50 protein-coding genes and 3 pseudogenes (2 of these 53 cut by a window edge) are annotated in these 57,671 nt (G+C 35.9%); 39 read left to right on the forward strand and 14 right to left on the reverse strand.

The genetic code is table 11. The features are described 5' to 3' along the window. The 4 genes from meaB to BXY82_RS15485 form a co-directional block, all read right to left on the reverse strand. Nucleotides 1-113, reverse strand: partial view of a methylmalonyl Co-A mutase-associated GTPase MeaB gene (meaB, locus tag BXY82_RS13185; RefSeq protein ID WP_133758713.1) — the 5' end (the start) only. Its footprint begins 964 nt before the window's first position; 113 of the gene's 1,077 nt are visible here — the first part of the coding sequence; it begins with the start codon at nucleotides 111-113; the stop codon falls past the left edge of the window. Between the two features lie 57 nt (nucleotides 114-170). Beyond that, the gene (locus BXY82_RS13190) at nucleotides 171-746 is read right to left on the reverse strand and encodes a DUF2911 domain-containing protein (protein WP_133758714.1); all 576 of its coding nucleotides are present in this window, start codon (nucleotides 744-746) and stop codon (nucleotides 171-173) included. A gap of 243 nt (nucleotides 747-989) precedes the next feature. Continuing rightward, nucleotides 990-1,520 (reverse strand): hypothetical protein, encoded by a 531-nt coding sequence (locus BXY82_RS13195; RefSeq protein WP_133758715.1) that lies wholly within the window; start codon nucleotides 1,518-1,520, stop codon nucleotides 990-992. Nucleotides 1,521-1,553: 33 nt separating this feature from the next. Further along, on the reverse strand, nucleotides 1,554-1,697 hold the full coding sequence (locus BXY82_RS15485) for a hypothetical protein (RefSeq protein WP_166643304.1): 144 nt from the start codon (nucleotides 1,695-1,697) through the stop codon (nucleotides 1,554-1,556). 249 nt (nucleotides 1,698-1,946) lie between these two features. Between BXY82_RS15485 and BXY82_RS13200 the strand changes: the two genes are divergently transcribed. The 3 genes from BXY82_RS13200 (at nucleotide 1,947) to pncA (ending at nucleotide 4,704) form a co-directional block, all read left to right on the forward strand. Continuing rightward, on the forward strand, nucleotides 1,947-2,396 hold the full coding sequence (locus BXY82_RS13200) for a KTSC domain-containing protein (RefSeq protein WP_133758716.1): 450 nt from the start codon (nucleotides 1,947-1,949) through the stop codon (nucleotides 2,394-2,396). A 337-nt stretch (nucleotides 2,397-2,733) separates the two neighbouring features. Beyond that, complete coding sequence (locus BXY82_RS13205; RefSeq protein WP_133758829.1) at nucleotides 2,734-4,089, forward strand: nicotinate phosphoribosyltransferase; 1,356 nt, start codon at nucleotides 2,734-2,736, stop codon at nucleotides 4,087-4,089. Nucleotides 4,090-4,095: 6 nt separating this feature from the next. After that, nucleotides 4,096-4,704: a bifunctional nicotinamidase/pyrazinamidase gene (gene pncA, locus BXY82_RS13210; protein ID WP_133758717.1), complete on the forward strand. Its 609-nt coding sequence runs from the start codon at nucleotides 4,096-4,098 to the stop codon at nucleotides 4,702-4,704. 78 nt (nucleotides 4,705-4,782) lie between these two features. Here pncA and BXY82_RS13215 read toward each other — a convergent pair whose 3' ends face one another. Then, complete coding sequence (locus tag BXY82_RS13215) at nucleotides 4,783-5,814, reverse strand: c-type cytochrome (protein ID WP_133758718.1); 1,032 nt, start codon at nucleotides 5,812-5,814, stop codon at nucleotides 4,783-4,785. 188 nt (nucleotides 5,815-6,002) lie between these two features. Further along, nucleotides 6,003-9,953, reverse strand: a complete 3,951-nt coding sequence (locus BXY82_RS13220) for an AsmA-like C-terminal region-containing protein (RefSeq protein ID WP_133758719.1) — start codon at nucleotides 9,951-9,953, stop codon at nucleotides 6,003-6,005. A 287-nt stretch (nucleotides 9,954-10,240) separates the two neighbouring features. Here BXY82_RS13220 and BXY82_RS15615 point away from each other — a divergent pair. Both BXY82_RS15615 and BXY82_RS13225 read left to right on the forward strand, forming a co-directional pair. Continuing rightward, nucleotides 10,241-10,348, forward strand: a pseudogene (locus tag BXY82_RS15615) (hypothetical protein); the annotation flags it as partial. Between the two features lie 22 nt (nucleotides 10,349-10,370). Beyond that, complete coding sequence (locus BXY82_RS13225) at nucleotides 10,371-10,664, forward strand: NlpC/P60 family protein (protein WP_133758720.1); 294 nt, start codon at nucleotides 10,371-10,373, stop codon at nucleotides 10,662-10,664. Between the two features lie 163 nt (nucleotides 10,665-10,827). Here BXY82_RS13225 and secA read toward each other — a convergent pair whose 3' ends face one another. The 6 genes from secA to BXY82_RS13265 form a co-directional block, all read right to left on the reverse strand. Then, complete coding sequence (secA, locus tag BXY82_RS13230) at nucleotides 10,828-14,184, reverse strand: preprotein translocase subunit SecA (protein WP_133758721.1); 3,357 nt, start codon at nucleotides 14,182-14,184, stop codon at nucleotides 10,828-10,830. A gap of 171 nt (nucleotides 14,185-14,355) precedes the next feature. Further along, nucleotides 14,356-14,577: a DUF2795 domain-containing protein gene (locus BXY82_RS13235; RefSeq protein WP_010177336.1), complete on the reverse strand. Its 222-nt coding sequence runs from the start codon at nucleotides 14,575-14,577 to the stop codon at nucleotides 14,356-14,358. Between the two features lie 158 nt (nucleotides 14,578-14,735). Beyond that, the gene (locus tag BXY82_RS13240) at nucleotides 14,736-15,311 is read right to left on the reverse strand and encodes a cob(I)yrinic acid a,c-diamide adenosyltransferase (protein ID WP_133758722.1); all 576 of its coding nucleotides are present in this window, start codon (nucleotides 15,309-15,311) and stop codon (nucleotides 14,736-14,738) included. 331 nt (nucleotides 15,312-15,642) lie between these two features. Beyond that, entirely contained in the window at nucleotides 15,643-16,326 is a 684-nt protein-coding gene (locus BXY82_RS13250) for an ABC transporter ATP-binding protein (protein ID WP_133758723.1), read from the reverse strand. A gap of 97 nt (nucleotides 16,327-16,423) precedes the next feature. Beyond that, nucleotides 16,424-17,194, reverse strand: coding sequence for an O-methyltransferase (locus BXY82_RS13255; RefSeq protein ID WP_133758724.1), 771 nt, complete (start codon nucleotides 17,192-17,194; stop codon nucleotides 16,424-16,426). A gap of 307 nt (nucleotides 17,195-17,501) precedes the next feature. Beyond that, entirely contained in the window at nucleotides 17,502-19,364 is a 1,863-nt protein-coding gene (locus tag BXY82_RS13265; RefSeq protein ID WP_133758725.1) for an ABC-F family ATP-binding cassette domain-containing protein, read from the reverse strand. A gap of 475 nt (nucleotides 19,365-19,839) precedes the next feature. Here BXY82_RS13265 and BXY82_RS13270 point away from each other — a divergent pair, with 475 nt between their 5' ends. From BXY82_RS13270 to BXY82_RS13290, 5 genes are read left to right on the forward strand one after another with little or no spacing between them, the layout of a single operon-like run. After that, the gene (locus BXY82_RS13270) at nucleotides 19,840-20,631 is read left to right on the forward strand and encodes a polysaccharide biosynthesis/export family protein (protein ID WP_133758726.1); all 792 of its coding nucleotides are present in this window, start codon (nucleotides 19,840-19,842) and stop codon (nucleotides 20,629-20,631) included. Nucleotide 20,632: 1 nt separating this feature from the next. After that, nucleotides 20,633-23,116 carry an exopolysaccharide transport family protein gene (locus BXY82_RS13275; protein ID WP_133758727.1) on the forward strand — a complete coding sequence of 828 codons (2,484 nt, stop codon included), beginning with the start codon at nucleotides 20,633-20,635 and terminating at the stop codon, nucleotides 23,114-23,116. A gap of 10 nt (nucleotides 23,117-23,126) precedes the next feature. Further along, nucleotides 23,127-23,717 carry a sugar transferase gene (locus BXY82_RS13280; protein WP_133758728.1) on the forward strand — a complete coding sequence of 197 codons (591 nt, stop codon included), beginning with the start codon at nucleotides 23,127-23,129 and terminating at the stop codon, nucleotides 23,715-23,717. Continuing rightward, on the forward strand, nucleotides 23,717-25,009 hold the full coding sequence (locus tag BXY82_RS13285; RefSeq protein ID WP_133758729.1) for a nucleotide sugar dehydrogenase: 1,293 nt from the start codon (nucleotides 23,717-23,719) through the stop codon (nucleotides 25,007-25,009). The genes BXY82_RS13280 and BXY82_RS13285 overlap by 1 nt, the downstream gene beginning before the upstream one ends. Nucleotides 25,010-25,011: 2 nt before the next feature. Further along, on the forward strand, nucleotides 25,012-26,010 hold the full coding sequence (locus tag BXY82_RS13290; RefSeq protein WP_133758831.1) for an SDR family oxidoreductase: 999 nt from the start codon (nucleotides 25,012-25,014) through the stop codon (nucleotides 26,008-26,010). Between the two features lie 196 nt (nucleotides 26,011-26,206). On the opposite strand, the gene BXY82_RS13295 is transcribed toward BXY82_RS13290, so the two are convergent. Next, complete coding sequence (locus BXY82_RS13295; protein WP_133758730.1) at nucleotides 26,207-26,569, reverse strand: endonuclease domain-containing protein; 363 nt, start codon at nucleotides 26,567-26,569, stop codon at nucleotides 26,207-26,209. 337 nt (nucleotides 26,570-26,906) lie between these two features. Next, on the reverse strand, nucleotides 26,907-27,653 hold the full coding sequence (locus tag BXY82_RS13300; protein ID WP_133758731.1) for a hypothetical protein: 747 nt from the start codon (nucleotides 27,651-27,653) through the stop codon (nucleotides 26,907-26,909). 1,072 nt (nucleotides 27,654-28,725) lie between these two features. On the opposite strand from BXY82_RS13300, the gene BXY82_RS13305 reads away from it, so the two are divergent. From BXY82_RS13305 to BXY82_RS13445, 29 genes and pseudogenes are all read left to right on the forward strand, one after another. Beyond that, the gene (locus BXY82_RS13305) at nucleotides 28,726-29,049 is read left to right on the forward strand and encodes a hypothetical protein (RefSeq protein WP_133758732.1); all 324 of its coding nucleotides are present in this window, start codon (nucleotides 28,726-28,728) and stop codon (nucleotides 29,047-29,049) included. Between the two features lie 116 nt (nucleotides 29,050-29,165). Continuing rightward, nucleotides 29,166-30,026, forward strand: a pseudogene (locus BXY82_RS13310) (ABC transporter permease). 511 nt (nucleotides 30,027-30,537) lie between these two features. Continuing rightward, nucleotides 30,538-31,383, forward strand: coding sequence for an ABC transporter permease (locus tag BXY82_RS13315; protein ID WP_133758733.1), 846 nt, complete (start codon nucleotides 30,538-30,540; stop codon nucleotides 31,381-31,383). A gap of 83 nt (nucleotides 31,384-31,466) precedes the next feature. Next, nucleotides 31,467-32,690, forward strand: coding sequence for an ABC transporter ATP-binding protein (locus BXY82_RS13320; protein ID WP_243835841.1), 1,224 nt, complete (start codon nucleotides 31,467-31,469; stop codon nucleotides 32,688-32,690). A gap of 12 nt (nucleotides 32,691-32,702) precedes the next feature. Next, complete coding sequence (locus BXY82_RS13325; RefSeq protein WP_133758734.1) at nucleotides 32,703-33,404, forward strand: class I SAM-dependent methyltransferase; 702 nt, start codon at nucleotides 32,703-32,705, stop codon at nucleotides 33,402-33,404. Nucleotides 33,405-33,406: 2 nt separating this feature from the next. Further along, on the forward strand, nucleotides 33,407-34,036 hold the full coding sequence (locus BXY82_RS13330; RefSeq protein WP_133758735.1) for a sulfotransferase family protein: 630 nt from the start codon (nucleotides 33,407-33,409) through the stop codon (nucleotides 34,034-34,036). A gap of 119 nt (nucleotides 34,037-34,155) precedes the next feature. Continuing rightward, a complete protein-coding gene (locus BXY82_RS13335; protein ID WP_133758736.1) occupies nucleotides 34,156-35,763 on the forward strand; it encodes a glycosyltransferase in 1,608 nt (535 codons plus the stop codon). Continuing rightward, complete coding sequence (locus BXY82_RS13340) at nucleotides 35,760-36,842, forward strand: glycosyltransferase WbsX family protein (RefSeq protein WP_133758737.1); 1,083 nt, start codon at nucleotides 35,760-35,762, stop codon at nucleotides 36,840-36,842. The genes BXY82_RS13335 and BXY82_RS13340 overlap by 4 nt, the downstream gene beginning before the upstream one ends. Further along, on the forward strand, nucleotides 36,839-37,762 hold the full coding sequence (locus tag BXY82_RS13345) for a glycosyltransferase family 2 protein (RefSeq protein WP_166643305.1): 924 nt from the start codon (nucleotides 36,839-36,841) through the stop codon (nucleotides 37,760-37,762). Before BXY82_RS13340 ends, BXY82_RS13345 begins: the two co-directional genes overlap by 4 nt. Further along, on the forward strand, nucleotides 37,762-38,883 hold the full coding sequence (locus BXY82_RS13350; protein WP_133758739.1) for a glycosyltransferase: 1,122 nt from the start codon (nucleotides 37,762-37,764) through the stop codon (nucleotides 38,881-38,883). The genes BXY82_RS13345 and BXY82_RS13350 overlap by 1 nt, the downstream gene beginning before the upstream one ends. A gap of 181 nt (nucleotides 38,884-39,064) precedes the next feature. Then, nucleotides 39,065-40,039 (forward strand): glycosyltransferase family 2 protein, encoded by a 975-nt coding sequence (locus BXY82_RS13355; RefSeq protein ID WP_133758740.1) that lies wholly within the window; start codon nucleotides 39,065-39,067, stop codon nucleotides 40,037-40,039. Beyond that, on the forward strand, nucleotides 40,032-40,934 hold the full coding sequence (locus BXY82_RS13360; protein WP_133758741.1) for a glycosyltransferase family 2 protein: 903 nt from the start codon (nucleotides 40,032-40,034) through the stop codon (nucleotides 40,932-40,934). The genes BXY82_RS13355 and BXY82_RS13360 overlap by 8 nt, the downstream gene beginning before the upstream one ends. Before the next feature lie 120 nt (nucleotides 40,935-41,054). Next, complete coding sequence (locus tag BXY82_RS13365; protein ID WP_133758742.1) at nucleotides 41,055-41,780, forward strand: hypothetical protein; 726 nt, start codon at nucleotides 41,055-41,057, stop codon at nucleotides 41,778-41,780. 68 nt (nucleotides 41,781-41,848) lie between these two features. After that, nucleotides 41,849-42,781 (forward strand): glycosyltransferase family 2 protein, encoded by a 933-nt coding sequence (locus tag BXY82_RS13370; protein WP_166643306.1) that lies wholly within the window; start codon nucleotides 41,849-41,851, stop codon nucleotides 42,779-42,781. Between the two features lie 6 nt (nucleotides 42,782-42,787). Next, the gene (gene asnB / locus BXY82_RS13375; protein WP_133758744.1) at nucleotides 42,788-44,614 is read left to right on the forward strand and encodes an asparagine synthase (glutamine-hydrolyzing); all 1,827 of its coding nucleotides are present in this window, start codon (nucleotides 42,788-42,790) and stop codon (nucleotides 44,612-44,614) included. A 171-nt stretch (nucleotides 44,615-44,785) separates the two neighbouring features. Then, nucleotides 44,786-46,177, forward strand: a complete 1,392-nt coding sequence (locus BXY82_RS13380) for an asparagine synthase-related protein (protein WP_133758745.1) — start codon at nucleotides 44,786-44,788, stop codon at nucleotides 46,175-46,177. Further along, a complete protein-coding gene (locus tag BXY82_RS13385; protein ID WP_133758746.1) occupies nucleotides 46,168-47,160 on the forward strand; it encodes a glycosyltransferase family 2 protein in 993 nt (330 codons plus the stop codon). The genes BXY82_RS13380 and BXY82_RS13385 overlap by 10 nt, the downstream gene beginning before the upstream one ends. A gap of 78 nt (nucleotides 47,161-47,238) precedes the next feature. Further along, nucleotides 47,239-47,757, forward strand: a complete 519-nt coding sequence (locus BXY82_RS13390; protein WP_133758747.1) for an LbetaH domain-containing protein — start codon at nucleotides 47,239-47,241, stop codon at nucleotides 47,755-47,757. Further along, nucleotides 47,747-48,850, forward strand: a complete 1,104-nt coding sequence (locus BXY82_RS13395; RefSeq protein ID WP_133758748.1) for a glycosyltransferase family 4 protein — start codon at nucleotides 47,747-47,749, stop codon at nucleotides 48,848-48,850. Before BXY82_RS13390 ends, BXY82_RS13395 begins: the two co-directional genes overlap by 11 nt. Beyond that, the gene (locus tag BXY82_RS13400) at nucleotides 48,843-49,694 is read left to right on the forward strand and encodes a sulfotransferase family protein (RefSeq protein WP_133758749.1); all 852 of its coding nucleotides are present in this window, start codon (nucleotides 48,843-48,845) and stop codon (nucleotides 49,692-49,694) included. Before BXY82_RS13395 ends, BXY82_RS13400 begins: the two co-directional genes overlap by 8 nt. A gap of 167 nt (nucleotides 49,695-49,861) precedes the next feature. Further along, on the forward strand, nucleotides 49,862-51,127 hold the full coding sequence (locus BXY82_RS13405; protein ID WP_317128590.1) for an MBOAT family O-acyltransferase: 1,266 nt from the start codon (nucleotides 49,862-49,864) through the stop codon (nucleotides 51,125-51,127). Between the two features lie 2 nt (nucleotides 51,128-51,129). Next, nucleotides 51,130-52,038: a hypothetical protein gene (locus BXY82_RS13410; protein ID WP_133758751.1), complete on the forward strand. Its 909-nt coding sequence runs from the start codon at nucleotides 51,130-51,132 to the stop codon at nucleotides 52,036-52,038. Next, nucleotides 52,035-53,219 carry a glycosyltransferase family 4 protein gene (locus BXY82_RS13415; protein ID WP_133758752.1) on the forward strand — a complete coding sequence of 395 codons (1,185 nt, stop codon included), beginning with the start codon at nucleotides 52,035-52,037 and terminating at the stop codon, nucleotides 53,217-53,219. Before BXY82_RS13410 ends, BXY82_RS13415 begins: the two co-directional genes overlap by 4 nt. 107 nt (nucleotides 53,220-53,326) lie before the next feature. Next, a complete protein-coding gene (locus BXY82_RS13420; protein ID WP_133758753.1) occupies nucleotides 53,327-54,523 on the forward strand; it encodes a glycosyltransferase family 4 protein in 1,197 nt (398 codons plus the stop codon). Nucleotides 54,524-54,630: 107 nt separating this feature from the next. Then, nucleotides 54,631-55,365 carry a class I SAM-dependent methyltransferase gene (locus BXY82_RS13425; protein WP_133758754.1) on the forward strand — a complete coding sequence of 245 codons (735 nt, stop codon included), beginning with the start codon at nucleotides 54,631-54,633 and terminating at the stop codon, nucleotides 55,363-55,365. Between the two features lie 250 nt (nucleotides 55,366-55,615). After that, nucleotides 55,616-56,092, forward strand: a pseudogene (locus BXY82_RS13430) (glycosyltransferase); the annotation flags it as partial. A gap of 183 nt (nucleotides 56,093-56,275) precedes the next feature. Next, nucleotides 56,276-56,395, forward strand: coding sequence for a glycosyltransferase (locus BXY82_RS15715; protein WP_133758756.1), 120 nt, complete (start codon nucleotides 56,276-56,278; stop codon nucleotides 56,393-56,395). 304 nt (nucleotides 56,396-56,699) lie between these two features. Next, entirely contained in the window at nucleotides 56,700-57,527 is an 828-nt protein-coding gene (locus tag BXY82_RS13440) for an FkbM family methyltransferase (RefSeq protein ID WP_133758757.1), read from the forward strand. A 53-nt stretch (nucleotides 57,528-57,580) separates the two neighbouring features. Continuing rightward, nucleotides 57,581-57,671 carry the beginning of a glycosyltransferase family 2 protein gene (locus tag BXY82_RS13445; RefSeq protein WP_243835842.1) on the forward strand. Its footprint extends 1,199 nt past the window's final position, so 91 of the gene's 1,290 nt are visible here — the first part of the coding sequence; it begins with the start codon at nucleotides 57,581-57,583; its stop codon lies off the right edge, out of view.

The raw sequence follows: 57,671 nt of genomic DNA on the forward strand, positions 1-57,671 counted from the left end.
GGTTGCTTATGACGTTTGTTCTTTATAGCTTGAATAGCGCTTTTGTTGGTGGTTTCAGGTTCAGAAACTCCTTCATTTTCATGTAGTGCTGAAGATTGCTGCGAAGTGGTCAAACTATTAGGTTTTTCAATTGTATAGATTAAGATACAGCTTTAAAAATGGATTCGGAACTATTCAGGCTGTACTTTGCTGACTTCCATAGGAACTTCAATTTTCGTTTGATCCCAAGCCATGGTCAATTTCAAATTATCAGTGGTATTATCAAAGGCAATTGTAAACTGTTCTACTGTATTGTTTAAATGAATGACAGGGGCTTCCACTTCCAATAAATCATATTGAGGTTCGCGCATTGGTTGCATTTGCTCATCTACACCCCAAGGATATTCTTTTGTGTTAAAATAAACCGTCCAAACACTGTCGTTTGGTACCGTCCATAGTGTATACGTGCCATTTGGTAAAGGATGTCCGTCTACTAACAAGTTTTTATTGGTAGTAAAAGTAGTTGCCTCATTGGCACCGGTACGCCATACTTTGTCATAAGGAACTAAAGCACCAAATATCTCACGTCCTTTTTTATATGGTCGGTTGTATGACACTTCCAATCTGGTGTCATTTAACTCAAACTTTACCATGTCTTTCGGACTGAGTCGCTTTGAAAAAATATTTTCAACAAAATGAGAATATAAAAAGAGTCCGACAGCTACAATAGCAAGAATAATTAATAGGCGTTTTAAAAACGTATTCATAACATATATTTTAAACCTGGGTTAAATATAAATCAAAAAGCTTGCTCTATAAAGCACTTAACGCTGTTTTATGAAAACTTGGTATTTGGTGGATGAAAATTAATGCAAATGACATTTTTATTAGTTTATCATCGAAGTCAAAAATGTTAGGTACATCCTTGCGTAATAATAGCTGCCCCTATAAAAGCAGCTTTTGCTTAAATAGGGGCAGTGTAATTAAAATGGTTCTTAAATTACTGCTGTTTAATCTTCCATCAAATCAATCTGAGTTTTGATAGCGTCTTTTAAGAGTTCCGCTAAATCAGTATTCCCGTCTTCATCCTCCGGGCTGATTTCTATAGTACCGTCAGCATTCCCGTCAGTTGCTGAAGTAAGATCAATCATACCCAAAACACTGTTGAGGTCAAAATTGATGCGTACTTCATTAATATTATTATCTATGACAAGGTTCGTATTGGCATCCTCATAGTCAATTTCAATCTCTTCGTCAAAATCATGCCAAAACACAAACGGTACGCCGTCAATCTGTCCAGTAAGTTTCATGCTTTTTCCGAACAATTCAGAGTCCTGATTCTCACTTTTATCGAATTCAAACTCTATTTCCTCATAAACGCCATTAGGAATTTCAATACTTGCCAATGGAATACTGTTTCCTGCCAATAAATCAATTTCAAATGGACCTTGAAGCTCTATATCGTCATCACTACCGTAAAATCCATCTTGAATGTCCTCACTGATTTCACTTCGTTCGAGTTCAATTTCTTTAAAGTTCACTAGAAATTTTTCGAGGCTAACGTTTTCTACACCTCAATTAAGCACATTATCATAAGTGGCATTTGCTGTGATTTTTAAAGCGCCATGTGTGGATCTATCCGCGCTATCATCTGAAGAACACGATGTAAGGACTAAAGCTAAAGACAGTGCCAAGGCACCAAAATTCATTTTTTTCATTACGTACATATTTTTGATTAATGGTTATATTAGATTAACGGTCCTAAATCTATTTAGTATACCCTAATTGTTAAAAATTTCTAAAAGTCAACGCCTAGGGGTTGTAATAGCCACATGACTGTTGTTTACCCATATGGGTATAAAACACAGTGTTGGTGGTAGTCTTTTTACTGTAAGACAACTATTTACAAATTATAGTTATTCATGTCATTTTATCACGTACTTTTGCGCCCTCAAATAAATATTGGAATGAAGCGCATAAACGAATACAAAAAACTCTTTGGGGTAGAACAGGACGTTGACCTAAAGACTTTAAAGAAGAGTTACCGTGATTTGGTAAAGGAATGGCATCCTGACAAATTTCAAAACGGAGATGCTTTGCAGCAAGAAGCTGAATTACAAAGTCGCAGAATTATTGATGGCTACCATTTTTTAGTAAGTATTGCACCAGAAACTATTGCGGCTAATTTGGAAAATTATACTGAAACAATTACCAATTCAGGTATTGCAGATTATACGCACAAAGGATTGTTGTTGGAAATTACATTTCAGGATGGCACCACATACGAATATTTTGGAGTGACCAAGCAAGTGTATATTAAAATGATCAATAGTGATAAACTGAACCGTTTTGCTAAACGCAGTATCTATCCAAATTATGTGTACAGAAAAGTAAAGAGAAGTTTAGCCGAGGCTTAATTTTTATACATTAAAAAAGACCTTAGTAATGCATGTAATTATATGTTTGCTAAGGTCTTTTTGTACCTTATAGTTTTTATTGATTTTACCTGATTATTGATAAAAGCATAGAACACACTAATTAAGTTTGGCATTGTTTATATTTTTTGAGCGTAATAAATAGATTCAATTTAATTGTAGATTATTCTAGTTGCCACAGGAAACAACCCCATATTTTGATGGTATGGGCACAACCGGATAATTTATTTTTGGATATCTTTACAGTTCAACAATATGAATTAAAACTAAGACGCTTTTGAAGATTACAGCAGCCTATACGGACCTATACCAATTGAGCATGGCTCAAGTTTATTTTAAAACGAAACCTGACGGTCGTGCGGTCTTTGACTATTATTATAGAAGTAATCCTTTTGATGGCGGCTATGCTATTTTTACTGGATTGGAAAATGTATTGGAGATTCTCGAAAATTTAAAATTTGCAGAATCTGATCTCAATTTTTTAAAACAACACGGTTTTGAAAGCGCATTCCTAGATTACCTTAAAACATTTCGGTTTAATGGGAATATCCGTTCGAGTAGGGAAGGTGATGTTGTATTTCCTAACCGTCCTATTCTCCAGGTTGAAGCAAATATTATTGAAGCGCAAATTATTGAAACGATGTTGCTGAACCTTTTAAACTTCCAAACACTCATTGCAACTAAGGCCAACAGAATTAGACATAGCGCCAAAAATGCCACCTTATTGGATATGGGGCTGAGACGTGCCCACGCAACAGGTGGTTATTATGCTTCTAGAGCCGCGATAATTGGAGGTTTTGATGGTACTAGTAATGTCAAGGCGGCTGAAGATTTTAACATTTCTGCCTCGGGTACTATGGCGCATTCCTTTATTCAAAGTTATGGAGATGAGTTGCAAGCATTCCGGGATTTTGCAAAAGTGCGTCCTAAAAATTGCGTCCTGCTTATTGACACTTACAATACCTTACGAAGCGGGTTGCAAAACGCCATAACGGTAGCCAAAGAGATGGAGGAGGCTGGGGAACAATTATTGGGAGTCCGTTTGGACAGTGGAGATTTGGCCTATTTGGCAAAGCAAACTCGAAAAATTTTGGATGAGGCAAATTTGGGTTATGTAAAAATTGTGGCCTCCAATCAGTTGGATGAGTATGTCATTAAAAGTTTAAAAGAGCAAGGCGCTCCAATTGATATTTATGGTGTGGGTACCAATTTAGTAACGGGTAAGCCCGATGCAGCTTTGGGTGGCGTCTATAAGTTGTCAGAATTTAATGGCACCCCACGTATCAAACTTTCTGAAAACATTATTAAAGTGTCCTTACCTTATAAAAAGCAAGTGTACCGTATTTTGGATAAAAACGGCATGTTTTACGGCGCTGATGCTGTGGCTATGTTTACAGAAGGTGCAGTGGATTATATGGAACACCCTTTTGATGCGACAAAAAATATGAGTTTAAAAGGTTTTGATTATGAAGCAGTACTGCAAGATGTGATGACAGAGGGAAAGAAAGTCAGCCCGTCAAGAACAGTTACTGAAATAGCCAATTATTCTAAATCCCGATTGGAAAAACTTCCAGAGGAATATAAACGATTCCAAAATCCGCATATCTATAAGATAGGCCTTAGTGCACAGTTAAAACAAGAGCGTGATAAATTAGTCTTAAAACATAAATTCTAAATAGCAATGAAAACCCTTCTTATTATTGATGTTCAAAATGATTTTATGCCTGGAGGTTCACTTCCCGTAGCTGAAGGTGATACCATTGTACCTGTGATTAATGCGATGCAGCCTAAATTTGATTTAGTGGTGGCTACACAGGACTGGCATCCTCAAGACCATATCAGCTTTGCATCTAACCACGAGGGGAAATCAGTTTTTGAAGAAATTGAACTTCATGGGAAATCCCAAACCTTATGGCCAGACCATTGTGTGCAGGGCACAAAAGGGGCTGAGTTTCATCCTGATCTTGATACTACCCAATGGGAAGCGATATTTAGAAAAGGTACAGATAAAGCTATAGACAGTTATAGTGGTTTTTATGATAATGGGTATTTAAAATCTACCGGATTGGCTGGATACTTAAGAGAAAAAGGAGTCTCTCAACTCTACTTGTGTGGTCTCGCCGCAGATATATGTGTGTATTTTTCAACTTACGATGCGTTTAAAGAAGGGTTTGCATGCTTTTTTGTTGAAGATGCCTCCCAAGCACTTGATCAGGAAGTTTATAAAGAATTGAGAAAGGAGATGGAGTATTTGGGAATTCAAATGATCTCTTCAAAAGACATTCAATAGTCACAGCATGATCATCATCAGTTATAACCCCATACTTACAGAGATCATGGGATTTAATTGTTAAAAATATCGATACTCTTATTTTGATTTTTTAAGATCAAACTTTTCTTTATAATATGCAATAATCGGGGGGAACGGGCCGTATTTATGCTGTTCAGCAGTAAAATTATCTTCCCAAGGGCCATATGGTGTAGACACCGGTTTTAGCTTTAAGTCTGGATAATCTTTTTCCTTATTTGCTTTTTCAGGACGTTTAAAACTGTTAATATATCCTGCCACATGATAAGCTTCTTCATCAGTCAACACAGGCTTTTCTCTCGATGCCAATAAATAAGGCATATTTGCTTTTATAAATTGTGCAGCGGTCAATACGCGGTGCATTCCTGCCCCGTCATTAAAGGTGTCATCACCCCATAATGGTGGGTAAACGTAGCCGTCTTTAAAATCTTCGTGTTTTAAGCCTTGACCATCTTCTTGATGACATTCTATACAATGCTTGGTGAATATTTGTTGCCCTTTGTTTAAGTCTACCGCTGTATTAGGGGGATCTAACTTAGTATAACCTGACACTTTTTTAACCTCGTCTTCAGGAATGCCCTCACTCAACCAATCCATATAAGCCACCATGGCTCTCATCTCTCTGGAGTCTATGTCAATTTTCTGACCATTCATACTGCGCTCCATACAACCGTTGATACGGTCTTGAATAGTACCCATTGCATTAGAGCGCCCCCTAAAAGAAGGGTAGCGCTGGGTGACCCCTGCCCATGACCCTGAACCAGGCCTGTTGCCGGCATCTAAATGACAGCTCGTACATTTTAAATTGTTCCCGGACAGGCGCATCTTTGGATTTTCAGCTTGTGGGCCTAAGTATTTTTGAGTCTGGGTGAGCAGTTCATAACCGTATTTAACGTCTGGCATTATAAATGAGTTTGCCATATCTTCCTCTACATTTCTCGGTTGCCAAATGGTAATGGTGCGTTCTGATTTTTGTAATATCTTCGGATTTTTATTAAAAAAATATAATCCAATAAAAACGGCAGCCATTAAACCAATTAACGCTGAAATTATAATGGCAATTCGTTTACTTACTATTTTATAGTTAATCATGGTGTAGATAAATTATTACGACCCTTAAAGTTAGCAAACTCTGCAAGGCATATTAACTCATTCAAGACTTATATGCGTGTAAAAACATTATGCTAACCTTAACAGGTGCATTCATGAAAGGTGTAATTTTAGATGAGTTTATTGGGTCTTACGGTATACCGACGTCCAATTGATTATAATTGGTGCATTCAGTCCTTCTGTGTTTTTCTAAGTTTTCTATTTCCAAGTCGGAATTTAACTTTTAACTTTTGCTTTTTTGCTCTTTTACTGTTTTGATCTTGTATAAATTGCAAGTAAAACTTAGACCCTGCGTCTTCAAAGGTCGTTTTCTCGGGCAAGTTTAAACCATCATTACTTTTAAGGTTTTTCCAGGGTACAGACAACCAGATGTTGGTGTATTCATTCAGTTTTAAACGGCCTTCAAAAAACACTTGAATGGCAGAAGATTGAATTTGGGTTCTCGGGATTATAATCTCTCCATCGCGAATTTGAAAGGTTTGGGCAATAGGTCTAAATCGTAAATTCTTAAAACGATCGGCTTTTAGCAATGGTACACTTTGCATTAAAGGTTTGTAATTGTATAAGGTTAAACTATCAATTTCTAACTTTAGAATTCCATTTAAAGAATTCATATTGATTTTTCCATCATTATTGGCAGTACCATTGGCTGTTAGTCTGTAGCTGAGGTTACCAGAAATTTGATCGGCTTTCCTTAGATCGTCATTGTTAAAGTAATCAAATCTGGTCACAAGTTCGTGGAGATTCAAGTTCTGTACGTCCATGTCAATGTTTACAGGTGTTTGATCTCCAGCACTGATGCCTATATCCACATCCATTGCTATTTTACCGCCATAGAAGTCTAGTTGTGTGTCCTGAATTTTAAAGCGGCCTTTAGTATCAAAAAGAAGTTGCGATTGGTAGCTGGTAATGTCAAATTCTTTATGTTTTAGTGTGTCAACTTTTAATGCAATGGCAGGGTAAAAGGATGTGTTGATTCTATACAACACTTCTTTCCACTTTTTTAAATTTAGAGTTTTCCTTTCCGTATTTTTTTTGGTGGTTGATTCTGACCGGTCTAAAAACTCCTTAATATTGCGGGTATCTAAATAAGGGGCGTATATTGAGAAGTCTGAACTGTGCTGTCTGATTTCAGAGGATCCATTGATGAAATCTGAAAAATTATCAATAGCTCCGGAGAAAAACACCTTGCTTTTGCCGGGTAATTGGATGTCTAAGGTCTTAAGGGTAGCTAAATCATTATGAATTTGTATGTGTAAACTGTCTACAGGAATCTGAAGATCGGCAGCTTCAAAATCTACCAGGGTACCGCCAATTTTTAGATCACCGGAAGCCTCAGAATTAAGGAGTTCCAAATTTTTGGATTGACCTTTATAATGGCCTATGAATTCAAAATCACCCGACCTAAATACAAAATTGGTTGTTTTTAAATAATCATTTAAATCTGCCGATTTTCCTTTCACCCGCATTGAAAAATCGAGATTGAACGGATTGTCATTCAACAAGTCTGCTCTACTGGTATGCGCATTAATTTCACCAAGAATGTGCGCAACAGTAGATTTATAGGTTAAATCTAAATGGTCTAACTTTAATATGGAATCATTTTCGAAATATACCTGAGCAGCAATCCTTTCTGTAATCAGATCCCTGAATTTTAGCGAATCTATTGCCAATTGAATCTCAGGGTTGAATTTATTGACATCTTTAAAAATGGTGTGTAATGCTTTTTTATCATTAGATATTGATGATGCTGTATTATCGAAAGAATTGATAGTCGTTAAAAGTTGATCGCCATCAAAATAGGGTGCAGCTATTTTTAAAAACACCGAGCCTTCTTCTTCAATTTCATCCAACAAAAAGTTTGGAAATTCTTTAATATGGCCATTAAGCTGAATAGGATCAAATTCGTCAATCTCCAAGTTGAAGCGCTTCAAAACAATATCTGATCGATCTACAAACAATGCTAAGGAATCTATGGCAATATCCATTTGGGCAGGCGGGTAGTGCAGTGTTGTGTTGGTAAGCGTTAAGTCGCCTTTCGCACTTTTTAAAAGTTCGTTAAAAGCCCGTACATTGCCATTAACTTTTCCATTAAACTTAAAATGACCGGAATCTATTCGGAATAATTCAATGTTGAAAAGAGTCTTAAACACCTTTAACGATCCTTCAGATGTTGCATCGGCATTCAAATAAATAGCTTCCTTTAACCGGCTTTCTGGTGGATACACCTTTATGCTGCCTTTAAGATTGGACAACGCATCCTCATACTTAAAATTGAAATTTTGTAGAACAATAGTCTCAGAATCTTTAAATTCTATTCTCGAGGTGACGTCATTGATCATTACATCTTTAAAGGTCAATGCTTTTACATCGATATCAAATTGCGGATGAAATTGGCTATATACCGCTTCTAAGGTTTCATGTAATGTTTGTCTATCTGACTGTTTTGCTTTGGATTCTGGTACAAATTCTTGTGCCATAGTTATGACTTCAGAAATATTGAGGTTTTCAGAAGCTAATATAATTTGGCTGGTAGTAGGGGCAGCGGGCGATTTGGAAAGTAAACCTGCAATGTTTTTTAATGTGCCTCTAAAGATTAAATTTTCCCCATTGGGAAGGTTGACGGTCAATTCCGTTAATTTCGAAATCTCATTTTGTAAGTCTATGGTAATTGATTGGATGGGAAGTTGGAGGCCATTTTTCTTGAGTACAACACGTGTATCGTTCAGCCTAAAACGTCCAGTAGATTTATTCAAAATTTGAAAGATGTTAGGGATGTCGCCTGAAATAATGGTATTTAACTGGAAAGATCCGCCTTTAAAGTCAAAATTATCAGTGTCTATGAGTTTGGTCAAGGTTTCATTTTTCCCTTTTAAACTAACGTTTGCTTGTATAAAGTTGGCAGCTTGGGGTGTGCTCTGATAATATGAATTGACAGTTGTTAGCCTAATGTCATCAAATTGACCGTTAAGCATGTCGAAGGTTATTTTGATATCTTTTGATGATTTTTTCGAACGTCCTAGACTGTCGCTGCTGTAAATATCAGTGGTCAAATTTCCATTGAATGCAGCATTTTTTAAATGAATGTTGTTGGAAATAACGATCTCATTATTGATGGTTGAGAAAATTGCTTCAACATCTGGGTTGTTTCCAAAAGCAAATTTACCCTCAATTTTGATGGTACTTTCAAATGGTTTAAGAATCTCGTAAGCTTTTAATTTACTGGCAATACTATCACTCAATAATCTTTTGACAGCTTTAAAATCGGTGCTACTGTTTTGTAGATCAAACATAAAGCCATTAGCCGCCGCCAAATTAAAAGCTGCTGACAATTGAAAATTTTGGTCGTCTATATGTATTGGGAATTGGGGAATATTAATTGTATCCTCCCTTAAATTAACAGTAAATGTTGGTTTTCCTATAACACGGGCATTTTTTAGGAAACTCCCTTTTTTAGTATTAAAACCTAAATGATTAACTGTTATGTCTAACCATGTGCTCCCTTTTAATTGATGCTGATTGCCTTTAAAGGTTGTTCTTAAATTATGAATGTGGAAATTGAGATCTTTATCCAAGAGTGTATCCTTATTACTATACCTAATATTTTCCAATACTACGGTAGCCCCGTTTTGATGCAACCACGTAGGAAGTTGAAATCCTTCTTGATCTTGTTGTTTATTGCGTTTAAGATTTTCATGATAAACACGTGATTTTTTACTGATAACTTCAGAAGTAAAAACCGCATTTTTGACACCTATTTTTCTGAATATAAAATTCCCCCTTATTAAATTTCCGGCGCCCATGACTAATTGCGCTTCTTCAATTTGAAGCGTTGTAAATTGGTCCGTAATTGTATCGGTGTTGGTATGTTTAATGTCCTTTAGAGTGAAGCCAACGTTTGGAAACCCGCTTAAAAAGCTTGCATTAATTTTCCCGATAACTAAGGTGCCCGAAGTATTCTCGGCGTACCATTCCTGAACCATATCTAAAACGCTAGCTCTATTAAACCAACCTATCGTAAATAAGCCGATAGGAACTAGAATTATTATGGCAAGGACGATAAGGAGGCGCCGCCACCATTTTCGGGGTTTTGGAATGTTATTGGCCTTTGGGGATTTCAAGTTTGAAATTTATTGAAAAATAAGGAGAAATTTTGGGTTGGAAAACATAAGGATGAAAATACTTTCACTCAGCCTGGTCTGATAAACTGTATAAAACAACATGTCAATACGCCTAAAATAGCGTTTGTTAAACACATAAGGTTAAGGATTAAGCCTGAAGCTGCAATTTTAGGGTTTTTATAATTTTAATTTCTTTTAAAACGACAATTGTGATAAGGTTTAGAAAGTGAAGACATATTTACCGTTAATCAGTTGGGGTTTCCTAATTTGCCAACTTAAGGAACCGTCAAGCACATTCTGCTGAATTGGCCACTCAAGCAATTTTAGGAACACCAGTAAACATTTTAGAAAAGGAAAATAGTTGGACTTTAACCCAAACACCTGACAAATATTGAGCTTGGATAGATAGTGGCGCCATTGAAGAAATCAATCAGGCCGAATTTGATCGTTGGAAGGCTAGTATTATTTTTTGGTAATAAAGCCACTGAGCCGTCACCAGGTGGTGTTGTTCATGTGGGTATGTGGGTAGGAATTAACGAGTTTATTCATTCTTCAGGCCGTGTTAAAATTTACAGTGTCGACAAAGACGCTCCAAATTTTGATGCTTATAACCTTAACAGATATGTGCGAACAAAACGCATCATTAATAGTGATGTTGGGGAGATAATTAATTTGACCGAAACTAATGAGTTTGAAGTGGCTGCTCAGTAGGATTTAAGTAGCATCTAGCTGGTGAAACATTAGCAAGGGCATTTTTTAAGACGGATATTAGTCCATCACAAAAACTATAAACACCGTGAGCAAAAAAAATCCTGACGTCAATAGAGGTCAGGATTTTTTTTAGTTATAATAATTCTGCTTTCACAGGTGTTCTTTATTCTTCAGTTAACACCCAATCGCCTTTAATTAATAAAGGTTCTGCTTGTTTGTACTTTAGAGTTCTGTTTTCGCCACTCATCACATTCTTGATGGTCACTCTATCATTACGACCAATTTTAGGTTTGTCGCGAACTATAGTTTCTACAACTTCCTGACGTTGGTTCATGTTTCCTGCGGCTCTACTTTGTGCTGAACGTTCATCCAAATTAGGAATTTCCTCTTTGGTAGTTTCCAACTTTTCTTTTGAACGTTTCTCACGAGCTTCCTGAATGGCATCTGTGGTTTCAGAAGGCAATTCGCCTTTAAATAAGAATGAAATCACATCTTTATTCACTTGATCAATCATCACCTTAAACAATTCAAACGCTTCAAATTTATAGATCAATAAAGGATCTTTTTGCTCATGTACCGCCAATTGAACCGATTGTTTTAACTCATCCATTTTACGTAAATGCGTTTTCCATGCATCGTCAACAATGGCAAGTGTAATGTTTTTCTCAAAATCATTAATCAACTGTTTCCCGTTAGTATTGTAGGCTTTTTCAAGATCAGTAACAACCTGCAAACTTTTTACACCATCCGTAAAAGGCACTACGATACGCTTAAACTTGTCTCGTTGGTTTTCATAAACATTTTGAATTACAGGAAATGCCATATCCGCATTGCGCTGCATTTTTTCTTTGTAGTGGTTGAACGCCGCTTTGTAAATGACACCGGCAATTTCTTGTTCTGACATTTTACCAAATTCAGCTTCAGTAATTGGAGAACTCATAGAGAAATAACGAATCAATTCGAACTCAAAATTCTTAAAATCGTTAGCCGCTTTATTGGTTTGGGTGATGCCTTCTGAGGTATCAAAAATCATATTAGCCAAATCGACACGCAAACGCTCACCATGTAAGGCATGACGACGACGCTTGTAAATCACCTCACGTTGCGCATTCATCACATCATCATATTCTAACAAACGCTTACGAACACCAAAGTTATTCTCCTCAACTTTTTTCTGTGCACGTTCAATAGATTTAGAAATCATAGAGTGCTGAATCACTTCACCTTCCTCTAAGCCCATTCTGTCCATCATTTTGGCAATACGTTCACTACCAAAAAGACGCATCAAGTTATCTTCCAAAGAGACATAAAACTGTGAACTTCCTGGATCTCCCTGACGACCTGCACGACCACGCAACTGTCTGTCCACACGTCTGGAGTCATGACGCTCAGTCCCTACAATGGCCAAACCGCCTGCTTTCTTAACTTCTTCCGTTAATTTAATATCCGTACCACGACCCGCCATATTGGTAGCAATGGTCACCTGACCTGGTTGTCCCGCTTCCGCAACAATATCGGCCTCTTTTTTATGGAGTTTCGCGTTCAGTACGTTGTGTGGTACTTTGCGAAGGGTGAGCATTTTTCCTAACAACTCACTGATTTCAACAGAAGTTGTACCAATCAATACAGGACGGCCAGCTTGAGAAAGTTTTGTAACTTCATCAATAACTGCGTTATACTTCTCACGTTTAGTTTTGTAAACTAAATCTTCTCTATCATCACGTGCAATTGGTCTATTGGTTGGAATTTCAACTACGTCCAATTTATAGATTTCCCAAAACTCGCCAGCTTCAGTTACCGCAGTACCCGTCATACCTGACAGTTTGCGATACATTCTGAAGTAATTTTGCAGTGTTACCGTAGCAAATGTTTGGGTTACCGCTTCAATTTTTACGTTTTCTTTGGCTTCAATCGCTTGGTGTAATCCATCGCTATAACGACGGCCATCCATAATACGACCAGTTTGTTCATCAACAATCATCACCTTATTGTCAATGACTACGTATTGAATGTCTTTTTCAAATAGGGCATAAGCCTTCAATAGTTGGCTTAGTGTATGGATACGTTCAGACTTGATGCCGAAATCTCTAAATAATTCTTCTTTAGCTTCAGCTTCTTCTTCCTTTGAAAGATTCTGTGCTTCAATTTTTGAGATTTCCATCCCAATTTCTGGCATCACAAAGAAGTTGGGATCATCATCACCTGATAAAAACTCAACACCTTTATCTGTTAATTCAACTTGATTGTTTTTTTCGTCAATCACGTAGTACAGTTCCGCATCTACCTTAGGCATTTCGCGATTATTGTCCTGCATGTATTGGTTTTCCGTTTTTTGGAGGAGTTGCTTGATGCCTTCTTCACTTAAAAACTTGATTAAAGCCTTATTTTTAGGAATACCTCTATACACACGAAGGAGTTTAAAACCACCTTCTTTGGTATCGCCTTCAGCAATCAGCTTTTTAGCTTCTGCCAAAACACCCGTTAAATAGGCGCGTTGTGCAGCAGCAATACTATCTACCTTTGGTTTTAGTTCTGTAAATTCATGACGATCACCCTGTGGTACTGGTCCAGAAATAATTAACGGCGTACGCGCGTCATCCACCAATACGGAATCCACCTCATCTACAATTGCAAAATGATGCGGACGCTGCACTAAATCGTCAGGCGAGTGCGCCATGTTATCACGTAGGTAATCAAAACCAAACTCATTATTGGTGCCGTAGGTAATGTCTGCCAAATATGCTTTTTTACGAGCGGCTGAATTAGGCTGGTGGTAGTCAATACAATCTACCGTCATCCCGTGGAACTCAAATAGTGGTGCCATCCATGCACTATCACGTTTTGCCAAGTAATCATTCACTGTTACCAAATGCACGCCGTTACCAGCAAGCGCATTGAGGTACATTGGAAGTGACGCTACAAGCGTTTTACCTTCACCCGTTTGCATCTCAGCAATCTTACCTTGGTGTAAGGCCACACCACCTATTAATTGCACATCATAATGAATCATGTCCCAAGTGATTGGCTTGCCGGCAGCATCCCAAGAATTTGCCCAAATAGCTTTATCATCTTCTAAGGTGACATAGTCTTTGCTTCCAGAAATTTCACGATCAAAAGTATTTGCCGTAACTGTGATGGAAGTATTATGAACAAAGCGCTTTGCAGTTTCTTTAACCACCCCAAAAGCTTCAGGAAGAATGTCGTTTAAGACTTCTTCTGTGGCTTTATAAATATCGTCTTTAATACGGTCAATTTTCTGATAAATATCTTCACGTTCATCAATATCATCTGTTGCTTCAGCATCTTTCTGAAGTTTTTCAATGGTATCATTAAAAGGCTTACGCGCGGCTGCTATTTTGGATTTGAAATACGCTGTTTTCGCCCTTAATTCGTCATGCGATAAGGCTTCTAAGGCTTTTTCAAAAGTTTTGACTTGTTCTACTATAGGAGTGATGGCTTTGACATCCTGTTTGGATTTATCGCCAACAAAAACCTTCAATATTGAATCTAAAAAACTCATAAGGTATTATTGTTTACACGTTGACAAGCGCCGTGTAGATTAATATATGTTTATTTGTATGCTGTTTTGCCATTTAAGGCTTACAAAGATACGGTTTGTGCTAAGGTTATTAAAAAATAGCGCACAAAAAAAGTCTCTTAAGGAGACTTTTTAACTAATTTTTTTATCTATTTAATATTCGTCCTCATTCCAGAGGTAGTCTTCATCGGTTGGATAATCTGACCAGATTTCTTCAATTGAGTCGTAAGAGTCACCTTCATCTTCAATTGCTTGTAAATTTTCCACCACTTCTAAAGGCGCACCAGTACGGATTGCATAATCTATTAATTCGTCTTTGGTGGCTGGCCAAGGCGCATCACTTAAATAGGATGCTAATTCTAATGTCCAATACATGTGTTATTCGGTTTAAATTTTTGCAAAAATAATTTTTTTGTTGTAAGAAACAAGTAAAAAATGAATTATTTAATCATTAATAAAAAGAACGTATAATTCTTACATAATTTCTTAACTATCAATATATAATCAAAAAAAATGTGACTGCCTAATATATCTTAAGATTCTTTTTTAGGAATCCATTGAATTTCTTCGGCTTCCAGTTCATGAGACAACTTCCGTGCCAACACAAAAAGATAGTCGGATAACCGATTCAGATAGGTTAAAGATTCCGGTTGAAACGGTTCTAAGTCATTAAGGGCAGAGGCTAAACGCTCCGCTCTACGGCAGACACAGCGTGCTATATGACAGAATGACACGGTTTGATGGCCGCCTGGTAATACAAAATGTGTCATTGGGGGTAAGGCATCGTTCATTCGATCAATTTCCTTCTCTAAAAGTTCAATGTTTTCAGTTGAAATTTTGGGAATGTTTAATCGCTCTTTACCATTTTTAAGCGTTGCCTTAGCTGGGTCTGTGGCTAAAATTGCACCCACTGTAAAAAGACGATCTTGAATTATAATTAAAATATCTTTATAGTGCTGCTTAATTTGTTGGTCCCTGATAAGGCCCAAATGCGAATTAAGCTCATCTACAGTGCCATAACTGTCAATGCGAATATGGTGTTTAGGAACTCTTGTCCCGCCAAATAGAGCGGTGGTCCCTTTGTCTCCTGTTTTAGTATAGATTTTCATAGTTCTAAGTTTTACAGCGCGAAGCTTGAAGGAAATGAATTACGAAGATACAATAGATTGAAAAGTTTTGCCACAAATACAGGAATGAATTTTGGGAAGATTGGGGAGTTAGGAGTGAGAAGTTAGGAGTGAGAAGTTAGGAGTGAGGAGTGAGGAGTGAGAAGTTAGGAGTGAGGAGTTAGGAGTTAGGAGTGAGGGGTGAGGTTTGAGTGCTGAGTACTGCGAACTGCTTACTGCCAACTGCTGACTGAGTACTGCCAACTGCTGACTGAGTACTGCCAACTGCTTACTGCCAACTGCTGATTGAGTACTGCCAACTGAAGCCTGAACCCTAATTCCTCACATCGCTTTCAATCATACCATCCCTTAAACGGATAATGCGTGCTGCACGGGCCGCAACATCTTCTTCGTGAGTGACTACAATTACAGTGTTCCCAGCAGTATGAATATCGTCAAACAATTGTAAGATTTCCAAAGAAGTTTTGGAATCCAAATTTCCGGTAGGTTCATCTGCCAAAATAATGGATGGCTTGTTTACAAGTGCCCGTCCAACCGCCACACGTTGGCGTTGACCACCCGAGAGTTCATTAGGTTTGTGATGAATTCGGTCCGCTAAGCCTACGTCGGTCAGTACCTCTGTAGCACGGGCTTCACGGTCGGCTTTAGAGGCGCCGGCATAAATCATGGGTAAGGCCACATTGTCCAATGCAGTTGTTCTTGGCAATAAATTAAAGGTTTGAAATACAAACCCGATTTCTTTATTTCTGATTTCTGCCAGTTGGTCATCACTCAGTTTGCTGACATCTTGGTTGTTTAGAATATACGTTCCAGAGGTTGGCGTGTCCAAACATCCTAAAAGATTCATCAAGGTCGATTTTCCAGAACCTGACGGACCCATAATGGCCACATAATCACCACGTTCAATATCTAAATCGATACCTTTTAAAACATAGACCGTTTCTGAGCCTAATTGAAAGTTTCTGACGATATTTCTGATGTGAATGACGTTATCCATGTGACGGTTTAATGTGTTATTTCTGATTACAGTGTGTCGATTTGAACCTGCAAAATAAACGATTTACGATTCATATGACGTGTAAAGGCACAAGATGTTACACTCTAATTTTAAAATGTTGCTTTAATTGCTCTCTTCTAAAAAAGACGATGCCCCAATTAAAGGTGTCAACTGTAACGGTGACTTGAGGGTGGTTTTTGATGATTTCCCATGCTTCCGTCATGCCATTTGACCAGTAAATATCGTCAAACACAAAAATAGAGTCGTTGTGAGCTGTGGGTAGAAGCATCTCGAAATAAGCTAATGTAGACTCCTTGGAATGGTGCCCGTCAAAAAAAATAAAATCCCATGTGGATTGTGGCAGTTTAATGAGGGTCGTGTTAAAATCCCCTTGGATACTTTTAATGTTGGTGAGTTTTTTATCCGAAAAGTTTTGAGTCGCTACTTTTAACAATTCCGGGCAGCCTTCAATCGTCGTGATGTTAGCACTAGGGTGAGCTAAAGCCATAGCATGTGTGCCGATGCCAAGGTTGGTGCCCAGCTCTAAAACATGATCGGGCTTAAAATAATTTACCAAACGATAGAGTAGCTTTGTGTTTTTTAAACTTGTGCCCGAAGTTTTGGCAATGGCGTTAATAGGACGGTCATTTGTTTTGAAAACCTTTGAACCTGATCCGAAATCGGTAATATGGATGACGTCAGTGTTTTTAAACAACTCCCTACGGTACGATGCAATTTCAGCATACGCTTCATGTTTTGATCGGTCATAAAAACATTTCGTAACCAAATTGTACACAAACGGGGAATGAATCCCGTGTTGGTTGGTGGATTTTAAAATGAAGTTTATGTAAGATAACAATTGGTGCACGGTTGTAAACGAGTTGCCTTGATGCTTCTATTTAGTATTTAGTAGTCAGTATTCAGTATTCAGTGTTCAGTCTTCAGTATTCAGTATTCAGTATTCAGTTTTCAGTATTCAGTATTCAGTATTCAGTGTTCAGTATTCAGTGTTCAGTATTCAGTATTCAGTGTTCAGTATTCAGTATTCAGTATTCAGTTTTCAGTCTTCAGTCTTGATTCTTGTCTCTTGATTCTTGACTTTTAGTTCTCTTCTTTATATTCTCTTCTCTATATTCATGTCTTTATTCTCTTCACTTTATTCTCAACCCTCAAGTTTAAGATTCCAGTTTCTCTGAAAGTTCAAACCAGCGCTCTTCCTTAACAGCAATATCCTCTATTATTTTCTGCAATTCTTCAGACAGCTGATTGATTTTTTCCTGGGATAAGGATGCATCAAGGAATTTTTCCTCTAAGGCTTTCTTATCCAATTCTAAAGATCGGATTTTGCTATTTAGGGATTTCAGTTCTTTTTGCTCGTTATAAGATAACTTTTCTGCGGTATTGTCTTTGGTGTTGCCACCATTTGCAATTTCAGTTTTTACAGGCTCTACATAAGGTGTTGACGCTTCATAATCGCGGTAGTCTGAATAATTTCCTGGAAAATCTTCAACCTCACCATTCCCCCTAAACACAAATAAATGATCGATAATCTTATCCATAAAATACCTGTCGTGAGACACCACAAGTAAACATCCAGGAAAGTCTAACAAGAAATCTTCAAGCACATTTAAGGTTACAATATCTAAATCGTTGGTAGGCTCATCCAAAATTAAGAAATTCGGATTTTGTATCAATACCGTACATAAATACAGTCGTTTTTGTTCGCCACCGCTCAATTTTTCGACAAAATCATATTGCTTTTTGCGGTCGAATAAAAACTTTTCCAAGAGTTGCGAGGCGCTAATCTGACGTCCTTTTGTCAATGGAATATATTCGCCATAGTCCTTGATCACATCAATAACTTTTTGGCCTTTCTTAATTTTAATGCCACTTTGAGTGTAATATCCAAACTTTACGGTGTCGCCAATAATCACCTTCCCAGAATCGGGCGTGATGGTTTGGGTCAACATGTTCAAGAATGTCGATTTTCCAGTGCCGTTTTTGCCGATGATGCCAATACGTTCTCCTTTTTTAAACACATATTCAAATCCGTCTAAAATGACTTTATCTTTAAACGCCTTAGACACCTTATGAAATTCGACAATTTTACTGCCCAACCGCTCCATAGTGATTTCTAATTGGATTTTATGGTCATTTCGGCGTTGGCTGGCCTTGGCCTTGATATCGTGAAAATCGTCAATTCGCGATTTAGATTTGGTGGTTCGCGCCTTAGGTTGACGGCGCATCCAATCCAATTCTTTTTTAAAGAGCTGCTTGGCTTTGCCGGTCTCAACCGTTTCATTGGTAATACGGGCCTCTTTTTGTTCTAAATAATAAGAATAGTTTCCTTTATAGGTGTAAAGTTTACCATGGTCCAATTCGATGATTTCATTACAGACGCGTTCCAGAAAATACCGGTCATGCGTTACCATAAATAAGGTCATCTGTGCTTTGGCAAAATACTGTTCCAACCATTCAATCATTTCCAAATCGAGGTGGTTGGTAGGTTCATCCAATACCAAAAGGTCAGGATTGTTGATCAATGCTGTGGCCAAAGCCAAACGTTTCTTTTGGCCTCCAGAGAGTGTCTTAATTTTCTGGGTCAGGTCATCTAATTTTAGTTGGGAGAGAATTTGTTTGAAACGCAATTCAAATTCCCATGCATTATGACGGTCCATGCCTTCAAAGGCCTTCTGATACGCCTCACTGTCTTCCGGATTTAAAAGCGCTTTCTCATAACTTTCAATCACTTTTAAAATGGGTAGGTCAGAATTGAAAATGGTATCCTCAATAGTCAAGTTTTCATCATATTGCGGCGACTGTGATAAAAATGACAAGCGCAATCCCTTTCTGATCACCACTTGCCCATCGTCAGGTTGGTCCAAGCCCGAGAGGATATTGAGAATGGAAGTCTTGCCACTCCCATTTTTTGCCACAAAAGCAATTTTATCATCCTTGTGGATGCTAAAGGAAAGATCTTCAAATAGCGCTACTTCGCCATAAGATTTTGAGATGGATTCAACAGTTAAATAATTCAAAGTCTAATTTTTTTACAAATAACGGTAATAAATCACAATGGAATGAATATACATTGTTTTAAAACCGACAGATAATGTCATTCAATATTTAAATGAGTGTTGTCCGATAAAGAATCAAGAATCAATACTTGCTTGCAACAAACAGACAAACAACTGATGTTTGAATTATAATAGCCAAATCACTCGCGGTAGCAATATTTTTTAAAAGGAAGGTGTTATGTCGAAACTCTCCTAATGTCTCTTGCTTTAAATGGGTTTGTCAGTTTATTATTTAATGTTATTGCACACTAATGGTTTACACATAAATTGTGTGATGCAAATTTAATAATCTTGATTCAATCGGTAAAAGCGCTCAAGAATTTAAAAGATGAGTTCGAGTTTGTAGGTTTTAGATTGTCATAAATTCAAAAATAGAGGGAATTGTTTTGATATTCACAGTGAAAACCTATATTTGTTGAAATACATGTCACCTTCTATGAAACGATTATTATTGGTTATGGGCGTTCTTTTAACGTCTTTTTTAACATCCTGTATTCCTCATAAAGACATTGTGTATCTTCAAAATAAAAACACTGCTACAGATTCATTACAAGTTATGATTGAGCAGCAAAAACCATATCGCGTTCAAATTAACGACATTTTGAACATCCGGATTAAAGTCTTGGACCAGGACAATGTGAGTATTTTTAACCCAATTGGGGAGGGTAATCTAAATGCCAGTGCTTCTGAACGTGCTTATTTTGATGGGTTTACTGTAGATTCGCACGGTAAGATAAGAATCCCTGAACTTGGGCAACTCAGTGTGCTAGGCAATACAACCGCCGAGATTGAGGAACTGATTAAGGAGCGACTCTTAGCCGAACAATTTAAAGAAACGGCAAATATTTTTATCACGGTAAAATTATCTGGTTTGCGCTATACGGCCATGGGAGAAGTGGGGTCGCCAGGATCGCAGATTTTGTTTCAGGAGCGTGTCAATATCTTTCAGGCGGTGGCCAATGTTGGTGAGATTCCTGTAACAGGCGACCGTAAGGATGTGATGATCATTAGACAATACCCGCAAGGCCAGCAAATTCACCATCTTGATTTAACCGATGTGAATGTGATGAATTCGCCTTATTATTACATACAGCCTAATGACATGATTTATGTAAAACCACTTCAGCAAAAAACTTGGGGTACTGGTATTACAGGGCGAGAAACTTTGGGTACACTCATTACGGTATTAGGACTTGTCAGTACCACAATTTTATTATTAAGCAGGTAGGATGGAAGATTACGACAACGACTTTTCAGAACCAAGGGGCACGTATTTCGACTTTAGAGGCTATTTGTTTAAAGCCCTCAACTTGTGGAAATTTGTGGTGTTAAGTGTGGCCTTCGCATTAATTGTGGCGTACCTAATTAATGTTAGAAAACAAAGCATTTACAAATTGAGCTCGCTGATTTCAGTAGAGAGTGATCAGAATCCATTTTTTACCGCCAATACGAGCATTTCCTTTAACTGGGGTGGTGTTTCTGGAAAAGTAGGAAAGGTGCTTACCACGGTTAAAACCCGTACACATAATGAACTTGTGGTAGATTCGTTGCAATATTATATGCAGTATCTAAAACAGGGGAAATACCGCTTGGAGGATATTTATAAGAATGCCCCTTTTGTCTTGAATTTAGATAAAACCAAAGGGCAAATACTAGGAAAACCAATAGGTATAAAATTTATTAATGAGAATCAATTTCAATTACTGGCCACTTTTGAATCGGGTGGGTTTACAACACAACGGTATTCTGATAAAGAAAAACTTAATGGCAGTATAAAAATTGGGGAGTTTGCTAAAACCTACAATTTAGGAGAACAAATCAATCTGCCCTTCTTTAACGGGTCTATCACCAAACGTCAGGATGCTACAATTGTACCAAATACACAGTTCTTTTTTCAATTTCTAAATTTTGATTCGGTGGTTAGCCAATATCAAAATGGGATGATCATTTCACCCTATTCCGGGAGCTCCTCTTCTGTATTGTCGCTATCGCTTGCAGGCAGTAATAAAGCCAAAATTGTGGATTATCTGAATGCGACAACATCCATCTTGAGCAAGACCGAGCTCCAGCGAAAAAACTTATATGCCACCAATACCATCAAATTTATTGACAGCAGTTTAAACGCTGTAAATAATAATTTGAAGGATGTTACGGAAGAAATGAACACCTTCAGGAAACAAAATAAATTGTTTGACGTGACTGAAGAAATGGCGATTGTTTCAGAAAAATTAAAGGCATTGGATCTCAGTAGGGAAGAAGAACGGACCAAATTGAACTATCTCAATTCTTTAGAAACTTACCTGCGCACCAAAACAGATTACACCAAGATAGCCGCACCAACCTCTGTAGGTATTGATGAAAGCAATATTCTATCTAGTGTCGCGAAAATAACGGCGCTTGCCATAGAACGGCAGACAAAGGAATATACCGTAAAAGAAGGTAATCTAATATTTAAGGATATTGATAGGCAAATTGAAGCGGAAAAAAATGTGCTTTTAGAAACTATAGACAATACCAAACGCACCATTGGGATCAACCTAAATAACATCAATAACAATATTGCCAAATTTGAAGGGCAGTTGAGTAATTTGCCTGAAGACCAGCAGGAGTATTTAAAGATTCAGCGAAAGATGGATATCAGCCAAGAGGCTTATAATATCTATTTGACCAAACGTGGTGAAGCGGCCATTGTGAAAGCCGCCAACGTCTCCGACATCAGTACGATTGATGAGGCCAAAGATATTGGCGGGGGGCGTATAGGTCCTAACAAGAATCTCAATTATATGATGGGCTTGATGTTGGGCTTTTTTATCCCCATGTTTCTCATTTTTGTGGTGTTCTTGTTAGACAATACCATACATGGGTCTGATGAAGTACAGCGTTTGTCCAGTATCCCTATTATAGGCTTGATTGGGAAATACAACTATAAAAACAACCTAGTGGTATTTGAAAAGCCTAAGTCGGCTGTGTCAGAATCCTTTAGGTCAATTAGGTCCAGTTTGCAGTTTTTTTATAAAAAACAAGGTGAAGAAGATGGTAAGGGTAAAACCATTATGATTACCTCCTCTGTGAGTGGCGAAGGGAAGACCTTTTGTTCTATCAATATTGCCACAGTATATGCCTTGTCTGGGAAAAAAACCTTGTTGTTGGGCTTGGATTTACGAAAGCCTAAAATTTTTGGCGATTTTCAAATCACTAATGATCAGGGCGTCGTGAACTACCTGATTGGCGAAAGTGGTTTTGACGCTATTAATTACCAATCGCATATTGAAAATCTTGATGTAATTCCGTCAGGACCTGTACCTCCAAATCCGTCAGAATTATTGATGGGCGACCGCATGAAGGAATTAATTGCCTACGCACGGAAACATTATGACATGATTGTGCTGGATACTCCACCATTAGGATTGGTCACTGATGCTCTAGAACTGACGCAATATGCCGATGCTACCTTGTTTATGGTGCGTTTAGACTATACAAAAAAGGGAATGCTCGCCTTAATTAACGCCAAATACAAAATGGGAGAGGTTAAGAACATCAGTTTTGTATTGAACTTCTACAAGCACAAAACCAATCACAATTATGGGTATGGTTATGGCTACGGTTATGGCTATGGTTACGGGTATGGAATGTATGGCAATGCCTATCATGAGGGTAACGGCAGACGCTCGCTTTTAAAGCGCTTTAAGAAATTTATACAATCAAATACTTAAGTCACCACTTTTGATCACTCCCAGACAGTTGCAAATAAAGCGTGTTTTCGATGTGCTTTTTGCCCTATTTTTATTGCCTATCCTGATCGTTCCTATTGGAATACTCATTGTATTGGCCCGTTTGGATACAGGGGCTAGTGGTTTGTTTTTACAAGAGCGGATTGGGCAGTATGGTAAGCCCTTTAAAATTTATAAAATTAGAAGTTTAAAACAAGGGGTGCATCGTTTGGGGCATATGGATTACCATGCGACGTCTTTTGGGGGCTTTATAAGAGTACATAAATTGGATGAACTGCCACAACTGTTTAATGTTATAAAGGGCGAAATGAGTTTTGTAGGGCCACGCCCCGATCTACCCGGCTTTGCGGATACGTTGGAAGGCGAAGACCGAATCATTCTAGATATCAAACCGGGTATTACGGGACCGGCTACCTTGAAATATAAAGATGAAGAATTGATTCTGGCAAAACAGTTAGACCCAGAAAATTACAATAGGACGGTTATCTGGAAGGATAAGGTTGAAATCAATAAAAGATACGTGAAAAATTATAGTTTTTCTTTAGATTTGCACATTCTTTTAAAATCAATAAAAAACGCATAATGACGACACAAACTAAAATAACTGTTATTGGATTAGGCTATGTAGGGTTGCCACTGGCAGTAGAATTTGCAAAAAAGTTTCTCGTAGTCGGTTTTGATATCAATCAAAAAAGAATTGATGAACTAAATCAAGGCATTGATAGAACTCTGGAAGTTAATAATGAGTTACTTCAATCTATATTGGTCACTGATAAAAACGCTGAAAGCGGATTGTTGGTGTCGAGCGAATTATCAGATATTGAAGATTCTGATTTTTATATCGTTACAGTACCAACACCAACAGATGCACTCAATAAACCCATTTTTACACCGTTGGTAAAAGCGAGTGAAACTGTAGGTAAGGTCCTAAAAAAGGACGCTGTGGTTATTTATGAATCTACAGTGTATCCAGGGGTTACAGAAGACATTTGCGTGCCTATTTTGGAAGAAGTCTCGGGACTGAAATTCAATGAAGACTTCTTCGCGGGCTATTCACCAGAGCGTATCAATCCAGGAGATAAAGTCCATACGGTAACCCAAATTTTAAAAGTCACTTCCGGGTCTACTCCAGAAATTGCTATTAAAGTAGATAATCTCTATAAAACAATTATCACCGCAGGCACTCATATGGCGCCTAGCATTAAAGTGGCAGAAGCTGCAAAGGTAATCGAGAATTCCCAACGTGATATTAATATTGCCTTTGTGAATGAATTGTCTAAAATCTTTAGATTATTGGACATAGATACCAAAGCGGTTTTGGAGGCTGCGGGCACCAAATGGAATTTTATTAAAATGTCGCCAGGATTAGTTGGTGGTCACTGTATAGGTGTTGATCCTTATTATTTGGCTCAAAAAGCTATAGAATCAGGTTATAATCCTGAAATTATTTTAGCAGGTCGTAAAATGAATGATAGTATGGGAGGCTATGTAGCTCAGGAAACTGTCAAGATGATGATTAAAAAAGGCGCGCGAATTAAAGGCGCCAAAGTTTTAGTGTTAGGGATCACTTTTAAAGAAAACTGTCCTGATATCAGAAACTCTCGAGTGATTGATATTGTGAAGGAATTTGAAAGTTATGATGTGGATGTTGAGGTGTATGATCCTTGGGCTTCCGCAGAAGAAGTTAAACATGAGTATGATTTGGATTTGATATGTACAGATACCAAATTGGCGTCCAAATATGAAGCGATAGTTTTGGCTGTTTCTCATGACAAATTTTTAGATTTAGACATCCAAAGTTTAAAATCAGAGACAGGCGTAATTTTTGACGTTAAATCCTTATTACCAAAAGATTCCGTAGACGGCAGATTATAATGATGTATACACATGCATACCATACCGAAGATTTATCAACATACAGCTTTTTAGTGACAGGAGGTGCCGGATTTATTGGATCTAATTTGGTTCAATATCTACTGCAACATGGCGCTAAAAAAGTGAGGGTGTTAGATAATTTTTCGAATGGGTATCGTGAAAATTTACAGGAATTTATGGACCATCCCGCTTTCGAATTATTAGAAGGTGATATTAGGGATGTGGACACCTGTCATAAAGCGGTACAGGATATGGACTTTGTGTCGCATCAAGCGGCATTAGGCTCCGTACCCCGATCCATCAATGATCCCGCAACCACCAATGAGGTTAACATCTCAGGGTTTTTAAATATGATGGTTGCGGTAAAGGAAAGTCAATCAGTAAAACGCATGGTGTATGCGGCTTCGAGTTCTACTTATGGTGATAGTCCGTCCTTGCCAAAAGTTGAGGATATCATTGGCAAACCCTTATCACCTTATGCAGTCACAAAATACGTGAATGAATTGTATGCTGATGTGTTTGGTAAAACTTACGGCACAGACACGGTGGGGTTGCGTTATTTTAATGTATTTGGTCCAAAACAAAGCCCAAATGGTGCTTATGCGGCGGTCATTCCGTTATTTATGCAAGCATTAAAAGATAATCAATCACCAAAGATAAATGGCGATGGCGGACAAACGCGCGATTTTACATTTGTAGACAATGCGGTACAAGCCAATGTAAAAGGGTTTTTTGCCTCAAAAGCAGCAGCTAATCAGGTCTTCAATGTGGCCTGTGGCGAACGAATAGACATCAATTATTTATGGGAAGCTTTACAATCCGCCGCTGATTCTAAACTGGAGGCCATATACGGTCCAGAACGCCAAGGCGATGTCCGCGATTCTTTAGCAGATATCTCAAAAGCCCAAAAGTTATTAGGCTATCAGCCATGCTATACGGTGCGCGAAGGTTTGAAAATTACTTGGGACTGGTTTGCAAAATCTACACCAGCACAAGATTAAATCTGTTTAATTCTCAAACAGTTAGTTCAAAACGATACTTGTCCACAATTATTAGTACTTAGTTCGTTATTGCAGGGACATGTCAATAAAATTCAGCAAGTATATTAGTAGTTACACTCAAAAAGCTCCTCCCTTTAGCCAAAGGGAGGTGTCTGGTTCTCCTTCGGAGGAGAACCAGACGGAGGGTTTGAGGAATCTAACTAAAACATTCAGTTATTTCTTTCAGCACAGAAGGTAAACCATCAAAAACGAATTTATTTTCAAATCGGATGACTTTATATCCGAGACTCTCAAAATATAACGTGCGCTTGCAGTCGTATTCCTGAACTTCAGGATTGAAATGGCCTTGTCCATCCAATTCAATAATTAAATTCTCAGAAGCACAATAGAAATCTACAATATAATGGCCGATGCTGTGTTGTCTGGTAAATCGCTTGTTTTCTAACTGTCTCGATTTTAAGTGTGTCCATAGAAAAGCTTCGGCGGGAGTTAGGTTTCCTCTAAGAACTCTCCAGTAACCTTGTAATTCAATTTTAGTATGGAGGCGTGGTTTGGACATGTATTAAAAATACAATTTATTTGCATATTCAGTTGGTTTTTTTTGAGGGAGAAATTTTCAAACATCCCGTCCAAACTGCGTCTGTCCACCCCTCTTCGGCTGAAGAGGGGAGCTTTGTTAGCTACATATCACAATAATTCAGATGAGTGTAATGTTAGTAACAATTAGAGTGAGCAATCTCATGATTTGAAGGTTTTAATCAACAGATTGGCGCGTCACTCCTTCGTCACTCCTCGCAATGACGGTGTGTAGGCGTCGCTCCACACGTCGCTCCTGACAATGTCGATAAAAAAAGCGAACCAATTTTGGTTCGCTTTTCATAACAGTCAGAGAATTGCTATACAACCTCAATCAGTTGCAAGGCATTAAACACCCCATTGTTTAATGGGTATTGAACGCCATTAACTTCTTGATAAAAGCTAATGTACAGGGCGTACAATTGTATGCCGCTGCCTGTTGGAACTGCTGGTGTGAGCACTACATTGGAAACTGTCAAATCAATTGGTAAATTGATAAGAGTGCTCAACTCCGCTTTGTGTTGTCGCGTTTCAAAATCCACCTTCACAAAGGCGGCTCTCAAACTGACATGTGTGGCGCTCACCGGATACGCAATATCCTCAGCAGGAATAAAACTCGGAATTTGCACTTCACCCGATGTTGGGTTGAGCGTGAATTCTGCCAACAATACACTCTCTAATGGCGCTCGATTGTTGAAATCGAAGCCGCGAAGCTGAGTTTTGCCATCAACGGTTAAAAGTCCGGTGGCTACATTGCGTTTGCCACGCTCAGAAGTGAGATCCGCATTTTTGACTCGAGTCATGTGTTGCGTTAAACGCGAGGTCACACGACTGTCTTGCGCGTCCTTTAACAGCGGACGCAGCACCCTTCTTAAAAGTTTGCCAGCTTTTGCCGAATCTGCAAACTCTTGACCGTTTTCGCGAGTGCGTTTAAATGCAGGATCATTTTTTATCCGATCGCCACTTACACCACCTTTGGTGCGTACTAAATACCCATCTGTGCCCTTGTAAAAGGTAAGATCGTCTAGAGTACCCTCGATCTTGATTAAGCTTTTTAACTTTGCCATTTTTTAGCTTGTATTAAAAATTTATATTAAAGTTTGTTTACCAGCTAGGCTTTTTTAGACTTGGGCAACGTGCATACAACGGCGCCTTTGTAATTGGTTGTCAAGCTTATGAGCTTCTGATGGGACAATATTAGGGAGAAGTTTTTCAGTTGTTTGTCAATATTTCCGTTTCTGCACTATAGGGGGCATCTTTGCTAAAGGAGCTGTTTATTTCCTTAAAAATTTAGCTATCATTTACACTTTAGTCTGCAGGCCATGCACGCTATTTACAATCTTCATACACTATCCATACAGCATCCATACAGCATCCATACAATATCCATACATCATTCATATATCTTATTGGATAAATTTAAATTTTTTTATACAGCTAAGCTTCCAAACTAAACTATGTCCGCGATGCCAAATTATAAAATGATTGATGCTCATACCCAAAAAAAAGAACTATTGAACTCAACTGATTTCGGTTTTGATATCCTACTCCTTTTTTTTATGAAGTATATTTTTGGGAAAGCCACTACAGATAACTACTCTTATTTCTGTACTATAAATTTATAGTAAAGCAATAGTATCTTGGTGTACCTAATGGCTCTGGGAAATTCTAGATTTTGGGATCTTTATAATATTTCGGTAGTCTCAGGCAATGACCTAAGACACTACGCTGAAAGACCTAAGACATAGGGCATGCTTTGCGAGCATTTAAAAATTAAACCCATTTGATTTTCATTTTTAAGTTTAAATACATAAACGCCATTTTGGGCTTTTGCAAAATGATCTATTTTTAAATGTCCCGGACAGCTTGCTGCTCTAAGCAAAAGAATATTGTATAAGATTTTAATCGGACAACACTATAAACATTTGGTAATTTTTAAAAATGTAAGGTTATCTTCTGATTTAAAACATGTTATGTAGTAGATGCAACACTCAATGATAACCTAAAATGTCAATAATATAAGATATGTCTTACTATTAATTACACTTTATCTAATTTATATGTATTTGCATGTGTTTTTAAGGATCAATACCTAAATTTAAGAAAATACATTAATTAATCCTCCAAATCCCAAAAGTGATGAAACCTAGATTATTTTTAAATTCAACCGATATAGCCAGTATAACTGGCTATTCACAACGGAATGCCCGTAATATTATGGGATGGATCCGAACCGAAAAAGGGCTCTCCAGTAAACAGGCAATTAGTATTTTTCATTTTTGCGAGTGCTTTGATTTTCCTATCTATATTATTTATGAGTATATCAACAACCCAGACTTTAATTTAATCCCCATAAATGAGCTTGAGATTTATAAAGCCAAGGCACACCAACGTGCGCAACCAGCGACACCTCTAGACTTAAGTGTTTTCGAACCGATTATTAACCAGCCAAGAAAAATTTAGGATTCTTCTAAATGACATGTGATTGGTCCAGTATTTTAACGATTTATTAAAATAGTTTCTTTAATTCCCAATTTCCAATAGCTTTTGTATATTCGCTTCTACCTAACCATAAAATTTTGAGTGCTCATAAACCAGACGATTGGCTGTACACTATTTCATCCAAGCAAAACTAATCGAATTTAATTTTACCGAAATCTGGCGGTATCGCGATTTGCTGTTTTTTTTGTAAAACGCGATGTGGTGACGGTGTATAAGCAGACCATCTTGGGGCCGCTTTGGTATCTCATTCAGCCTTGTTTACAGCACTTAGCTTTACACTTATTTTTAATAAAGTGGCCAATATCGAAACAGGTACGGTGCCGCCGTTCTTATTTAACTTGGCGGGGATTTCCATATGGAATTATTTTAATACCTGCCTGATGTCTACAAGTGATACCTTAACAAGTAATGCTGAAATTTTCGGGAAAGTCTATTTTCCGCGAATTATCATGCCTTTATCTGTTATTATTTCTAATTTGATGAAGTTTGGAATACAGCTACTGATTTTTATTGCGTTTTATGTATAGTATTATGTTAATGATGCAGCTATTCATGTGGATAGCAGTATTGTGTTTTTTCCTTTTATTGTCATTTTGATGGGCTTGCTCGGATTGGGCATAGGGATGCGCATCAGTAGCATATTCACGAAATACCGAGACTTGAAATTTTTAGTTGGTTTCGGGGTGCAGTTGCTGATGTATGTATCGGCGGTGATGTATTCGTTAGCATTCATGCGCGAGAAACTATTTAAAATAGTTTGGATAGTAGAATATAATCCAGTTGCCTATATGATTGAAACAGCACGTTATATGTTATTGGGAACGGGGACCTTTAATTGGTTCGGCATTTTATATACGATTGGAGTGACCTTGGTCATTTTGTTTTTAGGAATTGTAGTGTTTAACATAACGGAGAAGACGTTTATTGATACGGTGTAGTGGCGAAAACGAAACTCTTATTATAAACCGTCATTGCGATGAGCGGATCCCTTCTCAACAAGCGTCATTGCAAGGGAGGTACGACCGCGGCAATCTCCAGGTTGAGGCGCCATAACAAACAGATTGCTTCAGTCGTACCTCCTTCACAATGGCGGAACATATTGCCACGTCAATCCTTACGTCGCTCCTGACAATGTCGATAAAAAAAGCGAACCAAAATAGGTTCGCTTTTTATAACCGTCAGAGAATTGCTATACCACTTCAATGATTTGCAAAGCATTCAACACTCCATTGTTTGTAAAGCACGTGGGATGGCGTGTGAATCTTAACTAACTTTTTTTTTATGCTCAATTCAATAAGAGTATGAGGAATTTTGTTGTTCTCTTTATTATAGGAGCATCCATTCTTTTTACAATTCTTGATTCCTATTACTTCTTTAATTAGGCATCATTGTTTATATTAGCCACAACCAATCACAACTAAGAATATATCTTCGTATTAGTATTAATTTATGCCTTTAGAAACTCGAGTTTATCAAAAAGAAAGAACCATAAAATTTGGGGCGCTTTTAAAAGCGAGTTTAGGAGATATGTATGCTTCCCGATTTTTGGCTAGGCAGTTGGCCGAGCGAGACATTAAGGCCCAATATCGACAATCTTATTTAGGTATTCTTTGGGCATTTATGACGCCATTAGCTACAGCTGCAGTTTGGATTATTTTAAATAGTAGTGGTACTGTTAGAATTTCAGATACTGGAGTACCATATCCGGTGTATGCGTTTACTGGGACTTTGATATGGTCCATTATCGTAGCGTCTATTAATTCTCCTATGCAGAGTACACAAGCAGCAAAGGGTATACTTACTAAAATCAACTTTCCTAAAGAGGCCTTATTGCTGTCTGGTGTGTATAAATTGTTATTTGATAGTTCTGTCAAGATACTGCTACTGGTCTTATTTGTATTTTTCTACGGCGTCGGTTTTCACTGGAGTTTATTATTGTTTCCTGTAGCAATGCTAGGTGCTATTATGTTTGGTACTACAGTAGGTTTGTTTTTAACACCCATGGGTCTACTATATAAAGATATAGGTAAGATTATTACCTTTGGAATGCAGTTTTTAATGTATGTCACTCCAGTAGTATATGCTATTCCTGAAACAGGTGTTATGAAAACCATTATGACTTGGAACCCTATAACGCCCATCATTTTAACCGCACGGGACTTAGTGGTTGGTTTTCAGCCAGCTTTTCTAAATTATTTCCTTATCGTGCTGATTGTTTGTGTGCCTTTGTTGTTTTTAGGATTGATTATTTATAGGATATCGATTCCTATTATTGTGGAACGACTGAGCGCTTAGGGGCAGGGATGGGAGATGGTAAGTTGGTATTAGCAAATTTCGGATAGATTACAAGGAGAAGTGGAAATAAAAGTTTAATATACATGTCTGAAGATAGATCTATGGTTGCCGATAAGGAAGTGCTGGTGAAGGTGGAGGGATTGAGCAAAAAATTTTGTAAGGATCTTAAAACAAGTCTCTGGTATGGGGTGAAGGATTTGATTAGTGGTGTACGTGGTTCTGCGGATGACCGGGAGTTACGCCCTAAAGAGTTTTGGGCAGTAAAAGATATTAATTTTGAGTTACGCCGTGGCGAGTGTTTGGGGCTGATAGGACATAATGGCGCAGGTAAATCTACCTTACTAAAAATTCTTAACGGATTGATAAACCCCGATGCAGGAAAGGTCACTATTAAAGGGAGAGTGGGTGCTTTAATAGAGCTTGGAGCCGGTTTTAACCCAATTCTTAGTGGGCGTGAAAATATTTATAATAATGGGGCTATTTTAGGCTTTAGCCGAAAAGAAATAGACAGCAAACTAGAAGAAATTATAGCTTTTGCAGAGCTAGAAGAATTTATAGATATGCCAGTACAGCATTATAGCTCTGGTATGAAAGTGCGTTTGGGCTTTGCAGTAGCCGCACAGATGGAACCCGATGTGATGATTATAGATGAGGTTTTGGCTGTGGGGGATATGGGGTTTATGTTGAAGTGTTTTAAAACTATTGATACTATTTTACCACATACAGCAATTATTTTTGTCAGCCATAGTATGCCTATGGTATCTCGAATTTGTAGTCAGATTATTCTATTGGATACAGGTAATATTGTTTATAAAGGAGATGACGTTGGAAAGGCTATAGACCTATATTATAAAAAATTTATACAAAATTCGAGTAATGTGGTATTTGATGATGGAACAATAGAATTATTAGACGCTAAAATCGTTAGTGATGAACACAATGATAACATACCTTTGATACGGTGGGACGAAACTTTGAAGTTTTATTTAAAGTTTAAGAGGTATAATCTTGAGAATAATTTAATTTTTATTTTAGTTTTATTTGATAAAGAACAAAGACCAATTGCTCATTTAAACCATAATGATGAAAACTCAAAAATAGATTTGAAAAAAGAGATTATAGAGTTTTTTATCGAACACAAAAATCTACAATTGTCAAAAGGATTTTACTCGGTAGATATATCTGTATATAAAGCTAAAACTAGAGAACCTTATCTAAAAGTAAAAGGAGCATTTTTATTTCAAGTTTCTCATGAAATTGAGATTTTTCCATCTTTTTTGCTAGCAACTGATTTTTTTGATGTATAAAATTATAAAATAATGAAAGAGTTGAAAAATATAATTAAAAAATCAAATAATAGATTTGATTTTTGGATATCCTTTATAAATCAAAGAAAAGTCAGTAAAATCGCCGAAATTGGAGTTTTTAAAGGTGAGTATGCTGAGAAAATTTTATTAAGCTGTAGTGAAGTTTCAAAGTATTTAATGATTGATCCATGGCAGCATTTAGATAATTGGAACAAGCCTGCAAATGTTGGAAACGATACTTTTGAAGAATTTTATAATGAGGCCTTAAAAAGAACTGATTTTGCAGATAATATAAGAGAAATTTTACGTGGTAGAACAAAAGATGTTCATGATAGAATTAAGAATGATTCCTTAGATTTTGTTTACATAGATGGAGATCATACCTTAAGAGGGATAAGTGTTGATTTAATAACTATTTGGGATAAAATAGCTCCTAATGGATTCATAGGAGGAGATGATTTTTGTTCTAGTATTTGGCAACATGATGGTACTTTTGAACCTACATTAGTTTTCCCCTTTGTTGTTTACTTTGCAGAAGCTAAAGATGCTGTGGTATATGCATTGCCTTTTAATCAATTTTTAATTGAAAAAGGGTCTAAAGGATTTAAGTTTATTGATTTAACAAAAGGAGAATATGAAAATTTAGGTTTATTATATCAGTTAAAACTTAAAAAAAATCAAAATAAAAAATCATTTTTATCTAAACTATTTTAAGAATGAAGCTAATTTTAATTCATATACCAAAAACTGCTGGCAGTGCAATCTATTTAACATACAAGGAAGATTTATTTAAGTATTGGGGGCACGATACAAGAGAAAATGATTTTGAAACTTATGCTGAATATATTATTAAGAATAAAAACTCATTCACGCATCTTAAAAACTTATTTTTAAATAGTTCGAAAAAGGATAGAATTATATCGTTTGCAGTGGTTAGAAATACATGGGATAGAGTGTTCTCCAGTTATAATTACCTCTCTAAAGGAGGGCTTGAGGTAATGGACGATAAAGATTATAAACAATATGTGGAGCCATATGATGATTTTAATCATTTCGTATCAGAAGGTCTTGAGAAAGCATACCTAGAGCAAATTCATTTTAGATCTCAACTTTATTGGATTGCGGACAAACATTTAAATATACAAGTAGATAATGTTTTACATTTTGAAAATATTGATAAAGAACTTGAAGAGTTTATGAACAAGTACTTAATTAAGCCTAAAAAATTAATGGTTTATAATAAAAAGGGGTCTATTAATTATAAAGATGTCTATTCTAAGCCGAGTGTCAAAAAAGTTGAAGAAATTTATAATGACGAAATACAAAAATTTGGTTTCAAATATTAAATAACAAATGCCTAATAAAAAGTGATATTCTAATGGGAATTAATCTAATATATCACATGAATTTTAACAAAGGGTTTTAATAGATAAATGAAAAGCCTTTAAATAAAAAATACTTCAAATTGATTATTTCAGTTGCATTATGCACTTATAACGGTGAAAAATATATAAAGGAGCAACTTGATAGCATAATTAATCAAACCTATCAAGTTGATGAAATTATTGTTTGTGATGATTCTTCAACAGATAAAACACTACAGATTTTAAAAGAATATGCTTTTCAATATCCTAACTTAATCTCAATATTTGAGAATAAGACTAATTTAAGAACTATAAAAAACTTTGAAAAAGGTATTTCCTTGACAAGTGGAGACTTAATTTTCTTAGCGGATCAGGATGATATTTGGAAGACAACTAAGGTTGAAATAATTGTAGATTATTATAAAAACACTAAGAATTTTAAGTTAGTGTTTACAAATGGAGATTTGATAGATGATAAAGGGAATTTAATGAATTCTACATTATGGGATGAATGGGGCTTTTCGAAAGAAAGGCGTAAACTATGGTTAGATAATGATAAAGCATATAAGGATTTAGTATTAAATAAGAATAAAATTACTGGGGCAACAGTTTGTATAAATAAGAGTATTAAAAGTAATGCTATTCCAATTTATACTCCGGACGGTTATTGGCATGACGCATGGTTAGGTTTACATGCTGCAGCTCAAGGAGGTTTGTGTTTTATAGAACAAAGTTTGATTTTATATAGAATTCATGAAAGTCAACAAATTGGAATATCTAAAAAAACAAAAAAAATGGATATTCCAAAAAAAACTTCATCAGTATCCAAAAATGAGTTTTATTCTTATTTAAATAGATTGTATCCTTATAAAAGCTATTTGCTGCCAAATTATAAGAAGAAAACTAACTTAAACCCTTTGGCTTTAAAATTTCGTAAGCTTAAAAATCGTGTAAAACTGAAAATCAAGCATTTTTGTGAGAATCAAGTTGGAGATTTCTATTTCAAACACGAGGGTTTTTGTCCATGTTGTGAGAAAGAGGTTCTATTTGTAGCAAAACATTCTTGGCTACGTGATCATTTTAAATGTAATAGTTGTAATTCTATTCCAAGAGAAAGGGCGTTAATGCACACTATTAAAAACGATTATCCTAATTGGAAAAACTTAACTATACACGAATCTTCACCTGGTAACAGGGGGCATAGTGTTTTATTAAAGAAAAATGCTAAAAATTATACGGTTACTCAATTCTTCATGAATGCTGATCTAGGTAGCACAGTAAATGGAGTTCGGAATGAAGATTTAGAGCGTCAAACCTTTCAAGATGCTAGCTTTGATTTGGTTGTAACTTCAGATGTTATGGAGCATATTTATGAGCCAGAAAAAGCTTTTAAAGAAATTTTCAGAACACTAAAACCAGGAGGTGCACATATTTTTTCTGTTCCTATTATTAATAAGCATATAGCCACACAAAGATGGGCAACTAAAAATGACGATGGGAGTCCAAATTTTTTATTCGAACCTGAATGGCATGGGAATCCTGTAGATAAAAAAGGTTCTCCTGTTACCTTTCATTGGGGTTATGATATTAAAGAATTCATTGAAAAGCATACAAGTGCATTATGTGAAATTATATATATTGATGATTTAAACTATGGTATTCGAGCAGAATATATTGAGATTGTCGTTATGAAAAAACCATTAAAATGAAATCGAAACTACGAGCTATAGCGTTTGTGTTGCCTCAATACCATCCTATTCCTGAAAATGATACATGGTGGGGAAAAGGGTTTACTGAGTGGACTAATGTAACAAAAGCTAAACCATTGTTTGAAGGGCATTATCAACCGCACTTACCTACAGACCTAGGTTTTTATGATTTAAGATTACCGGAAGCAAGAGTAGAGCAAGCAGCTATAGCAAAAGAGCATGGTATATATGGTTTTTGTTATTACCATTATTGGTTTAATGGAAAGCGCCTTTTGGATCAACCTATTGATGGTATGTTAAATCAAAAAGATTTAGACATGCCTTTTATGTTATGTTGGGCAAATGAAAATTGGACTCGTAGATGGGATGGTAAGGAAGAAGATGTTTTAATGGGGCAGAACTATAGTTCTGACGATGACAAAGAACATATGCGATGGCTGTGTGAACACGTGTTTTCTGATAATCGATATATAAAAGTTGATGGGAAGCCAGTTTTTGTGACTTATAGGTATAACTTGTTTCCTGATATAAAAAAGACCCTACAATTATGGCGAGATATAGCGGTACAGGAATATGGATTTAAAGATTTATACTTATGTTTTACTGAAAGCTTTGGGGAACAAGTTATTCCAAGTCAAATTGGTTTTGATGCAGCTATAGAGTTTTCACCACATGCAGTTATAAAGAATAAAATTAAAGTAAAACCAAAGCAATTTGTATTAGGTAAGCTAATAAAAGCTAGAAAATCCTTAGACGTTGATTTTAGAGATTTTAAATTAGGGGTTGAAGATTGTATGAATCGTACTGTTCCAAAATATAAACTATATAGAGGGGTAACTCCATCATGGGATAATACTGCAAGAAGAAATGAAAATGGTGTAGTAGCAAAGGGTAGCAGTCCAGAGCTCTATTATAAGTGGTTGAAGCATGTGGTAGATAATTTCAAACCTTATTCAAGCGAAGAGAACTTTGTGTTTATTAATGCAATGAATGAATGGGCGGAAGGTAATCATTTGGAACCTTGTATACAATATGGTAGAGCCTATTTGGAGTCTACTAAAAAAGCATTAGAAAGTTGAATCCAAAAGTCTCTATTATCATCCCAAATTATAATCACAAGCCTTTTTTGCAGGAGCGCTTAGATTCGGTTTTTAATCAAACTTTTCAAGATTTTGAGGTGATATTGCTGGATGATACTTCAACAGATGGAAGTGCAGAATTGCTAAAAAACTATCAGAATCATCCTAAAGTAAGCCAATTGATTATAAATACTGTAAATTCAGGAAGTCCGTTTAAGCAATGGCAAAAAGGAATAGCGTTAGCAAAAGGAGACCATGTTTGGATAGCTGAGAGTGACGATTATTGTTCATTAGATTTTTTGGAAACTTGTTTAGAGGCATTTACAAAATCTGTACAGGTTGTTTATGTGCAGAGTATAGATGTAGATTCTGAAGGAAAAAAAATTTCGCATAGAATTAATTATACAATAAACTTTAAGCCAAATATTTGGGAAAGTGATTTTAATATGAAAGGCGATGTTTTTATAGCCAAATATCTTTCCGTTAAAAATGTGATTCCCAATGCAAGTGCCGTTGTTTTTAAAAAACAATTAGTGCAACCACAATTCTTTAATAAGCAATTGTTAAATATGCGTATGTGTGGAGACTGGTTGTTTTGGTTGCAGCTAGTAAATCAAACATATATCTCTTTTATTAATAAGGATTTAAATTATTTTAGACATCATAATCAGGTAAGCAGGAATCATCATGATTGCAATAAAAAGAAAAAACGAATCATTGAGGAAGTTATAATACGAGACTATTTAAAAGTTAAGCAAGGTGTAGAGAATACAACTTCAGATAAAACTCTTGAGCAGCGTTGGTTTAACTTACATGCTAAAAACAGTTTGTTTGATAGTGAGTTCTATAAGTTACGTAGCTCTTTTAATGGAAAGTTTCAGTTAGGACTCCAATTCATGTATTTTAAACTTAAAAGTTGATGAACATTGCCATTTTTACACCTAGTCTAAACCCTTATTCTGAAACCTTTATTCAGGCACATAAAAACTATCTTCAAGGAGAAGTTTTTTATTATTATGGGCCGAGAGGGCGTATACAATTAGAGGGAAGGGATGCTTTGGTTTCAAAAATTAAGAATTGGCAATATCGCATTCAAACGAAGCTTTATAAGCACCCAACGTCTTATATTAATACTCAATCTATTTCGGCCTCTTTAAAACAGCAGGCTATTGATGTTATCTTGGTGGAGTATGGTACTCATGCATTTAACTTATTAGATTTATTACGGGAATGTGAGTTACCAATTGTAGTTCATTTTCATGGTTATGATGCGAGCGTTAAGCAGGTAATTGAAAAATGTAATCACTATAAAGAGGTGTTTGCAAAAGCCACTTCTGTGATTGCAGTTTCTAGAAAAATGCAACAGTTGTTGTTGGATCTTGGTTGTCCTTCTGAAAAACTTGTTTATAACGTTTATGGTCCACAGCCAGAATTTGAAACAGTCATTCCTACATATAGTAAGAAGCAATTTATTGGTATTGGTCGATTTACTGATAAAAAAGCCCCTTATTATACGATTATGGCTTTTAATCAAATTATAGCCAATCACCCAGATGCGCGTTTGCTTTTAGCTGGAGATGGAGCATTGCTTAATATGTGTCAGAACTTAGTAAAACACTTTGGTTTTGAGGAGCAGGTTATATTTTTAGGAATTGTTTCACCTGAAGCCTATCGAGAATTATTAACAGAATCATTAGCGTTTGTACAACACTCTATTACAGCAAATAATGGAGATATGGAAGGTACACCCTTAGCAGTATTAGAAGCTAGTGTTGCAGGGTTGCCTGTTATTTCTACTAATCATGCTGGAATTCCTGATGTTATTGAACATGGGAAAACTGGTCTATTATCTGAGGAACACGATGTAGATGCGATGGCAGAAAATATGTTACACCTCTTGGGAGATGTTGATCTTGCTAAGAAACTTGGTGCCGCAGGTAAAGCTCGTATTTTAGAACATTATAGTATGCAGCGTCATATTAATGTATTAGGAGATGTGTTGTCGTCTGCTGCTGGAGATTCTTTCCTGCACCCTGAATGACAGCTTGATTAACAGTGGGTATCAGCCATTCACTTATGAGAAAGATATTGAACTAAAACATGTAATTATTTATAAATTGACTTTAGTTTATAAGTCAAGTCATTTTAATTTCTTTCCTTTTTTTGTGTTTATGAAGGTCTATTTCTTATGACTTTGTATATTAGTCGAGTATTCGCTAGCTATGCAAGATCAGCCTTTAGTTTCTATTATTATACCCACTTTTAATCGCGCACATCTTATTGGTGAAACGCTAGATTCTGTATTGGCACAAACTTACCAAAATTGGGAGTGTATAGTTGTGGATGATGGGAGTACGGATGGTACGGAAACTTTGATGACTGATTATGTAACTAAAGATACTAGATTTCAGTATCATCAACGCCCTGATTCACATCTGCCTGGAGGTAATGGTGCCAGGAATTATGGGTTTGATCTTAGTAAAGGGGAGTATGTGCAATGGTTTGACGATGATGATGTGATGTTGCCGGTTTTTTTAGAAGTAAAGCTAACTGCTTTTACGGAGAATAATGATTTAATAATATGTTCAGGTTTAATGGTAGATCGTGATTTAAACTCTATTGGGATTTTGAGCTATGACGATACCGTTTCATTATTTAAAGGGTTTGTGCTTTGGCGCAACCAGATAACCACAAATTGTGTTTTGTTTAAACGACAGTTTCTATTAAATCTGAATCTTTTTAATCCACAAATCTTAAGAGGGCAGGAGAGTGAGTTTTTTTCTCGTATATTTTTTGAATTATCGAAAACTCAATATAGTATTTTGCGGAGAGAGTTATTCTTGTATAGGCAACATGATACCACTAAATCTACTAAAAATGAGATTTATGTACCTAATTTCAAAACTTCAGAAACTTATGTGGCTCTAGAAAACCTAAAAAGAAGCATTGTACTTAATGATCCTGGGTTAATTCAGTATTTTTATAGATTATTGATTCATTTTTTGTTTAGAGCTTTAGAGCATCAAGATAAACCAAATGTAAAAAACACTTTAAGTTCTTTAACAAAAATGATTAAACCTTTAAATTGGTGGTTGGTTTTACAGTTAGAGGTATTAGTCAACTTTTTGCAAGTGCAAAAGCGAAGTTATCATAAGATAGAGATGTACTTTAAAACTTATAAATTATTTCATGACTAATTCTTCTCTAGTTTCTATCATTATTCCCACCTTTAATCGCGCTAAGTATGTTGGTGAAGCATTAGAGAGCATCATTGCTCAAACATATACCAATTGGGAGTGTATTGTTGTTGATGATGGCAGTACGGATGATACAGCAGAAATAATGAGTACTTTTTGTGTAAATGATCCGAGAATTATTTTTTATAAACGTCCTAATGATTACCCCAAAGGCGTAAATGGTGCACGAAACTTTGGACTTCATAAAAGTAAAGGTGTATATATTGCTTTTTGTGATGATGATGATTTTTGGCTGTTTGATAAATTGGAAAAGCAGATACCTATATTTCAGGCGCATCCGGAAGTTGGCTTGGTTACTGGTAATATAGAATTTGTAAATGCTGATGGTGTTAGAAGAGGGCGTGTAATTAAACAAACAGGTAATCATGGTTATGTTTTTGAAGACTTATTATTTAAAAACAGACTTTCAATGATAACTCCAGTTTTAAGGAGAGAGGTTTTTGAAAAAGTAGGATTGTTTAATACAGATTTTAAAATTTCAGAAGATTGGGAATATTGGAGACGAGTAGCCTATTATTATCCGTTTTATGCTTTGCCAGATGTTTTAGCTTGTGTTAGGAAGCACGATGCTAACACCTCACTTATTGTATCCGATACTCCTTATGAACAATATTTCCGGTATCGTGAATTAACCAAAGCACTATTAGTATGGGGGGAAGGGCGTTTTACTAAAGCGGATCGGCAGTTGATTGCTGAAGTTGAAGCAAAACGTTATAAGCACTTAATACGGAATCATTGCCCTGGGATTGGGAATAAATTGCAATTATTTAAGAGGATTATTAGGAATGAAGTAAATGCAGGATGTTATTTTGTTTATTTGCTTTTAAGGTTCTAACCGTAGTTTGAATATTTGATTTTACAATCTTACTTTTCAAATTGGAGTTATAGTTGTTTTATGAATATATGTATTTCAGTATAAATATCAAGTGGATAATGTTTAATGAAAGATTAAGTAATGATTAAAACAATCTTGAATAAGTATATAAATAGTATAATTTCAAAACTTATAAAAAAGCAAAAGGCAATTCAACAAGAACAGTTTGCATATAATGCAATTTCTGGATTGTTTAATGAATCGCAATTTATACCTTTTACAACATGGACAATTTCACCAAGTACTATTCAACATGTGCTAAATGACATAGAAATCAATCAAAGAAAAAGTATTGTAGAGTTTGGGTCTGGTGCTTCTACTTTTTTCATCGCAAAACTTCTTAAAACAAAAGACTCTGAAGCTTCATTTTTTAGCGTAGAATCTGATGAGCTTTGGGCTAGAAACATTGAGAATAAAATCAAAAAAATGCAACTCGAAAAATTTGTTACTATAATCTACACTCCAATTATTAAAGTGCCGAAAGAAATTTCGTTTAAAGGTCAATCCTATTGGTATGACACTGATATATTAAATAAGAAATTAGGGAATGTTAATGCTATAGATTTGGTTCTTGTTGATGGTCCATTGGGTAAATCTAATCCATATGCAAGATTTTCTGCAATACCTTATTTACGTTCAAAGCTAACTGAACAGTACAGCGTTTATCTAGACGATATTAACAGGAGTGAAGAAAGAGAAATTGCTAATGAATGGAAAAATAGTTTGAATTGCGAAATAAGACAATTTGATCGGTACGCAATGTTATATACTGATAGAAATTATATAACTGGCCCATTTCGAGTTTAAGAAGAGCAATTATCATAGCTGTAAAATCAAAATCTATAACCTTACTTGAAAATTTTAATTGTATCATTTTGAATCCACTAATATCAATAGTAATACCAACATTCAATAGGGCGCACTTAATTGTAGAAACCATTGAAAGTATACAAAAACAAAGTTATCCAAATTGGGAATGTATTATTATCGATGATTTCTCTACAGATGATTCAGATAACATTATTAAAAAGTTAATTAAAAAGGATTCTAGAATTAAGTTTTTTAAAAAAACCAAAAACAAAAATAAAGGGGCGCCTGCCGCCAGAAATTATGGGTTTAGTAAAAGTAAGGGAGATTATATTAATTGGTTTGATAGTGACGACTTAATGCATCCTAAAAAACTAGAAATTGATTTAAAACTAATTTCTTCAGGTGATTTTGATTTTACAATAAGTCAATCGGTATTTTTTAAAGAACAAGCAAAACCTAGTAAAAACATGTGGAATGAGACTCTTTGGAGCCAGGATCCAATTAATGATTTTATTCTGTTTAAAATCGGTTGGGGTATTAATTCTCCCTTATGGAAAAAAGAATCATTAAAACGATGCAAATTGCAATTTAATGAGCAATTAATAACTGCTAATGATTATTTATATCATATTCAGGCATTACAATTTGGGTTAAAACCAATAAGTAATAATAAGACGCTTGTTTACCAAAGAGAACATATTAATCAATTAAAGAACTATCGTTTTAAATCGCCATCTAAATTAAGAGTCAACTATTATTTATATAAAAATCAAAAGGATCTACAATTAAATACGGAAGTTCTCTGTTTTTTAAACAGACAGTATGTTAATCAGTTTTCTAACGTTCTTAAAAACAAAGAGTTAATGTTGGCTGCTTCGTTCTTGTACAAATCTTGGCATATAAACTATTATTTTAAGACTAAAATAAAATTATATCAACTTTTAGTTATAGGTATGTTTTATAAAGTTTTTAATAAAGGTTACAACAAATTAAACTAATAATTTATGTGCGGTTTCCTAGGAGAATTTACTTTTCAAAAACATCCATTAAGAGAAGCGTCTTCCTTTAAAAGGCTTTTGGCACTGTCTACACATCGGGGGCCTGATTCAAGTGCATTTACAAGAGGTGCTGGATATCAATTAGGTTTTAACCGATTGGCTATTTTAGATCTTTCCCCACAAGGAAATCAGCCTAAACAAAGCCTGAGTGGTAGGTATCAGGTCGTGTTTAATGGAGAAATTTATAATTATAAAGATTTAGCGAAGAGTTATGATCTGACTAATTTAGCTTCTAGTTCTGATACAGAAGTGTTGATTCATTTACTAGATAGTCAAGGTGTAGAAGCAACTGTTCAACTTCTTAATGGGATGTTCGCTATTGCTATAATAGATATTAAAGCAGATTGCTTATACCTTACACGAGATTTTGCTGGAATTAAGCCCTTGTTTTATGGAGTAGCTACAGAAGGAGTAGTCATGGCCTCTCAGTTTGACCAAGTATATAAGCATTCATGGTTCTGTAGGTCACTAGACTTAAAACCTGAAATAGTAAAAGAGTATTTTGGTTTTGGTTATATGCAAGCGCCCAATACCATTTATAAATCTGTTTTTCAAGTCAACCCTGGTGAATTAATACGGATAGATAGGGAAGGAAATACCTCTAAGAAAAAACTGGTTTCCTTCACAAAAACGCAAAAACCAGTATCAACCGAAACTGTATTATCATCTATTGTACAACATGCCGTTTCTAAGCAACTGGTGAGTGATGTTCCTATTGCCGCTTTTTTGAGTGGTGGTATTGATAGTCCCTTAATTTCTGCCTATGCAAAAAAACAAATCCCTAGTATTGAGGCATTCACATTGGAGGTTGATAACCCTAACTTAAATGAAAGCGAGATAGCGAAGGCTTATGCAAATCATTTAGAAATAAAACAACATATTGTTCCAGTTAAGGAATCGGACTTATTATCAGAAATTGATACACATTTTAAGGCTTATCCGGAACCCTTTGGTGATTATTCTAGTATCCCGACATATGTTATTGCTAAGGAAGCCAAAAAGAAACATACGGTGATGTTGTCGGGAGATGGAGGTGACGAATTGTTCTGGGGGTATCCTCGTATGCTAGATATTATAAATAAACGCTGGTGGTTTAAGTTGCCATTTTTCCTGAGGAAGCCTTTGGTGCAGGTGACCAATAAATTAGGGTTTACTAATACTTGGGCTCCTTATTTCAGAAATTTAAATGCTTTTATTAGTAACAAACATTTACAAATACCTAAAAGCACTTTGGATAAAGCCTTTCCATTGGTTTCTCATTCATCAGAGATGCAGGAGTTATATCAATTTAAGAATTCAGGAACTAAAAGCTTGTTACATCAATTACGGTGGAATGAGTTTTATGCACATTTACAGCGGGTATTAATAAAAGTAGACCGTGCTAGTATGGCACATAGTTTAGAAGTTCGTGTTCCTTTTTTAGATAAAAATAGCATTGAATGGGCTTGGAATCAAGAAGGACAGCTCCGAACGAAACAGGATTTAAAAAAGGAGTTGAAGAGTTTATTGGCTCAAGTGGTTCCTGAATCGGTAATAAATCAAAAGAAGATGGGGTTTACGGTGCCTTTAAAAGTTTGGTTACGAAAGGAATTACAAACGGATGTGATGCATGTGGTTTTTGAAACTCCTTTTTATGGTGCTGAGGTTATGGATGTGACGGTGCTGCAAGATTATGTTCGAGATTTTATTGATAAAAAACATGATAATGCTTGGGGAGTATGGCATATTTATGCATGGCAGAAGTGGTGGCTGGCACATGGGGTTGATAGTTAAAATTGAAGAATGAAGAATGAAAAGTGAATTGGGGCTTTTTAAATGCATTAGGAATTAGGTATGTTAATTAGTAATCTAATTATTTCATATTTACTGGATATAATGAATTTAAAATACAAGCATTTACATTTAGATGCCAAGGTCTTTTTGCTATATTAGCTTGCTATTACTATGATAACTGTAAAATCTCCAATATTACCTACCAAGCAAGTTTTTGCAAAAAGACCAGATACACCGCATGAGCTAGATTTCGAAGCTATTTGTGTATTTGTAGCTACGGGGTTTTTTATGGGAGAAGATACTTATTGGAAAGATGAGATGTGTTTGTTACCTGCACATGATCATGAGTTAGATGCTGATGGGTATTTGTTTAAGAGTACTTCTAACTTTACTTGGCATTATAGCCCTAGAGATATTAGTTTTGAGCAGGCTACAGATGAGTATATACAATTACTGAAAGTTATTACAAAAGAACAGGTTGGAGATAACCCTGTAATTTTAGCACTTTCAGGTGGTTTAGATAGTAGAAGTCAAGCGCTAATATTAAAAGATTTAGGGAATCTGGTTCATGGCTTTAGTTACTCCTTTGATGGTGGGTTTCCAGAACATAAAATTAGTGCTCAAATCGCCCAATATTGTGGTTTTACTTTTGATGGCTTTAGCATCCCTAAAGGGTATTTGTGGGAATCTATTGATGAACTCGCAAGTATTTTAGGGTGTTATTCGGAGTTTACTCACCCTAGACAAATGGCCATTTTACCACAGTTAAAAGCTATGGAAGGCGTGTTTTCTTTAGGGCATTGGGGGGATGTGTTTTTTGATAGAGGTGCACCCGAAGGAATCACCGAAGCCGATGTTATTCCCTTGCTTTTAAAAAAAATGATTAAGCCTAAAGGGCTTGAATTGGCCGAGAAATTATGGCAGACTTGGGGTTTAGAGGGTGATTTTAAATCGTATTTAATTGCTCGCATAGAAACTGATTTGGCCGCAATAAAAATTGACAATATCAGTGCGAAGGTGCGTGCGTACAAAACGAGTCAGTGGGCGCACCGTTGGACCACAACGAATTTATCGGTGTTTGAAGCAGCACATTCAATTACATTACCTTACTATGATAATAGAATGTGCGAGTTTATATGTGGGATACCAGAAGCTTATTTGGCAGATAGACGCATGCAAATCGCCCATTTAAAGCAGGATAATCGGTTAGCGGACATAACTTGGCATGCACAAAACCCTTTCAATCTAAATAATTACCAATACAATAAAGTGCCATATAATTTACCTTATCGCATTTATAATAGGGTACAAAGAGAGTGGAATCATTTATTAGGTAAACCTTATATACAGCGCAATTGGGAATTGCAGTTTCTTGGTGAGGATAATGAGTATGAACTAAAAAGGCGTTTTTTTGAAACGGGTTTTAATAGTTTTATTCCTAAGGTAATTGTTGAAGAGGTTTATGGTCATTTTAAAAAAACAGATCCTATTCATTATGCACACCCTATGAGTATGTTGCTAACTTTGTCTGTATGGCATAAAAGGAATTCAGTATGCGTGTGAAATTATCTGTAGTAATCCCAGTTTATAACGGTGCAGACTTTATTGATAAATCGTACCATTCCATACTTCATCAAAGTATAGAAGATTTTGAGATTCTTTATGTGGATAATAATTCTTCAGATGATTCTGTTTTAAACATAAAACATATCTTAGAAATGGACTCGAGGGTTCGCTTATTGCATCAAGCCAAGCAAGGAGCTGCTCCTGCGAGAAATATGGGGATTAAAGCTGCGCAAGGTGAATATATTTATGTGTTTGATGTAGATGATGAAATATATCCCGAAGCTTTAAATAGCATGATGCAGGTGTTAGATAGTTATCCAGATGTTTCTGCTGTTTTTGGAAAAATGGTAAAATCGTATAAAGGGATTGCGCAAACCAAAAAGCCAACAGACGAGACTGGAGGAGTAAATATTCAGGAAACTCCCTATTGGGGGTTAAAGTGGTTTTCCAATCTAAAAACAGTTGTAGGACCGCCTGCTTTTTTATATAGAAAAACAGTGTTTGAAACAATAGGGCTGTATAATGAGTCTATTACAAACAATGAAGACACTGCCCTAGATATAAAATTAGGTATGACCCAACGGATTGCCTTTTTAGATACCTATGTGTATTTATATTTTAAACACTCTGAATCTACCATAGAACAAACTAAACGTGAAATACCACGAGCATTTATGATATGGCCTCGACTGGTTAAAGAACATTTACCTTTTTACTTAGAAAACAAGACTCCAAAACGCTTCCAGGAACTGTTGTTTAGTCAGTTGTTTCAGGCTATGGGAAGACAATTGGTTTACACAACAGGAATTTCAACCCGGGTTCATTTAAAGCGAGAGTTGTATTTAGATTTAAAAAGTATTTCTGTTCCTTTTGCTATTCGTATCTATTTAACAATATTAAGTATCTTGCCTTTAGAAAACTTGAGAAAAGTATATGGTTATTATATAGTGCCCTATGCTGTTAAACAACTTATAAAATAAATAGACCTATTGAAACCATGGCATTATATAAAGCATGTATTTAGGAGGTTACTAATAAGTAGCTTATATAGACGGTACGTGGTAAAGAATTCTGTAATACAGGCAGATATACAACAAACACTGCAGGTGCGTGGCTCTAATGCACAAGCCTATCCTTTAAAAAAACAGTTTGTTCATTTGATGTTGTATTATCCAGATTATGCATATATCTTTTTTTGGCGGATTAACAAGCCATCTTATAGGTGGAAGAATCTATTTGTGGATACTGTGCACTGTAAAATTTTCAGGAGTACTAAAATAGCAGGAGGACTTATATGTTACCACCCTTTTGCCTCTGTAATTAATGCGAAATCTATAGGACGCAATTTTCAATTTAGAAATGGGTTAACCATTGGGAATAAGGGAAATAACAACCATTTGCTCCCCGTGATTGGTGATGATGTTACGGTTGGAGCTCAAGTAGTTATTATTGGGGATATAAGTATTGGTAATAACGTGATTATAGGTGCCGGATCGGTCGTGGTCAAAGATGTGCCTTCAAATTGTGTCATTGCTGGAAATCCAGCACAAATTATTAGGCATATAGATGAAGCTTAAAAAGACACGTATTCTATTTACCATTTCGAATTTTAATACTGCAGGGAGTGGGAAGGTGGTATATGATCTGGCAAAAGGTTTAGATCCTAATGTTTTTGAAGTAGAAATAGCTTGTGGAAGCCGTGAAGGCGCTTTTTTTAAAGTCGTCGAAACTTTAGGCTTGCCCATCCATATTTTTGAAACCAAAACATCTTATCGCCCTTATCAAACTTTATTGTTTCGAATATGGAAAATTTCAAAATTTTATAAAAAACATAATTTTGATGTCATTCACTCTTGGCAATGGAGTAGTGATTGGACCGAGGCTTTAGCGGCACGGTTGGTTGGTGTAAAATGGGTCTATACTAAAAAGGCTATGGGATTTAATAATCGGCATTGGCATATAAAAAGTTATTTGGCACATTTTATTATCACAATCAATGAGGAGATGCGTGGTTATTTTCCAAATAAAAAAGCACAAGCTTTGATTCCTTTAGGTATTGATACCAATTATTATAAAACCGATGCAGTGCCCAAACGTAGTGAGGTTAATAGTAAGAAATTCAATATCATTACTGTTGCTAATCTAGTGCCAGTTAAAGGCATTCAAGTGTTAATTGAAGCGTTACATAAGCTAAAGGATCAGAATGTCACCTTGGCTATTTTAGGTGATTGCGATACTGATTATGGTCGTGCAATGATTGAATTGAGCTCACATTTAGGGATGCAGGAACAGATCCGGTTTTATGGTAAACAGCTCGATGTACGCCCGTATTTGTCGGCTGCCGATTTGTATGTAATTCCAACCTTGGATGAAGGGCGTAGAGAAGGGATGCCTATGGCGTTAGTTGAGGCCATGAGCATGGGCATCCCGGTTTTAGGATCTGATATTACGGGCATTAATTATGTGTTAAAAGATTTTAAAAATCTTTTATATTCAGCAGGAGACATAGATGAGTTGGTTTTAAAAATAAAGGGGTTTCAAGCTATGGATAGAGAAGAACGACTTGCTTTAGGGAAGGAACTGAGACTGTATTGCAATACGAATTTTGCAATGCATAGTTTTATTACCGCGCATGAAAATTTATATAAATCCCTTTTAAAGAATGAGTAAATTCAACAAACAGGTTATTGTAGTAGGGAGTGCACGTAGTGGCACGAGTTGGTTAAGTGAGACTTTGGCCCAGCCTTTCCGATATAGAATGCTGTTTGAACCTGATCAAGAAACGCGCACTAAACGAGGTCACTTGCTTTGTGATCAATGGCTGACTTCAAAAGCTGATTCGCCCGAAGCATATAGCTATTTAAAATCTGTTTTTCATAACCGTGTGGATTGCGATTGGATAGCCCAAAATAGTAATAGGACGTTTAAACGTCATTTATGGCCATTTATACCTAAACGCTATATTATCAAATTTGTACGCTGTAATCTGTCTGCGCACTATATGAATTCAGAATTTGGTATCCCATTAATTCACATTATTAGAAATCCCTATGATATTATTCGATCACAAGAACAGGTTAAATTTCCTTGGTTATATGATTTATCCAAATTCGCGCAACAGAAGAAGCTCGTCAAACTCATTCAAGATGGTTTCAATTATGATATCAGTTCAGTAAAACACCTAACCGATGTTGAAATATTAACCCTGCGTTGGTGTATTGAAAATGTCATTCCGTTAGAAGTATTAAAACCTTATTCAGTGAATGCTTCGGTAGTGCGTTACGAAGACCTATTGGATAATGTGGATTTGTTTTATAACCTATGCGCTACTTATAATTTAGAACCTGCAGTAAATTTGGAAAAACACTTTAAGCAGCCGTCTTCTAAAACGCATCCCAATAGTGCCATATTAAAGAACCATGGTGAAATAAAAAGTTTACCCAAACAAACCTTGAAAGAGATCAACGCCATATTAGATATTTTTAAGACAACGCTTTATGCAAGACGTAATTAATTAGCATGCTCTTCAACTCCCTAGACTTCGTTATTTTCCTCCCTATAATATTCATATTGTATTGGGTGGCATTTAATCGTTCTTTAAAATGGCAGAATATTTTATTGGTAATAGCGAGTTATCTATTTTATGCATGGTGGGACTGGCGTTTTTTGGGACTTATAGCAATGAGCACGCTTGTAGATTTTATGGTTGCCAAACGTTTGCAAAGCACTAATAGTAAGAAGACACGCAAGTTTTTACTCCTTATAAGCGTTGTGTTTAATTTAGGCCTGCTTGGGTTTTTTAAATATTTTAATTTTTTTATCGAAAGTTGGGTTGATGCTTGGTCTAACCTGGGTGTGTCCATGCAAACATCCACTTTAGATATAATTTTACCAGTAGGTATTTCCTTTTATACCTTTCAGACCTTGAGTTATACCATTGATGTCTATCGACGCAAAATGGTGGCTACCAACAATCTGATTCAGTTTACTGCTTTTGTATCCTTTTTTCCTCAATTGGTGGCGGGACCTATTGAACGCGCCAGTCATTTGTTGCCACAATTTAAAGTTAAACGCATTTTTGATTCTCAATTTGCCTTAAGTGGATTTTATTTGATTATTTGGGGACTTTTCAAAAAAGTTGTCATAGCAGATAATTGTGCTTTTTTTGTGAATCAGATATTTGATTCACCTGGAGGCTATTCTTCCTTGGAATTGTTTATGGGTGCTGTGCTTTTCGCCTTTCAAATTTATGGCGACTTTTCAGGGTATTCGGATATTGCAATTGGTGTTGCCCGCTTATTTGGCTTTTCTTTGATGACCAATTTTGCCTTTCCTTATTTTGCTAGAGATATTGCGGAATTTTGGAGACGCTGGCATATTTCACTTTCTACATGGTTTCGAGATTATGTGTATATTCCGCTTGGCGGGTCGCGAGGGACTTCTTGGGAGCGACTGCGGAATGTTATGATTGTATTTTTGGTGAGTGGGTTTTGGCATGGCGCCAATTGGACATTTATAATTTGGGGAGGCATTCATGGGGTATTGTTTTTGCCATTGTTATTAACTAAAACCAATCGTACACACGTTTTGTCTACACGGATGACCTATCATCATTTACCAAAAATATTGCTGACTTTTTTAGTTGTGACTATAGCATGGGTGTTTTTTAGAGCGGATACGGTAGGTATTGCCTATAATTATCTATCGGATTTGTTTCAATTTCAAGATTTTTCATTCAAACTCTTTACTAAAAACTCAAAAATGACCTTATTTAGTCTTATTATCTTATTTAGTGTTGCTGTCATGTTGTTTTTCGAATTTTGGGCCGTTCAAAAGGATGAACGCGAAGTCGTTTTGTCAAAGTACTCGGCCATTCTCATAAGCATTTTGATTATTTTTATGGGAGTCTTTAAAAACCCTTCTGACTTTATTTATTTCCAGTTTTAAATATGAAACCATTTTTGAAAAATGTTGGAATTATAGTGCTTATTACCGTAGCACTGTCTGCGCTACTTTCTACAACTAGTCTGTGGTCGTTACGACAATCCAATTTTTATAAACCGTCGTTTTTGGCTAATTCTATTACTGAAGATTCTTTTGATTATATAATTTTAGGAGCGAGTACCGGCCTTACGACTTTAAATACGAATGTTATAGATTCCATTGTTGGTACAGTGGGTCTCAATCTCGCTATGGATGACACTTCCTTAGCCACTCAATATGTTATGTTAGAACACTTCATTGCTCTCGGCAAGTCTACTACTTATTGTATATTGGCTCCAAGTAACACAAGTTATGATGTCATAAATAATCGTTTGAGCAATAATGATTATCGCTTTTTGCCCTACGTTCAAAATGAGTATGTGTATCAGCATTATAGCCAATACGCCATACGAGAAGCCAAATTATTGCAATACTCCAAGTTTATGCCGATGCTTGGAGTTGCTTACTATAATTCTGAAGTGTTTTATCCGTCTATTAATGCACTTTTATATCCTGAAAAACGCAATAGATTTGATGAGCGAGGTAATTATACTTATCCGGGAAAAAATGCAGAAAATAGTCCCATAGTATCCAAAGACACTTTTGAGGTTGATTTCTCAAATCCCTATATGAAGGCCATTAAAAGCCTATGTGACAAGCAAGGTATCCAACTGATTTGTTATCTTACTCCAATGAAAGAAAAGTCGGTAAAAATTATTAATAATGACTATTTAGTCCTCAATCATAGCGATAGCCTCTCAAATACTAGATATTTTTTTGATGGTATTCATGTTAATTCAACGGGAAGAGTCGCATCCAGTCTACTTTTCGCTGAGCAGTTTATTAAATTAAAAAACTTACCTTTTGGGGAATGAGTCGACCACTTAAAATTGCCATTTATTCTGGTGAAATTCCAAGCACCACATTTATTGAGCGCCTTGTCACCGGTATTGCAAATTCAGGTGCTGAGGTCGTGCTTTTCGGAGTGTTACATCGTAAACCGTTGTATGACTCACGGGTTAAGATTATAGCCTATAAACACATGCGACTATCTAAGTTGTTCCATTTAGTTCGATTTTCTATATTGCTTAAATTGTTCAAGGCGCAGAAAAAAAAGCGTTTGGATGCTTATTTAAAAACCAGAGATTCTCTTAATTTATATTCCAAAGTAAAATATTATCCTGTGTTATGGCACCAACCCGATGTGTTCCATCTACAATGGGCCAAAGGTTTGGACGATTGGATGTGGGTACAGGATTTTGGAATGAAGTTGGTGTTGAGTTTACGTGGTGCGCATATTAATTATTCACCAGTCGCTGATACTGCATTGGCAGAGATGTATAATAAAAATTTCCCAAAAGTTGATGGGTTTCATGCGGTCTCCAATGCCATGATTATGGAGGCTCAAAAGTATAATGCACTAGCAAATCGTATTCAGGTTGTGTATAGTGGTTTGGATTTGAACACGTTGACTGAAATTGATGCTAGAATGCCATATGATAAAGCTATATTAAAAATAATTTCGGTGGGCCGTCCGCATTGGATCAAAGGGTATACCTATGCTTTGGATGCATGCAGACTTTTAAAAGATGTAGACATTAACTTTGAATATACAATTATTGGCGGTGCAGAGTCCATTGAATATCAATATCAAGTCCACGATTTAGGTTTGGACAATGAAGTTCGATTATTAGGGCCGCATGAATTCGATGTAGTGCAACATATGATCCAAGAATCCGACCTGCTTTTATTGCCAAGTGTTAAAGAAGGTATTGCCAACGTGGTATTGGAGGCGATGGCTTTAGGAACCTTGGTGTTGAGTACTGATTGTGGAGGAATGAATGAGGTCATTACAGATGCCGTGAATGGATTTCTGGTGCCTGTTCGAGATGCAGAAGCTATTGCTGATGCTATTGTTCGCATAAGAAAATTATCGCCCGAGGAACAGTTATTGATCAAAAAGAATGCGCAGGATACTATAAAACAGCAACACAACGTAGAAGGAATGGTTTCCGGTATGATGACACTTTATAATGAGGTAGTAGGTGTTAGGTAGTAGGTGTTAGGTGGGAGGTGTTAGGTATTAGGTGGTGATCGTTGATGGTAAAACCTCTAAAATAAAGAGATGATTAACGAAATATAGAATAGAAGTAATAATTTACAATGAAACAACGTGAAAAACATACTCAGAAGATTGGCCTTGTGATGTCATCCGTTCCGGGTTATTCTGAAACGTTTTTTAGAAATAAGATACAAGGATTGCAGGATTCTGGTTTTGAAGTCATCTTGTTTGTAGATTATCTTGATAAAAAGAATTTTAATACATCCTATAAGATTATTGGTGCCAAAAACTATGGTAAGAGTCGTTTTATGAATTTCATGAACGGAGGCCTTGCGCTCATTACAAGTTGTATGCTCCATCCAAGAGCGAGTTATAAGCACTATCAATTGGATAAGAAGGATGGTGTCTCCTTTTCTAAACGAATTAAAAATCTAATGTTGAATGCGTTTCTTCTTCGTCAAAAATTAGAGTGGTTACATTTTGGTTTTGGTATGCTCGCTAAAGATCGTGAGAATGTAGCGGAAGCTATTGGTGCTCAAATGGCTGTGAGTTTTAGGGGCTATGATTTGTATTTGTCACCTCTGAAGCATCCAGACTGTTATGATAGCTTGTTTTTGAAAAAAGCAAAATACCATGTGTTGTCTGAAGAAATGAAGCAAACCTTAATGGAGTATTCCATTGATGCAAAGAATATTCGTGTGATTACTCCAGCCATTGATACTGATTTTTTTCAGAATGACCATAAGCCTCAAGTACGTAAGTTTATTGAAATCATTACTGTTGCGAGATTGCATTGGAAAAAGGGATTGGAATACACATTAGAAGCTTTGGCACTTTTAAAAGAAAGTGGTCTCAGTTTCAGGTATACAGTTATTGGTGATGGGATAGAGAAGGAACGACTTATGTTTGCAGCACATCAATTGGGTCTTTCAAATCAGGTGATTTTTAAAGGCAAATTGTCTCCAAATGAAATAAAAAAACAGCTTTCTCAAAGCGATATCTATGTGCAGTACAGTATTCAAGAAGGGTTTTGTAATGCGGTGCTTGAAGCGCAGGCCATGGGGCTATTGTGTATAGTGTCGAATGCGGAAGGCTTAGCTGAAAATGTTTTGGATAAACACACAGGATGGGTAGTAGAAAAGCGGCAACCCATAATATTGGCTCAAAAAATCGAGGAGGTCATAGCACTTTCAGTGGTTGAAAAGCAATCCATTAGAGAGAGAGCGGTCGATAGGGTAAGGAATCAATTTTCGCTAACTCAGCAACAGCAAAAATTCCAGGAGTTTTATACCCACTAAATTTAAGGTAGGTGTTTATTGTAGTTTTTTAAACATATTTTGATAATGCTTATCTGTTTTTTAGCCAATAACAACTATTATTGTACAACTAATGATTTGAATTACCAATGACCACTTACGAATTTTTGCGTTTACTCACTTTTCCAATAATGCCTGTGCATTTGCAAACGGTCAGAAAAGATATTAAACGCTTGGTAGCCAGGTCGAAGCACCCAAATCACCTTTCACTATTGGATGTAGGTGGAAGGAAATCCCCATACACCATAGGTGTTCCGGCTCGGGTGACGGTATTAGATGTGCCTCAGGAAGCTGGTACTAAAAAAGAGTTGAATTTGGGGTTTACAGCTACTCTTTTGGAAACTCTTAAAAAAAAGCGTTCCAATATTGATAATCTTGTCATACAGGATATGACTAAATCTGAACTGAAGGATGCATCTTATGACGCTGTGGTATGCGTTGAAGTCATTGAGCATGTTGAAGCAGACGACAAGTTTGTTGAAAACATAGCCAAGGTGATAAGAAAAGGCGGCTGGGCCTATTTTACAACACCTAACGGCGATTTTATAAAAAATGATGGACCAGGTAAGAACCCAGATCATGTGCGTCATTACACAAAAGTCGAACTGCAGCGGTTATTGGAAAAATATTTTGATGACGTAGATGTGCATTATGCTGTGAGAACTGGAAGGTATAGGGTCTTAGGGTTAAAAAGCTATAGCTTAAGGAATCCAGTAAAATCGATTCACTCTATTTATTCAAATTTAGTAAACAGCATTCAGTCGAGAGGAGTAGAATATGATTCACAAGGTACAGCTCATTTAATTGCTATAGGATACAAATAAAAGTTTTAAGCAGAGAGTGTTTGTAATTGGATTGTAAAACAAAACAAGCATCACAATAGACCCTTGAAATATTAATAATAAAAGAAACGACCAACTATAAGCTGTATAGGGATTTACGCTTAAAGTATTGTAATTATTTATAGAACTATTAACATTTTAAGTGACAATTTTAATTTTTTATACTCGATCCTCTGGTCATTTATCTCGTTTTTTTGAAGAGGTCTCTAGGCAGTAAGCTAAAGATGGTTATGAAGTGCACAATTTTTCACTTAATCAAGAAGAGATGTGGAAAAAAAACATGGTGTTTATAAAAGTTGAAAAAAAAGGAGGCTATTTGATTAATTATTATGAAATATATAAAATTATTAGAACAGTTAAGCTTAATGTAGTTCTATCCAATTTTAGCTATGTGAATCCAGCCCTGTTATTTGGGAAGATATGTGCTATAACCAAAAACATTGTATGGTTTCATTCCTTAAATGAACAAACAGGGGCTTTATTAATGAATATTTTCATAAGGATAAGTTTTTTAAGGCTGGCAGATGTCATTATCGCTAATTCACATCATACGAAAGATGAACTTCATCAAGATTTTAAAATTTCTATTTCTAAAATTAAAACAATTCCGTTTTGGTCATCAATTAATAAAGACAACATTGAAAGGAGTTATAAAATAGTCTCAAAAGTATTGAAAATAGGATGTCCTGAAAGATTGGTAAAAAATTAAAATCAAAAAGTAGTTTTGGAAGCTTTAGCTTTTTTTAAGAAAACCGATTATAATTTTTATATGGCAGGAACTGGTCCAAATAAAAATGAATTAGAAGCACATTGTGAAAAATGAGGAATTCACGAACAAGTAATTTTTAGAGGTAATCTGTCAGCCAATGAGATGGTTGTTTTTTAAAGAGATATGGACGTTATCATTCTAGCTAGTTTGTCTGAGGCATTAGGTTTAGTGTTTGTCGAAGCTATTTCGCTAGGCTGTCCAATTATAGTATCCGCCAAATTTGGTGCCTTAACTTTTATATAAGATAAAGATGTTTTAGAAAGCATTACGTTCGATCCTAAATCTGTTGAAGAGCTATTCGATCCTAAATCTGTTGAAGAGCTAAAAGATAAACTTAAGCCTTATTTTATCAATAGAGGTTCTTCTTCTGAGCATTTTAAATATATTTATATATAAATTTTCGATAAGTATAAAATTTATGCACATATAGAAAATGTTATTCTATCAAATTGAATTTGCTGCTGAGTATATTATATTACGCATCTTCTAAACTAAATTAATCAAAATTGATTTAGAATTTAACAGTTAATTTAATTAAAATTATTATATGAAAATACTGTATGAGTTTATTTTTAGAAGGCTTTCAACAAAGACTAAGAATCGATTAGGGTCCAGTCATTTTTTTAAACCATTAAGAGATGTGTTATTGAGAAATAATGGAAGGTTTAAAGAAATATTTGTTGAGATTGAAAAGTACTACTTAGAATATCCTATAAAATTTAGATACTATGCCTCTATAAAAAGTGCAATAAAAGCAAGAGATAAAGGGGTTGAGAATACGATTTTAAGGAATTCTATTATTTTAAGTAAACAATTACATAAGTCACATGATGACTGTATCGTAATAGATGTTGGTTCAAATTTCGGTTTTATGAGTATGGTGTGGGGACTGTCTATTTGCAAAAAAGGGACGGTACACTCCTTTGAAGCTAATAAAAACGTATATAATTCGTTTTTAAAATCACTAGATCACAATAACTTAAAAAATATTATTCTGAGATATAATGCCATTGGAAAAACAAATAAAACAGTAAAAATGTATCATATGGATACAACTTCCAATTTCAACAAAACGAACAATACAGATAAATATGATATGGTTCAAATGTTAACATTGGATAGCTACGACAATCAAAATCAATTAGGTAGATGTGATATTATTAAAATAGATGTGGACGGCATTGAATATGATATATTGCAAGGTAGTTTAGAGGTTATGGAACGGTATCAGCCTCTTTATATAGTTGAAACTAATGATGATCCTCGAATAATTGATTTTTTTATTACGAATAATTATCATATTTTAGACATGGCATTGGAGCCTTATATTTTAAATACTCAATTACCTCCAAATATTTTTTGTCTTCCAAAATAAATTAAATGCCATTCCTCTTTTTAAAATATCTCCAACCTACACACTATTTTCGTTTGTCTACGAACGTTGGCGCAACTGTGTTTCCTATAGTTGCTTGTTTGCCAGAGGAGGTTGTTAAGCAACTACAATGGGATGAAGGCTACA

Origin of the sequence: Gelidibacter sediminis, from assembly GCF_004364975.1 — a bacterium.
Lineage (GTDB): Bacteria > Bacteroidota > Bacteroidia > Flavobacteriales > Flavobacteriaceae > Gelidibacter > Gelidibacter sediminis.

Coding starts and splice junctions, on each gene's coding strand:
- BXY82_RS13205 (WP_133758829.1), top strand. CDS start 2,734: ATGGCTCAAGTTTATTTTAAAACGAAACCTGACGGTCGTGCGGTCTTT.
- BXY82_RS13285 (WP_133758729.1), top strand. CDS start 23,717: ATGACGACACAAACTAAAATAACTGTTATTGGATTAGGCTATGTAGGG.
- BXY82_RS13355 (WP_133758740.1), top strand. CDS start 39,065: ATGCAAGATCAGCCTTTAGTTTCTATTATTATACCCACTTTTAATCGC.
- BXY82_RS13400 (WP_133758749.1), top strand. CDS start 48,843: ATGAGTAAATTCAACAAACAGGTTATTGTAGTAGGGAGTGCACGTAGT.
- BXY82_RS13235 (WP_010177336.1), bottom strand. CDS start 14,577: ATGTATTGGACATTAGAATTAGCATCCTATTTAAGTGATGCGCCTTGG.
- BXY82_RS13340 (WP_133758737.1), top strand. CDS start 35,760: ATGAAATCGAAACTACGAGCTATAGCGTTTGTGTTGCCTCAATACCAT.
- BXY82_RS15485 (WP_166643304.1), bottom strand. CDS start 1,697: ATGAAAAAAATGAATTTTGGTGCCTTGGCACTGTCTTTAGCTTTAGTC.
- BXY82_RS13440 (WP_133758757.1), top strand. CDS start 56,700: ATGAAAATACTGTATGAGTTTATTTTTAGAAGGCTTTCAACAAAGACT.
- BXY82_RS13330 (WP_133758735.1), top strand. CDS start 33,407: ATGAAGCTAATTTTAATTCATATACCAAAAACTGCTGGCAGTGCAATC.
- BXY82_RS13305 (WP_133758732.1), top strand. CDS start 28,726: ATGAAACCTAGATTATTTTTAAATTCAACCGATATAGCCAGTATAACT.
- BXY82_RS13250 (WP_133758723.1), bottom strand. CDS start 16,326: ATGGATAACGTCATTCACATCAGAAATATCGTCAGAAACTTTCAATTA.
- BXY82_RS13365 (WP_133758742.1), top strand. CDS start 41,055: ATGATTAAAACAATCTTGAATAAGTATATAAATAGTATAATTTCAAAA.
- BXY82_RS13215 (WP_133758718.1), bottom strand. CDS start 5,814: ATGATTAACTATAAAATAGTAAGTAAACGAATTGCCATTATAATTTCA.
- BXY82_RS15715 (WP_133758756.1), top strand. CDS start 56,276: ATGGACGTTATCATTCTAGCTAGTTTGTCTGAGGCATTAGGTTTAGTG.
- BXY82_RS13380 (WP_133758745.1), top strand. CDS start 44,786: ATGATAACTGTAAAATCTCCAATATTACCTACCAAGCAAGTTTTTGCA.
- BXY82_RS13325 (WP_133758734.1), top strand. CDS start 32,703: ATGAAAGAGTTGAAAAATATAATTAAAAAATCAAATAATAGATTTGAT.
- BXY82_RS13275 (WP_133758727.1), top strand. CDS start 20,633: ATGGAAGATTACGACAACGACTTTTCAGAACCAAGGGGCACGTATTTC.
- BXY82_RS13385 (WP_133758746.1), top strand. CDS start 46,168: ATGCGTGTGAAATTATCTGTAGTAATCCCAGTTTATAACGGTGCAGAC.
- BXY82_RS13420 (WP_133758753.1), top strand. CDS start 53,327: ATGAAACAACGTGAAAAACATACTCAGAAGATTGGCCTTGTGATGTCA.
- BXY82_RS13395 (WP_133758748.1), top strand. CDS start 47,747: ATGAAGCTTAAAAAGACACGTATTCTATTTACCATTTCGAATTTTAAT.
- pncA (WP_133758717.1), top strand. CDS start 4,096: ATGAAAACCCTTCTTATTATTGATGTTCAAAATGATTTTATGCCTGGA.
- BXY82_RS13240 (WP_133758722.1), bottom strand. CDS start 15,311: ATGAAAATCTATACTAAAACAGGAGACAAAGGGACCACCGCTCTATTT.
- BXY82_RS13315 (WP_133758733.1), top strand. CDS start 30,538: ATGCCTTTAGAAACTCGAGTTTATCAAAAAGAAAGAACCATAAAATTT.
- BXY82_RS13410 (WP_133758751.1), top strand. CDS start 51,130: ATGAAACCATTTTTGAAAAATGTTGGAATTATAGTGCTTATTACCGTA.
- BXY82_RS13300 (WP_133758731.1), bottom strand. CDS start 27,653: ATGGCAAAGTTAAAAAGCTTAATCAAGATCGAGGGTACTCTAGACGAT.
- BXY82_RS13190 (WP_133758714.1), bottom strand. CDS start 746: ATGAATACGTTTTTAAAACGCCTATTAATTATTCTTGCTATTGTAGCT.
- BXY82_RS13350 (WP_133758739.1), top strand. CDS start 37,762: ATGAACATTGCCATTTTTACACCTAGTCTAAACCCTTATTCTGAAACC.
- BXY82_RS13415 (WP_133758752.1), top strand. CDS start 52,035: ATGAGTCGACCACTTAAAATTGCCATTTATTCTGGTGAAATTCCAAGC.
- secA (WP_133758721.1), bottom strand. CDS start 14,184: ATGAGTTTTTTAGATTCAATATTGAAGGTTTTTGTTGGCGATAAATCC.
- BXY82_RS13270 (WP_133758726.1), top strand. CDS start 19,840: ATGAAACGATTATTATTGGTTATGGGCGTTCTTTTAACGTCTTTTTTA.
- BXY82_RS13290 (WP_133758831.1), top strand. CDS start 25,012: ATGTATACACATGCATACCATACCGAAGATTTATCAACATACAGCTTT.
- BXY82_RS13405 (WP_317128590.1), top strand. CDS start 49,862: ATGAGCACGCTTGTAGATTTTATGGTTGCCAAACGTTTGCAAAGCACT.
- asnB (WP_133758744.1), top strand. CDS start 42,788: ATGTGCGGTTTCCTAGGAGAATTTACTTTTCAAAAACATCCATTAAGA.
- BXY82_RS13200 (WP_133758716.1), top strand. CDS start 1,947: ATGAAGCGCATAAACGAATACAAAAAACTCTTTGGGGTAGAACAGGAC.
- BXY82_RS13295 (WP_133758730.1), bottom strand. CDS start 26,569: ATGTCCAAACCACGCCTCCATACTAAAATTGAATTACAAGGTTACTGG.
- BXY82_RS13360 (WP_133758741.1), top strand. CDS start 40,032: ATGACTAATTCTTCTCTAGTTTCTATCATTATTCCCACCTTTAATCGC.
- BXY82_RS13320 (WP_243835841.1), top strand. CDS start 31,467: ATGTCTGAAGATAGATCTATGGTTGCCGATAAGGAAGTGCTGGTGAAG.
- BXY82_RS13425 (WP_133758754.1), top strand. CDS start 54,631: ATGACCACTTACGAATTTTTGCGTTTACTCACTTTTCCAATAATGCCT.